Raw genomic sequence first — 48,810 nt, forward strand, 5'->3', positions numbered from 1 at the left:
GCAGTTCAAAATATTATCCGGTATTAGCCCCGGTTTCCCGGAGTTATCCCAGTCTTATGGGTAGGTTACCCACGTGTTACTCACCCGTCCGCCGCTAACTTCATAAGAGCAAGCTCTTAATCCATTCGCTCGACTTGCATGTATTAGGCACGCCGCCAGCGTTCATCCTGAGCCAGGATCAAACTCTCCAATAAAGTTAGTTTGTCTAGCATCTAAAAATAAAAATTGACGTTTACGTTGTTTGTTTCGTTCAGTTTTCAAAGAACTACTTAGTCGCTCATTTGCGACTTCCTTATGTTAACATCTTCATTTTTCGATGTCAACTAAGTTTTTCAATTTCTTTTTTGTCGTTTTCTGCGTTTCCGCATCAGCGACGGTTATTAATATATCATGTGGAAAAATGAAATGCAATAGTTTTTCTAATAAAATTTTCAACTTAGTAAAAAAGCATAAAAACAGCACCTTTCTTCTATATAAGTATAGTTTTTTAATCTGGCATCCATTCAACGAGCAATAATCTCACTTTCTTTTTAATAGAAGGTTTCTCTCCCCTCAAATAAAGAAATAAAAAAAGCTTTGGAGAAATCTCCAAAGCTTAGTCTTGTTTATGGCGCATAGCTGGGAATAATAGTACGTCACGAATAGATGGTGCGTTTGTTAATAACATAACAAGACGATCAATACCGATTCCTAATCCGCCCGTAGGAGGCATACCATACTCAAGAGCTTCGATATAGTCATCATCCATCATATGAGCTTCATCATTACCTTGCTCACGCTCTTTTAATTGAGCTTCAAAACGTTCCTTTTGATCGATTGGATCATTTAACTCAGTGAATGCATTCGCATGTTCACGAGCAACAATGAATAATTCGAAACGATCTGTGAATCGTGGATCTTCATCATTCTTTTTCGCAAGTGGTGAAATCTCTACCGGATGACCGTAAATAAATGTCGGTTGAATTAATTTATCTTCTACTTTTTGTTCGAAGAATTCATTAATAATATGACCAACTTCCATTGTATCCTTAATTTCTACATTATGTTCTTTTGCAAGTTCACGCGCTTCTTCTACACTCATTGGATTCCAGAAATCGGCTCCAGAGTGTTGCTTAATTGCATCTACCATATGAAGACGTGTCCATTCTGGTTCTAGATTAATTTCATAATCACCATATTGGATTGTTGTTGTACCCAATACTTTTTTCGCGATATGAGCAACCATATTTTCTGTTAGTTTCATAATATCATTATAATCAGCGTACGCTTCATATAATTCAATCATCGTAAACTCAGGGTTATGACGAGTTGATACACCCTCATTACGGAATACACGGCCGATTTCATAAACTTTTTCTAATCCGCCCACAATAAGACGTTTTAAATGAAGTTCAATTGCGATACGCATATACAATTCCATATCTAACGCATTATGGTGCGTAGTGAAAGGACGAGCAGATGCTCCACCTGCAATCGCGTGCATCATAGGCGTTTCTACTTCAAGATAACCGTTGTCATCTAAATATCTTCTCATTTCACGAATGATTTTACTACGGGTAACGAACGTTTCACGACTTTCCATACTTGTAATTAAGTCTAAGTAACGTTGACGGTAGCGTTGTTCAACATCTTTTAATCCATGATATTTATCCGGTAATGGACGAAGAGATTTCGTTAAAAGTGTAAATCCTGTTACTTTTACTGAAAGTTCTCCAACGTTTGTTTTGAACACTTTACCTTCAATACCTACTAAGTCACCTAAATCTGCTGTCGTAAATAACTCGTACTCTTCATCTCCAACAGTATCTTTACGAACATAAATTTGAACTTGCCCCTGTAAATCTTGAACGTGCGCAAATCCCGCTTTTCCTTTACCGCGTTTTGTCATAATACGACCAGCGATAGAAACAGTGATTTCTTTCTCTTCTAATTCTTCTTTAGAGAATTCTCCATATAGACTTACTAAGTCCGTTGTTGAATTTGTGCGTTCAAATCGTTTACCGAACGGATCGATTCCTTGCTCACGTAAATTATGTAGCTTTTCACGACGAACAAGCAATTGGTCGTTTAATTCTTCGTGGTTCATGTTATCCATGATATTGATATCACTCCAGCTCTATTAAATTTTACAATATATACAGTATAGCATTTTCTACTCAACTAGAAAAACTGCCAGCAACCAACTGGCAGTTCTTCTTTCTTTCACGTAATTATAGGAAGTGTATAGAAGAATGTCAATCTCCTATGTCCCCTTATTAACCAACATAAATTGTTTGTTGTTTCGCTTCTACTTCTTCTACAAATGCACCTAATAAATTCGCAAGGTCCTCACGTGTGTTACAAATATTGATACCATTGCGCACACTCGCATTACCACGAACACCTTTTAAATACCAAGCTGCATGCTTTCTCATCTCTCTTACAGCGACATTTTCGTTCTTTAAATCGATAAGACGATCTAGATGCAACATACATACATCAATTTTCTCACGCACTGTTGGTTCCGGCATTAATTCACCTGTCTCTAAATACTTTACCGTACGATAAATCATCCACGGGTCTCCAAGAGCAGCGCGACCAATCATAACTCCATCTACACCAACTTCATCAAGCATACGCTTTGCATCTTGCGGTGTTTCCACATCACCATTTCCGATAACCGGGATATTCACAGATTGCTTTACTTGTTTAATAATATCCCAATCCGCTTTCCCTTCATACATTTGCACTCGTGTACGTCCATGAACTGCTACAGCTTGCCCGCCAGCACGCTCAACAGCTCTAGCGTTTTCAACTGCAAAAATATGATCTTCATCCCAACCAATACGCATTTTAACTGTAACTGGTTTTTCAACTGCATCTACAACTGCCGCTACCATCTCATATATTTTATTTGGGTCTAAAAGCCACTTTGCTCCCGCATCACACTTAGTGATTTTCGGTACTGGGCAACCCATATTAATATCAATAATATCTGCTGTCGTATATTTATCTACGTATTTCGCAGCATCTACAAGAGTTTCTTTCTCTCCACCAAAAATTTGTAAACTTAATGGCTTTTCTCTCTCATCGATATATAACATATCTAATGTTCTTTTGTTATTAAGTAATATTGCCTTATCACTTACCATTTCAGCACAAACTAAACCTGCACCAAATTCTTTTACTGTCAAACGGAATGCAGAGTTACACACTCCCGCCATCGGTGCTAGTACAACTGGATTTTTCATCTCAATATTTGCAATCTTTAACACCCGACTTACTCCTTCCTTTACGGTCACTTTGGCATCAATTCGTCTATTGAAACGTTTAATGTTTTAGCGACTTCTACTACAAAATCTTGGGAAGGTGATCTATTGCCCCTCTCAACTTCACCTAAAACCGATACAGATACCCCTAATTCTTTCGCAAAACCTTCTTGCGTATAGCCTTTTAGCTTTCGAAAAGCACGAATGCGTCTTCCCCATTTTTCTGCTTCCATACCGTTACTCCCTCTCGCCTTTTCATTTCTTCTACTTGTGAACATGAAATGTTTTGTTTTATATCTTGATTAATCTCTAACAACGGAACGATAACAAAAGCTCTTTCGAACATCCTCGGATGCGGAACAATAAGATTCTCTGCTTCAATATTTTCTTGATTATATAGTAAAATGTCAAGGTCGATGGTCCTCGGGCCCCATCTAATTTCCCTTTTTCTTCCTAGGTCATTCTCTACCTTTTGCGTTACTTTCAATAATTCTTGCGGTGATAAATTGGTAGAAATTTTTATAACTAAATTTAAAAAGCAATTTTGGTCAGTATAGCCAACCGGATCAGTTTCATATACAGACGAAACATCATCGACTTGGATATGCTGGTTTTTATTTAAAAACTGAATTGCTTCAGTTAAATAAATATAACGCTCCCCAATATTCGAACCTAATGCAATGTACGCTATATTATTCATGGACGTTCTCTCGTAATTTCTACCGCTACAGCACGATAATGCCCCGGTATCGGCGGATCTGGTTTAATTACCTTAATTGTACATTGTGAAATACCCTCATATTGTTTCAATATATCTGTAGCGATATTTTCAGCGATACTTTCTACAAGCTTATACGTTCTATCTTCAACAACTTTTCTACATAGTTCGAAAAGCTCCCCGTAATTGACAGAATGCTCTAAGTCGTCACTTTCTCCTGCACGTTTTAAATCCAACTCCACCGTTAAATCCACTTTAAATCTCTGACCCAATTTATTTTCTTCCGGGAATACACCATGATAACCGTAAAACTCCATATCATGGATATAAATTTTATCCAATTACTTTGCCCCCTTACCAATCATTGCATCCATCATCTTAGCCATACGCGCCATTTCTTTCACATCATGAACACGGATAAACTCACAGCCCTTTTCAATACCAAGACAAACGGTAGCGCCCGTTCCTTCAAGACGTTCCTCCACTGGTAAATCTAATACATGGCCAATAAAGGACTTTCTTGAAGTACCTAATAGTACTGGGTAACCCAGTACATTTAACTGCTCTAAATTACGCATCGCTTCTAAATTTTGCTCAGGTGTTTTCGCAAAGCCAATACCTGGGTCTAAAATAATATTCTCATCTCGCACGCCCGCATCTTTAGCAATTTTAATACTCTCATACAAATCAGCAATCATATCAGCCATTAAGTTGCGGTAGTTCATATTATCTCGGTTATGCATTAAGATAATAGGCACATCATAATAAGCTGCAACTTCAGCAATCTTCGGTTCAGCCTTCGCTCCCCAAATATCATTAATAATATGAGCACCAGCTTCAATCGCTTGTTTCGCAACTTCAGCTTTATACGTATCAATAGAAATAGGTAGCTTTGCTTCTTTTGACACTGCCTGAATCATTGGAACAACTCGCTTTATTTCTTCTTCTACTGAAACTTTAGCGAAACCCGGTCGAGTAGATTCGCCGCCAATATCAATAATATGAGCACCTTCATTTTTCATTTCTTTCGCATGTCGCACTGCAGCATCTACTTCGTTGTAACTCCCACCATCAGAAAATGAATCTGGCGTTACATTTAAAATCCCCATAATTAATGTCTTTTCATTTAAGTTCAATGTATATTCGCCGCAGCGCAAATCATAATCCCACTTCAAACTACACATCTCCTCTTCGCAATTCATTTCTGCTCCACAATTTCTCTCTCTGTACTCCATAAAGATCCATAAGTCTTTTTGTAACCACTCCCACTTTACCCGGGAAATCTTTCTCCTCTATACGATAAAGGGGGACAATCTCTTGAATAGAGTTCGTTACGAACACTTCATTCGCTGAAAGCAATTCATCTTTTGTAAAGAAACCTTCCTTTACTTCTATATCTAGCTCTTCAGCAGCCTTTATAATAAACGCACGAGTGATTCCGTTTAAAATCCCTGTTTCTAATGAAGGAGTATATAAAATATCCCCTTTAACAAAAAAGAGATTCGAAACAATACCCTCTGCAACATAACCTGTTTCGGTAAGAAAAACACCTTCCTTATTCACAACATTTCCAATTTCGCGTTTCCCTAAAATATTATTTAAATAATGATGGGACTTCAAGCGAAATGCACCCTCTGGTGTATTTCTCACTTGCTTTAACATAACTCCTTCTTTTTCCACTACATTCCCTGGAGCTGCTAAAGGTTTTATAAAAACAATAACAGACGGTTCTTCATATACTTCCGTTTGTAATCCTATTTCATCTATACCCGCCGATACATTTAAGCGCACATATGCATGCTTTAACCCATTCTTAACGAGTAGATTCTTTAAAATAAGCATCACTTCATCTTTTGTCATTGTCCATTTGATTTGCAATATATCGAGCGCACCCATTAAGCGTTCATAATGATCATCCAATAAAAAGGGATGACCATTATAAATACGAAACGTCTCAAAAACCCCAAGCCCATATAGGTAACCGTGGTCATACGGAGAAATTTTCGCTTCACTCGCTTCTACATACGTACCATTTACGTAAATTAACACGATGTCACACTTGGGCTATATTTGCGAATGAAATTCTGTAGCAACTCTTTCCCGTGAGAAGTCATAATAGATTCCGGATGGAATTGTACCCCTTCAATCGGCAACGTTTTATGACGAAGCGCCATAATTTCACCTTCTTCAGTCCAAGATGTTATCTCTAAACAATTCGGTAACGTCTCTTTTTTTACGATAAGAGAGTGATAACGTGTCGCGGTAAATGGATTTGGAATATCAGAAAAAATCGTCTGCCCATCATGATGCATTAAAGATGTTTTTCCATGCATCAAACGCTCTGCCCTGACAACATCCCCTCCAAATACTTGTGCAATGGATTGATGTCCAAGACAGACCCCAAAAATCGGAAGCTTACCTGCAAAATATTTAATAACATCCATACTGATTCCCGCCTCATTAGGACTACATGGACCTGGCGAAATCATTAAAAAATCCGGTTTCATATTCTCAATATCCGAAATAGTCACTTCATCATTACGCTTAACAACAAGCTCTTGTCCAAGTTCTCCAAGAAACTGTACTAAATTAAATGTAAAAGAATCATAATTATCAATCATTAATATCATTTCTCTCACCTAACCGTTTCTTCGCTACTTTCTTTTGCACGCCATAAAGCGATTGCTTTTTTTAACGACTCTTTATATTCATTTTTTGGATTTGAATCAATCACAATACCCGCTCCAGCTTGCACATGCGCTTGTCCATCTTTAGCAAGTAGTGTTCGGATTACAATATTCAATTCCGTATCTCCAGAATAACCAATCCAACCAATTGAACCCGTATAAATTCCTCGGCGAACAGGTTCTAATTCTTCAATAATTTCCATCGTACGTATTTTCGGGGCACCGGTAATTGTCCCACCAGGAAATACAGCCTTCACCAAATCGAAAGCATCTTTATCTGCTTCCACCTCACCACGCACATTAGAAACAATATGCATAACGTGTGAGTATTTTTCAATTACCATAAATTCATCTACTTCAACAGTGCCATATTTACAAACACGGCCCAAGTCATTTCGTTCTAAATCCACAAGCATTACATGCTCTGCTCTTTCCTTTTCGTTTTCAATTAATTCTTTCGCTAATTCCTCATCCTCTTGCTCACTTGCTCCTCGAGAGCGCGTACCGGCAATTGGTCTTGTACTCACTTCTTTTCCTTGCTTTTTAATTAGTAATTCAGGCGAAGCACTAACAATTTGAAAATCTCCAAACTCCAAGTAACCCATATATGGAGATGGATTAATTTCACGAAGACTTGTATATATTTCTAGTGGATGTGTTTGTAATGTTCTTTCTTGTCTTGTCGACAAGTTTACTTGAAACACATCACCCGCTCCAATATATTCTTGAATACGTTCAACGGCCTTCATAAAGCCCTCTTCCGTAAAAGCGACTGCTTCATTTTTCTTTTCAGGACATTCAAACGGCATAGTCACTTTGGGTGCTTCTTTCATCCAAAGAACCTTCCATTCATTTAATCGCTCTTCTGCCTCTTCACACTCATCTACATAATGCGTAATAATCCATAATACTCTCTCCTGTTGATCATACACAAACACGTCATCAAATAACAAAAAGAATATGTCAGGTATATTAATATCATCCTTCGCAAGAGAAGAAAGTTTTTCAATATAACGGATACAATCATAACTAAAGTATCCAATTGCCCCACCTTGAAAAGGTGGGTACTCCGGATTATAATCCGTTTTCCATTTCTCCATATACGCTTGCATTAAATCTAATGGATTCCCTCGTTCTATTGTTTCCTTACCACTTTCACTTATATGTAACGTCTCATTCTTACCCTGAATTACCGCTACTGGATCCAGCCCAACAATGTTATAACGACCACCACGTCCACTTTCTAACAAAATATGTTGCGACTTATCCTGAGAAAGAAATTTATATTGCTTAAAGAAATCTAACTGATATGGAATAGAAAGCGCTAAAGATTTTCTTCGTTGCATATCAACACCCCGTCTTCTGTTATCCACCCTCTTAAGCCAATCAACTCAAACTACATAAAATTATTTATATAGAGAATGATTATACTTGAGGGCTAGTGAAAATAAATTAATTATACTACTTCTTATTTTACATGAAGTTTTCTAGTCATTCACTCTTTTCCTTTTTCCAATCAAAAAAGAAAAAGCATCCTTTTTTAAGGATGCTTTTCAAATCGCATTCAATTATGACTCAAATTGATAAAGTGGTGTACTTAAATAACGTTCACCGTTACTTGGGATAATAACAAGTACCTTTTTCCCTTTACCTAATTTCTTCGCAACTTCTGTCGCTGCATAAACGACTGCTCCCGAAGAGATACCAACTAAAATACCTTCTTCTCTAGCCACTCTTCTCGCATATTCGAACGCTTGCTCCGTTTTCACTTGAATAATTTCATCATATACCTCTACATCCAATGTCTCCGGAACAAACCCCGCTCCAATTCCTTGGATCTTATGTGGTCCTGGCTTTCCACCAGATAATACTGGTGAATCCGCAGGTTCTACCGCGTAAATTTTGATATCTTTATAAGCTTCTTTCAGCACTTCACCGGCACCTGTAATTGTTCCACCTGTACCAATACCTGCGATAAACGCATCTAATTGATCCCCCATCTGTTCAACAATTTCTGGACCTGTTGTTATACGATGGATTTCTGGATTCGCTTGATTTTGGAACTGTTGTGGTATAAAGTACCCATGTTCTTCTGCTAATTCAGTTGCCTTTCGAATTGCTCCGCCCATTCCTTCAGGTCCTGGAGTCAATACTAATTCAGCACCGTAAGCGCGTAATAAATTACGACGCTCAATACTCATTGTTTCTGGCATTACTAAAATTGCCTTATATCCTTTAGCAGCTGCTACCATCGCTAAGCCAATACCTGTGTTACCACTTGTCGGCTCAATGATTGTATCGCCCTCTTTTAATAATCCTTTATTTTCAGCATCTTCAATCATAGCTAACGCGATACGATCTTTAACACTGCTCCCCGGATTCATAAATTCTAATTTTAAGTATACATCTGCGCTGTCTGATTCTACGATGCGGTTCAACTTAACGATCGGCGTTTTCCCGATTAATTCTGAAACTGATTGTGCCACTCGCATTCCTGTCACTCCTAACACCGAGTATTTTTATTGGTTTTATCTATATTTAGATTTTGTCAGAAAATTCCCTGTTTGTCAATCTATTTGGGCGGCTGATTCTCCAYCTAAACTTCTTTATTACAGGCTCTCAATTAGACTTGTAATATCTTCTTTAGCGAATTTATGTCGTTCATTACAGAAGTGACAGTGAACTTCCGTCTCTTCTTCTTCTGCACGAATTTGTTCTAACTCCGCTTTACCTAAACTAATTAGCACACTTTCAATACGCTCACGTGAACATGTACAATTAAATTGAACATCCATTGTTTCTAGCACTTTCACTTTATCTTCTCCAAGCACTTCATACAGTAATTCTTCTGGAGAAAGACCTTTTTCGATTAATTGTGATACCGGCGGGATTTGTTGCAGACGCTCTTCAATAAATGAAATTGTTTCTTCCTGCGCACCTGGCATAATTTGAAGAATAAATCCACCCGCCGCTAATACGCTATCATCTCCATTTACAAGAACACCAACACCTACAGAAGAAGGTGTCTGCTCAGAAACCGCGAAATAATATGTGAAATCTTCCCCTAGTTCTCCTGAAACAATTGGAGATTGACCGATAAATGGTTCACGCATACCGATATCTTTAATTACCGTTACAAATCCTTCTGTACCTACCGCTTGATATACACGTAATTTTCCTTGTTCCGTTCCTTCAAAATCAACATGCGGATTCGTTACATAACCACGTACATCCCCATTTGCATGAGCATCGACTAAGATAGGACCAATCGGGCCGTTACCCTCTACTTTAATCGTTAACTTCTGCTCGCCTTTTAACATAGCGCCCATCATTGTACCCGCAGTTAAAGAACGACCAAGTGCCGCTGAAGCTGTTCTCCATGTATCATGACGTTTTTGCGCCTCACTTACTGTATTTGTTGTACGTACACTATAAGCACGAACCTCTCCATTAAACGCTAACGCTTTTACTAAATAATCTTTCATACTTATTTATTCACCCTTCTCATGTTGTAAATTTGCATTACGTTCATATAACATATACAAACCTTTTAACGTTAAAAACGGATCTACAATATCAATTACATTTGATTCTTCTGAAATTAATTTTGCTAATCCACCTGTTGCAATAACTTTCGGTTCTTGCTTAGCTTCTTCCTTCATGCGCTTAACAATACCTTCCACTTGTCCAACGTATCCATAAAGAATACCTGATTGCATTGCACTTACTGTATTCTTCCCGATAACACTACCTGGTTTTGTAATTTCAATACGAGGAAGCTTTGCTGCCCTGCTATATAAAGCCTCTGCCGAAATCATAATTCCTGGCGTAATGACGCCACCCATATAATGCTTCTCTTCGTTAATATAACAATATGTAGTAGCCGTACCAAAATCAACAATAATAAGCGGACTTCCATACAAGTGGATTCCTGCTACTGCATTTACAATTCGGTCCGCGCCTACTTCACGTGGATTTTCATATTTAATATTCAAGCCAGTTTTTATCCCAGGCCCCACTACAAGCGGTTTAATTTTAAAATACTTTTCACACATACGCTCTAAAGCGAACATAATTGGCGGTACGACTGAAGACACAATAATACCTTTCACATCTTCAAAAGAAAGACCTTCATGCTCAAGTAACTGCTTTACAAGCATCCCATACTCATCTTCTGTTTTATGACGGTCTGTTTCCATGCGCCAATGCTGAAGAAGTTTCCCCTCTTCAAACACACCTAGTACCGCATTTGTGTTCCCTACATCCAATACAAAAATCATATTCTCACCACTTATCTTATTTAATCTACATTTGCGCAGTATGTATAAAACTTATAAAAACATCATATCACACATACTTATATAATCAGTTTTTCTATACTCATCATTGTACAAAAAGATTACTCTCTATTTCAATTTTTAATAATAGTTTCATTTAATTTTTTTGCTACTTACATTCATTCCACAAAAAAAAGGAGTGACTATTGTCACTCCTTCGTTTCTTACTTATCTTCTGTATCTTCATCGTCTTTCTTCATATTGATGTTTACTTTCACATCATCTGAAGGTGTTGGACGCTCAGGTAATCTGCCATAATCATATAAATGATTAATTTGCTCTGCATCTAATGTTTCTACTTCAAGTAACGTTTTCGCGATAATATCAAGCTTATCTCGTTTTTCAGTAAGAATTTGTTTCGCACGAGCATAACAGTCTTTAATAATTATTTGCATTTCCACATCAATTTCATGCGCGATTGCATCACTGTAGTTTTGTTCTGAATGGAAGTCTCTTCCTAAGAATACCTGACCACCTTGTGAGCTACCAAATTGCATCGGTCCAAGCTTATCACTCATCCCGAATTCTGTAACCATACGTCTTGCAATACCAGTCGCACGTTGGAAGTCGTTGTGAGCACCTGTACTTGCTTCACCAAATACAATCTCCTCAGCTACTCGACCACCAAGTAAACCAGTGATTTTATCAAGTAACTCTGGTTTTGTCATGAAGTAACGATCTTCCTTCGGAAGCATTACCGCATACCCACCAGCTTGACCACGAGGGACAATTGTTACTTTATGAACGATATCTGCTTCATCAAGGACAACACCAATTACAGTATGACCAGCCTCATGGAATGCAACAATATTACGTTCTTTTTCAGAGATAACACGACTTTTCTTAGCTGGACCTGCAATAACACGATCCGTCGCTTCATCGATGTCACTCATATCAATTTTCTTCTTATCTTGACGCGCAGCTACTAAAGCAGCTTCGTTTAATAAGTTTTCAAGATCGGCACCAGAGAATCCTGGTGTACGAGTTGCAATTGCTCTTAAGTTGACATTCTCATCAAGCGGTTTATTACGAGCGTGTACTTTAAGTACAGCTTCACGACCATTTACATCTGGACGATCTACTGTAATTTGACGGTCAAAACGACCTGGACGTAATAACGCTGGATCAAGAATATCAGGACGGTTTGTCGCAGCGATGATAATAATACCTTCGTTTGCACCGAATCCATCCATTTCAACAAGCAATTGGTTCAACGTTTGTTCACGCTCATCATGACCACCGCCAAGACCCGCGCCACGTTGACGTCCTACTGCATCAATTTCATCAATGAAAATGATACAAGGAGCATTTTTCTTTGCATTTTCAAATAAATCACGTACACGGGATGCACCGACACCGACGAACATCTCTACGAAGTCAGAACCACTAATAGAGAAGAACGGAACGCCTGCTTCACCTGCAACAGCACGTGCTAGTAAAGTTTTACCTGTACCTGGAGGTCCCACTAATAGAACACCCTTCGGAATACGGGCACCAACTTCAGCGAACTTACGAGGGTCTTTCAAGAATTCAACTACCTCAACAAGTTCTTGTTTCTCTTCATCCGCTCCAGCAACATCTCTGAAACGAATTTTTTTCTTTTCATCATTGTATAGCTTCGCCTTACTTTTCCCGAAGTTCATAACACGGCTACCGCCGCCCTGAGCTTGATTTAATAAGAAGAAGAATAAAATGAAGATAATGACAAACGGAATGATAGAAGTGAAGAACGTTACCCAAGCACTTGTTTCTTCTGCTGGTTGATACTTAACTTCAGCCCCTTGCGCTTTATCATTAATTTTCTTTTGTAATTCCTCAGTATTTGGTGCATAAGTAACAAATTGTTCTCCTTGGCTAGAAGTTTTGAATTGTCCCTTTACCTCAAACACACCATTTTTCGGTTGAAGCTGCACATTACGCACTTCACCTTTTTCAAGTTGAGTAATGAATTTATCGTAGCTAACTGATGTCGTTTTTTGCGTCGAACCATTAAAATAGCTCACGATTCCAATTACTACTAAGAATATCAGTAAATAAAAGATGGTATTACGGAAGATACGATTCATTCCTAACCTCCTCTCACGGCATAAACACTATAGTAAATCGTAACATAGAAAAAATTTCCTATACAATTGTAACGCCTATATTTAATTAATTTGAGTAAACACTTGGTTTTAATACTCCTACATAAGGAAGATTACGGTACTGCTCTTTATAATCTAATCCATATCCTACAACAAATTCATGAGGAACAGTAAATCCAACATAATCTGCTTTCAGATCAACCTTACGGCCTGTTGGCTTATCTAATAACGTAACAATTTTTACAGATTTCGCTTTACGATATTTAAACAGGTCCACTAAATAGCTTAGTGTAAGACCGCTATCAATAATATCTTCAACGATTAAAATATCGCGACCTTCTACCGAAGTATCAAGATCTTTTAAGATTTTTACTTCGCCTGTCGAAACTGTAGAGTGACCGTAGCTAGATACAGCCATAAAGTCCATTTCAAGATATGTATCTGTTCTCTTTAATAAATCTGCCATAAATGGCATTGCGCCCTTTAGTACACCAATCGCAAGAGGTATTGTATTTCTGTAATCCTCTGCAATAACTGCACCTAGTTCGTGCACCTTTTCTTGTATTTGTTCTTCAGAAATTAATACTTTTTCGATATCTTGATTCATCATTTCATTATCCTCCCGGAAGACTCCTTGCTTTTGTAGTGAATAATCATGTATTTACCCTTCTTTGCTAGCTCTTTCGAAGTAGCAAATGCAGATCGTTTCAACAAGGGTACCCAAATAATATTTCCACTTGCGTCACAAACGATCGGCCATTCTTCTCTTTTTTCTTTTGGTACTTTCGCTTCGATAAAAACAGCTTTTATCTTTTTTGTACCATCCATACCTTGCATTGACATGCGATCTCCATTTTCCCTAGACCGAATACGAAGTGGATACGATATATCATTATACTTAGCAACAAATACTGTTTCATTCATGTTACTCGGTATATCTTCGCTCACCTCTGTTACAAGTTTATCCCCATTCGGCAATATAATTGCCCCAGGTACTGATAAATCTTGCGAAAAAGGAGAAACAATTTCTTGTTTAAATCCAAAACCACATTCTTCGTATGTGCGAACAATTTTCAAACCACCTGGAAAATCTAGTGAACCTGAAGGTTGTGCCCGCTTAAAAAATTCAATCACCTTGTCAATATGTATAGAAGAAAGCGAAGATGGAATCTTATATTCATAAAGATAGTTTAATATTAGTTGAATCCCTCTTCTTTGTAAAGGCATAGACATGGATTCAAAGGCAGGAATTGATAAGCTAATTTGTTTATCGCTTTTTTTTGTAATTACTTTATTCATTTTCTCAAAAGCTAATTCCTGCAAATAAGCCTCATCCTCTTGCATCTGCACGCTAAATTTTTGAAATTTCTCATGCATTTGTGGATTTTCTTCTTTCAAATAAGGAAGGACATATTTACGTAATCGATTCCTTGTATATACTTCTTTTTTATTACTCGGATCTATACGCGGAATAACTTTTAATTTATTACAGTAATCAACAATTTCTTCCTTAGTTACCCCAAGTAACGGCCTAATTAAATATCCATTATGAAAAGATCGCTTCACTGCAATTCCTGCGTATCCTTTCGGAGTACTCCCTCGTACAAGGCGCATTAAAATCGTCTCTACTTGATCATCTCCATGGTGACCAAGAGCTACATATCTCGCATCATATTTCTTCATTATTCTTTCCAAAAATGCATATCTGCATTCTCTAGCTGCAACTTGTGCATTCATTCCATATTGCTGTTGATATTGCGACACATTAATCCTTAGCGTTTCACAAATAACTCCTAGCTCTTTGCAAAGACCCTGTACAAACTGTAAATCCTCATAAGATTCATTACCTCTAAACATATGGTCCACATGTGCTACTACAATTTCGAGCTTTTTTTCTGCCCTTTTTTCTAACAAATAATATAAAAGAGCCAAAGAGTCAGGACCACCAGAAACCCCTACAACAATTGTTGAATGTTTCTTTAATACATCATGCTGCTTTACAAAGTCATCTACTTTTTCAACAAATGCATCTTTCAACTTCGCAATCACCTTTCATTAAACAAGAACAACAACATTAGTTACCTTGTATATAATGGTACAACTTTTACAAACATTGTGCAAAAAAAAGATGTACAAAATCCACATTTTTATCTTACATCCCTCCTGTATATTTAACAAAATAATCGCATTACCTTTTTAATCAAAAAAACCTAGGCATCTACCTAGGTTTTTTGATTATTTTATTGCGCCTGCATTCCTACTATTGGAATCGTAGCCCACTTCGGCATATTTTTCTTTACTTTCGCCACCACAATAGTCATATCATCATTTATATAACCATCACAAGAGCGAATTACTTCTTCCATAATGATATCAGCAATTTCCTGTGGATCCTCTGTTTGTAGTTCTTTAATTTTACGTTTTATCCATAATTCGTGATTCTCCACATGTTGCGCTCCCTCAAAAATGCCGTCACTCATCATGATAAGAAGATCACCCGTTTTTAATTGCTCACCAACCACATCAACTTCAACATCTTCAATGATTCCCATCGGCAAATTACTTGCCTCAATTTTCAAAATATTATTTCCGCGTTTAACAAAACTCGGCGTCGATCCAATCTTTAAAAACTTCGCACTCGCATCCCGTAAATCTACCATAGCCAAGTCAAGCGTTGTATACATCTCCTCTGTCGTCCTTAAAGAAAGAATCGAATTGATGGACTTAATCGCTATTTCTTCATCAATACCTGATTGAAGTATCTTTTGTAATAATTTTACCGTTTCCCTACTCTCCATATGAGCCCTTTGTCCATTTCCCATACCATCACTAATCGCAAGTGCATATTTACCAACGCTCAAATCCATCATCGCGTAGGAATCACCTGAAACAAACCCACCACCTTTTGCAGCTGTGGCCAATCCTGTATCAAGAGAATACGTCTTCGCTGAACCAAATGATATTAAACTGTGCCCATTTGGATATGAGGATTTCTCTTCATGCTTAACGACGATATTCTCTTTTAAAATATCTGAAAGCATTGGAGCAACCAACTTCTCACATTCCCCATGTTCATTAGATGCAGCCGGAATCAACATTTCAATATCAATACTTCCTCTATCTAAACAATAAATATCAACATGCTCCACTTCGACACCAAAATCACGAAACGCTTGTAAAATTTGCTCCTCCTGTGCTTGATGGTTCTCTCTTTCTCGTTGTATCTCCTTAGCGAAATCCTCCATCACTTTTGATACACCTAGTAATTGCTCCGCTACAATTCTACGATTTTCCTTCATTTGTTTTCTTAATTTCTGCCCCTCATAGAAGTGATCTAATTCACCCGCTACTAAATCCGTTACTTTCTTCCCTCTCACACAATGCTTGTCCCATTCACGAACTAACTTCCGATTATGCTGCAGCGTTCCTTCTTCTGTTTCACTCATTATTTGTTTCATATAATCGTATGTTTTATCAAAATTAACTACCCAACATTGATCCTTCTTAAAGCATGTTTGACATGTTTTTGCAGTAATTGTACTTAAAAATAAATCAGCTTCTGTTTCTTTATCTTCCTCCTCCACATACCCATATACAGAAAAGCTATTGGACAAAGCAGCAAATACATTAGCAAATTGATTGATTTTGTTCGCTGTAACATCGCGCACTCTTCTTAAATATTGTTGTTGATCTTGTGAATGCTCCTGTGTACCTGGCATAAATTTAGCAATACGATCCATAACAAGCTTCGGTGTTAATAAGAAGAAAACAATTGCTACACCAGATTCAATTAAAGTTGTTACAATACTTGTTTGCTTGTCTACATATAATGTAATTAAGCTTGTACCAATTAATAAACCTAAACTAACTCCTATACGCTTCCCTTCTTTTAACAATCCCCCAAGCAATCCTGAAAAGGCAAGGAGACTAAGTTGAGACAAGCTAGCCACATTCGCTAAACTTAATATTAACCCAGTGACAACTCCTACTGTGGACCCTGTAGCTGCCCCTGCAATAAAGGCAAATACTAATACTAAATATCTAGTAAAAATATGTTGAATAGAAGCATCATAAACAAACCAATCCGTTGTGCCCGTTAAAACAGATGCTAGTAATATAATTAAACAAACAATTTCTTCTGTTTCTAACGCTTGTTGCTTCCCTTTCCTTTCCACTAAAAGCGGAACACTTTGTAAAAATATCATCGTTAATACGAAGCTAAGCCCCGCTTCGATCGTGCTGACGAGCAGATCATACATGGTGACGGTTTGCTGTGCAAAATATACAACAACTAAATGTGCGGTTAATGCGGAGATAAATACTTGGAATGGTACAAGTCCAACAGTTTTACGTGTAAACCGACTAAAGAAGATATTATAAATAAAGAAGGTAAAGATAGATGCAAAAGTAAAAAATAAATTGTCTATTGAAACTGAAAGTGCCCCCCCCATTAGGGCTAAAAACGCGAGCGGCATTTTATCTCGCTTCATAACATAAACAGCAGCAAAAAACGGCAATGCAAACGGTAAAATGTTTGTTAATATATATGCTCGTCCCAAAAGAAAACCAATAACAGCAATAATGAATCCCCATCTAAAGAAAACTTGTTCAAACTTCATTCGCAACTTACTCGTCCACTTTATTGTTCCAAGCTGACTTTCATTCATCGCCAATGCACTTGTGTTCATAGTATTCCTTCCTGCTTTAGGCATATTTTTAACACCACCTGCATAGTTTAATTACTGTTATTATAAAAGATGATTATTGGGATTTTTGTCAAAACAACAGTTTTGACTTTTATAATCGTTCGACTTTTTATTCGAAATAAATCTACATATATACATAGTATTTAATTTATTTAAAGAAAGTTGAAAGAATGTTCAGAAAATATAGGGTGATTTTGTAGAAGTATTGTACGTCTTAATTTATATTTAACAAAAAAAGATCATGCAAATTTGCATGATCTTTTTAGATGACCCGTACGGGATTCGAACCCGTGTTACCGCCGTGAAAGGGCGGTGTCTTAACCACTTGACCAACGGGCCGTTAAATTAAATATAGCGGCGGAGGGGATCGAACCCCCGACCTCACGGGTATGAACCGTACGCTCTAGCCAGCTGAGCTACACCGCCATGTCGTCGTATTTAACGGACAATTAGTATCTTACATCAGATATGTTTTAAAGTCAACACATCTCAAAAACTTTTTTAAAAATATATTCTCTCACATAAAAAAGTACCCGAGTAATCACTCTGGGTACCTCTCTATATGTTAAGAATTAAACGGACTTATTATCCGCGACGTGCGCCACGGCCACCACGTTTAGATTCTGTGTTACGCTTTAAAGAAGTTAAACGATCTTCACTATCTTTTAAAAAGCGTGCCATCTTTTGCTCAAATGTTTCTTTTGGAGCTCGTTCGTTACCGCCACCGCGGTTATCTCTGTTGGAAGAACGATTATTATTACGTTGTGGACGTCCAGAACGTTGTTGATCACCACCACGTTGGTATTCACCACGTGGACGATCTCCTTCTGTTTTTTCACGTTCTTTCGCTTTCTTAATAGATAGGCCAATTTTGCCATCTTTTTCAACATTGATAACTTTTACTTCTACTTGGTCGCCTACTTTTAAGTGATCGTTAATATCTTTCACATAATTATCAGCAACTTCACTAATATGAACAAGACCTGTTAAGCCTTCTGGCAGCTCCACAAAAGCCCCAAAATTTGTAATACCTGTTACTTTACCCTGTAACTTGCTGCCTACCTCGATTGACATAAAAAAAATGCTCCTCCTTAGTGGTTAAAAAGTCAAATTTTACTTTATTATATATAATCCTAAAATACAGTGTCAATAAGACATACTCTACTTAGAAACAGGAAAAATTATCTCCCCTTTTCCGGAGAAGAAATAATCCCTTCTAGCAATCTTTAAAACGTACTCTTCATCATTCAACTTTTGAACTTCATCTTTTAGATTCTTTTCTTTTTTCGTTAATGAATCCAGTTCTTTTTTCATGTCCTTAACTTTCGCTTCTTTTGCTTTAATGGAACTGTTTTGTTGATAAAACGTCACACTAATACTAGCAATAATTGTAAAAGCAAAGACAAGAAAAACCGCTAAACGGCGATAAAGTCGCTTCCTGTTCTCATCCGTTTGTATTATATGTTCTTTAACAGGATTTGGACTCTGTTTTTCGATTGTTCTTTGTCTCAGTTCCCTCATTTCCGAGGTCCCCCTAACTTCTTTTTTATACGCACCCATAATTGGAAGATATGTCCCTTCAATTTTGCTACATATTGCAGGAACCCTACATGCTTCATTATAAAAAGTTTAACACGATTAGGGAGAAGTTTCCATATGAGCGAAGCAATAAACCGAACAGGCGAGAAAAAAACTTTCCATATGAAAAGTAATATCCAAATCACCATTTTCCATAACACATGTCCAATTGAAAGCAGTATACGAAATAAGAATAATATAAATGCAATAAATAGCTGTGCTATAATAATAACAGGTTTTATCATGAGTAGCTGTATAATTCGAACAAAAAATTGTGTTGTTTGTACAAAAATATAGATGAGAAAATTTAACATCTTCATGTATAGTGCTTTCAATAAGCTTTGATATGCTGCAAAACCACATAGTAACGCCAAAAATACATATATACGTAGTTCAGCTTCATTTACACGCAGTAATACATAAAAAACGAATAATGCTTGGACAATCCAAAATAGTATATCATGTATAAATACAAGCCAGCGTTTACGCTCTTGGCGTTTTAAAAACCGTTGGTATGTATCTAAAGAAGCACCAATCCAAGCACCCATTCCAATCATTGAAAGCATTGTATACAACTGAATTGTTAGGCTCATTTAAACAACTTACTAAAGAAGCCTTTAGTTTTCTCCCCTTGGTTCTCATCAATATACAGCATTTCATGAACTTTCCCTTTAATTGATACAACACCCTTTTCTACATCTAAATTCTTCATTTGCAAATTTTGACCACGAATTGTTAAAAAACCCATTACAGTCTCAAGTAAAAACTCTTCGCTATCAAAACTCTCTACTTGCTTTACACCAGTAATATCGATTACACGCCTGCCACGCATGATAATATCATGCTCTACAGAAACATTTTGTTGATTAGAAGACATAGGTGAGTAACCATTATTCACGAAAATCCCCCCATAGCTTTATACTAGCTAATAGTAATGTATGAGGGGCTAACCTATTTTAGAACAAGCCTTCTTCCGCTTTCACTTTTTCCTCACGAACGAGACTATACATGTTTGCTGCATCTTCTTTTTTAGTTGTTTCTTTCAATTCATTTACTTTCACAGTTACTATTTTTTGCCCGAAACGAATTGTTAATTCATCCTCTACCTTCACATCTGAACTCGCTTTTGCCACTTGGCCATTAATCGAAATTCTTCCTTGGTCAGACACTTCTTTTGCTAATGTTCTTCTTTTAATTAAACGTGATACTTTCAAAAATTTATCTAGACGCATATCAAATCCCCCTATTAACGCTCTGTTTGTTTTGCCTCTTCCCATAAAATATCTAACTGTTCTAATGATAAATCTTGCATTTCCTTATTCATTTCAGCTACTTTTGCTTCCATGTATAAAAAGCGAGCCATAAATTTCTCATTAGTTGAACGTAACGCTTCTTCTGGATCTAATTTATAATGACGAGCTATATTAACAAATGCAAATAGTAAATCACCAAATTCACCTAGCATCTTTTTCTCATCCATGTTTACAACTTCTTGTTGGAATTCTTGCCATTCTTCTAAGGCCTTCTCTATCATCGGCTGCACATCAACCCAATCAAATCCAACCTTTCCAGCTTTCTTCTGAATTTCATAAGCACGCATTAGCTGTGGCAAGCTTTTTGGAATACCTTCTAAAACAGATTCTTTCACGAATCCCTTTTCTTGTTTTTTAATTTCTTCCCAATTTGCAATCACTTCATCAGCATTATTTACATCCGTATTCCCAAACACATGCGGATGACGACGAACCATTTTCTCAGCTAAAGTCCGAATAATATCATCTATAGAGAACCAACCTTCATCCTCTCCAATTTGAGCATGAAGCATAACTTGTAATAATATATCACCCAGTTCTTCTACTAAATGATCATCATCCTCTTCATCAATTGCTTCTAGCACTTCATATGCTTCTTCAATTAAGTATTTCTTTAAAGATTGATGAGTTTGTTTTTTATCCCACGGGCAACCATTCGGTCCACGCAGTTCCGCAATAATTGCTCTAAGCACATCAAACTGCTGATACAAAGACGCACGTTCCTTAACCGGGGGTACATATACACTCGTTAAATTATTTAACTCCGTTTCATGATCTAACATGTATAACGGTACCTTTTTTACTTGCTCAAATGAAGTTCCTGCAGCTGTTACGATATACACTTCATAATCATCTGGCAACATCTCCATTAACATCAGTTTCACATCTGAAGCAACGAACGCATCATACACTTGGCAAAAGATTAAATGTTGACGTAATTCTAATTGTCCTCTTTCAAATGATGTAGCATCAATTAATTGGAACCCTTCAATCGGATCAATTTTTAGACTTGCAAACATCGGATCAAGGAAACTTTGTCCACCTTCAATTCGCACTTCAATATTTGCTACTTCTCCTTTTTCCAAAAGTAGCTGAACTGTTCTTTCTGCTACAAGCGGATGACCTGGAACAGCATAAATAATTTCTGCGCCTTTAGCCTGTTCTAGCAATGTATTCGCGATTGTTTCATATACGATTTCAAATGTATCATGTGCCTCATATACATTATCAAAGGCCGTATACTTTATAGCTTCTTTCTCCAATTCTTCTATAACTGGATGTTCCTTTGTTCTAACGAACATATGTTCCGATTCTTTTATCTTTCGATATACACCCATCGTTAACTGATCTAATTCACCAGCACCTAATCCTAAAATAGTAATAATTCCACTCACAACCAGTCACCTCTATCCACTCTTCTTCAATGAACCTTCTTTTTTCTCTTGTTTCATAACGGTTCCTAATTCTTCTTTTGTAAATACACGTAATTTTAAAATTAAAAACATATATGCTAATCCACCGATAGCTACACCTAACAGCGCTTCAAGCGTCGCAACCCCTCTATGTCCTGTATCAATTACTAATCCGGACATTCGCAACATACGCATAAAGATTATTAATACAAACCCCATACCGATACCACTAATAGCTACACCTAACATATTCCGCCTATCAATAAGCGGCTCCGATACAGCTCGCATAAGTAACACACTATTTAGCAAGGCAATTACAATAAGCGCAACTAAAGTTGCAATTGCAGCTCCCTTTACACCAAAATACGGCATTAATATATAGTTTAAAACTAACTTCAAACAACCTCCAAATACAACGAATATTGCTGGTTTTAATGTTTGTCCCACTCCTTGCAAAATAGAAGCAGTTGTAATTGACAATGAACTAAATAAAATAGATAAAGATAAAATCGATAACACATCTGATCCATCACTATTTTCAAACAACATAATATTTGTAGGTTGAATAATACAAGTTAATCCAATAGCAGCTGCAAATCCAATAACAAATGTTATTTTCATTGCTAATTTTACCTTTTCTTGAATAAATGAAAGATCTCCTCTTTCTTTCGCCGCTGTAATAATAGGAATAAGTGACAATGAGAAAGAAGTTGTCACAACAGTACCTAATTGCATAAGCGGGATACTTCTATCATAAACACCTTTTAGTACCTTTGCATTTTCAACTTGCTCTCCCGCGCGAATAAGCAAGGTATAAAAGGAAATAGAATCCGACATTTGTATAAAAATAAGGACTAAATTACTAACACAAATCGCTAATCCCTGCCAAAAAAGGATTCGAATAATCCTTTTTTTACCTCCAATTCTCTTCCAACTTTTAAAGAAAATAGCATGGAAATCATGACGCATATAAAGTAAAAGTACGATAATCCCAATAAGCCCGCCTGCAATTGAACCTAGCATAGCACCCGCACCAACTGTATATAAATCAAATCCATGAGCAATAAGGAATAGTGATAAAAATACAATAATAGAAACACGAATTGTTTGTTCAATTACTTGCGAAACAGCCGTCGGCATCATATTATTGAATCCTTGAAAATATCCTCTCGCTACAGATAAAAATGGCATTAGTAGGAATGAAAACGAAATAACACGTAATAATTTATCTAAATGTATATCGCCCATAGCCGATGCAATTTTTTCGGCCCCAAAGAATAATGTGAAAAAACCTATAAATCCAATTCCTAATAAAAACCAAAAAGATACACAAATAATTTCTTCTGCTTCTTTTTGTTTTCCTCGTTCTAATCTTTCTGCGACCATTTTTGAAATAATAATGGGAAACCCATAAGTGGCTAAAATTAAACAAAATCCATAAAATGGATAAATTTGTTGGTAAATATAAAAACCAACATCACCCGCTATATTTTGATATGGAATACGGTAAAAAGCGCTTAATACCTTTGTAACAAAACTTGCGATTGTTAATATAATAGCCCCACGCCAAAAGGCTTGGTACTTCTTCGCTTCCATACAAGAAAACTCCTTTTTCTATTCTCACCCCTCGTATTATATCACAAAGAAAAACTGTCTCTCCTTCATATTCCTTACATTCACTGACTTCTTTCAACAGCAAAAATACTCAATGAAAAAAGGTAGCAAAGCGCTACCTTCATTCAATGCTTATATCTCCAAATAGTTAATTTCTCAAATAGAAATATCATAATTAGGAAAGATTGCTACTTATAGAAATTACACTTCACTACTGCTCCATTTGTTTCGCTAAAAAGCTTGCAGCTGTATTTACTGACTTATGCTCTACTTCACTTATAATAGCCTCTTTAGAGAAGATAACAACAGCCCCAATTGGATCCCCATTCGCAACAATCGGGCCAATTGTATAGGAGATGACTTTTTCTGTTACTCCATCAATAATTGAAATTTCACTTTCATCTGTCATAATTACAGACTTGCGCTCTTCCATTGTCTTCTCAATTAAATCGCCAACACTTTTATTTAAGTATTCTTTTTTAGATACGCCTGCTACTGCGATAATAGAATCACGATCGCATACAAGCACATTATGTCCTAAGCTATCATATAAAGCTTCCGTATATTCTTTTGCAAAATTACCTAGTTCACTAATCGGAGAATATTTCTTTAAAATGACTTCTCCATCGCGATCAACAAATATTTCTAGTGGGTCCCCTTCTCGAATACGTAAAGTTCTACGAATTTCCTTTGGGATTACTACCCTGCCTAAATCATCAATTCGACGTACGATTCCAGTTGCTTTCATTCTATGCTGCCTCACTTTCTACTGATGATCAAAGTGGTGAATTTACCTGTTCATGTAAAAATCACCAACTATTAAACATAGTATTTTACACATTAGTTCTTCTATGCACGTCGAATTGTATTTTTTATCTTATATTAGGCATTTATTACTTCTTTTTTTACATCTGGTAAGCCTTTTAATAAATTTTCAGCAATTGTTAACCATTTCGATGTCTCTAATCCATTCGTTTTCATCACAATTTTCAATTGTGACCCCTCCATACCAAGACCGATCATACGACCAAAACTACTTCCTAGCATGAATAATTTTCCACCATCTATATTTTGGCTCGCTTGTTCAGAAAACAGGAATGTTACTTCAAACTTATTTTGCTTAATTAACTCAATTTGTTCTTTCATCGCCAACACTTTAATGTTTGCAATTTGTAATAAATAACCAACTTCTTGTGGATAATCACCAAATCTGTCGATCATCTCTTCCTGCAACTCTTCAATATCTTCAATTGCAGAAATACCTCTAAATTGTTTATACATCATAATTTTTTGTTTACTATCTGAAATATACGCATCCGGTAAATATGCGTCTACTTCTAAATCAATTTCAACATTAACGGTATTTTCAACTCCATCTGTCCCTCTACGTTGCTCAATTGCATCTTTTAACATTTGAGAATATAGATCAAATCCGACAGAATCAATAAATCCATGTTGTTCTGCCCCTAACAAATTACCCGCACCACGAATTGATAAGTCTCTCATCGCAATTTTGAAACCAGATCCAAGCTCTGTAAACTCTTTAATTGCCTGCAGACGCCTCTCTGCAACTTCCGATAACACTTTATCACGTTTGTATGCAAAGTAGGCATACGCGACGCGATTAGAACGTCCAACACGCCCACGAAGCTGATACAACTGCGATAATCCCATACGATCTGCATCAAATACAATTAATGTATTTACATTCGGAATATCTACACCCGTCTCGATAATTGTTGTACTTACAAGAACATCATGCTGCCCTTCTAAAAACGATAGCATAACAGACTCTAATTCACCTTCATTCATTTTCCCATGTGCGTATGTTACACGAGCATCTGGAACTAACATCGAAATTTCATCTGCTTTTCTTTCAATATCCTCCACACGGTTATATAGGAAGTAAATTTGACCGCCTCTTGCCAACTCTCGCTCTATCGCTTCTCTCATTAACGCCGGATTATACTCTACTACATATGTTTGTACTGGGAAACGATTCTCTGGTGGTGTCTCAATAACAGATAAATCGCGCACACCAAGCATAGACATATGAAGTGTACGTGGAATCGGAGTTGCCGTTAATGTTAACACGTCAACATTTGCTTTCAATTGTTTAATTTTTTCTTTATGTGTAACGCCGAATCTTTGTTCTTCATCAATAATAAGAAGTCCTAAATCTTTATACGTAACATCTTTAGATAAAATACGATGTGTTCCGATTACAATATCCACCGTTCCATCTTTTAAACCTTTAATCGTTTCATTTTGTTGTTTTCGTGTGCGGAATCTACTTAGTAACCCTATATTAATCGGGTAATCTTGAAAACGCTCTCGAATTGTTTCATAGTGTTGTTGTGCAAGGATTGTTGTCGGTACTAAAATCGCAACTTGTTTTTCATCCATAATTGCTTTAAATGCCGCACGAATAGCTACTTCAGTCTTTCCATATCCTACGTCGCCACAAAGAAGCCTATCCATCGGACGTCCGCGTTCCATATCTTTCTTAATCTCTTCAATAGAACGTAATTGATCCTCTGTCTCTTGATATGGGAAAGAGGATTCAAATTCCTGTTGTTCTGCCGTATCTGGTGTATATGCATAACCTTTCGAAGCTTCACGCTCGGCATATAATTTAATTAGGTCATCTGCAATGTCTTGTACAGATTTTTCAACTTTCGTTTTGACCTTCTTCCAATCATTTCCGCCTAATTTATAAACTTTTGGATCCTTACCTTCAGACCCTACGTATTTTTGCACTTGATCAATTTGTTCAATTGGAACGTATAACTTATCATTACCTTGATATTTAATATTTAAATAATCTTTATGAACACCATTAATCTCTAATGTCTCAATACCTAAAAATTTACCTATACCATGATTTACATGAACTACATGGTCTCCAACTTTTAATTCCGAATAACTTTTAATACGTTCAGCGTTAGATAACTTTTGCTTACGTTGTGATTTTTTAACCTTCTTATGAAAAAGCTCTTTTTCAGTAATGACAACAAACTTTTGCATCGGCATTTCAAAGCCTGCATGTAAATCACCTACAGCAATTTGTAACCTTCCAGGCAATAAGACATCTGTGGCCTCTACAATGTCTGCATCAATATCATAATCACTTAAAATATGTTGTAGTTTTTTTACGCGTTCCCCATCTGTTCCAAGCACAACGGTCGTAAAATGCCCTTCATTCCATCTATCAATTTCAGTTTTTAACAACTGCATCTGTCCGTGGAAATCTTGCATCGTTTTACATGTCACATTCACAATGTTTTGAGGATGTGTGTGTGCTATATGGCGTAAGAATAACGTTAAATATACAAAACTTCTTTTTTTATTATGAAGAAATTCCTCAAATGAGTGGGAGAAAGATAAATCCTGAATAATTGTTCCTTCGCCAAGAAGTGAGATATACCATTCCGCTTCTTCGGTTTCAAGATGTGATGCTGTTTCTTGAATACGGGAAATCTCATCTAAAATTACAACACCGTTTTCTGGTAAATAATCTATCAGACTAGCAGGTTCTTTATAGAAAATAGATAAATATTTAAACATTTGTTCTATACTTTGCCCGTTTTTCAACATTTCAATTTCATGACTAACCGTCTCAAGCACAGCAGTCTTTAATTTATCATCGGAAAGCTTTTGCATCGTCTTAGTCAAACCTTCTTCAAGATGCTTAATTCCCGATTTCAATTCTTCCTGTGAAAATAAAAACTCTGTTGCCGGACCAAACCGAACACTTTCCCTTTTATCTTGAGAGCGCTGTTCTTCCACATCAAATAATCGAATAGAATCAACCTGTGTATCAAAGAATTCAATACGAAATGGTAATTCTTCAGTTAATGGGTAAATATCTAATATTCCCCCGCGCAAACTAAACTCTCCTGGAGCTTCTACCATCGACTTACGCTCGTAGCCAATATGATGTAAGGTATGCAAGAGTGCATCTAAATCAATCTCTTGCCCTAGATTGATTTCAATTTGCCTTTGCTTCCATAATTCTTTTATCGGTAAAAACCTACGCAGCCCTGCAACTGGCGCTACAATAATCCCATTCTCTCCCGCCGCTAAGCGATTTAACACTTCAATACGCTGCGCCTTCAATTCTGGACTTGCAACACCAACTTCCGATGCTATCAATTCATTTACCGGATATAGCCAAACATCTTTTTCACCAAGTAACGCCACTAAATCTTCATGTACTTTTTGTGCTTGGTATAAATTGTGCGTCACAATAAGTTGTGATTGCTTTGTTTTTTTATATAAAGCTGCCATTAATAATGAACGAGAGGATGTTGCCATACCCGATACAAGTTGTTCCTTCAACCCATCTTCTAGCCCATTAATAACCGATTGTATTTCTTCATTTTTATAAAATTGCTCTAATAAACCTATCATTTTCAAAACTCCTCTCAACATAAAGAGCAAGTTACTATATTTTATGCAAATATTTTGGAAAAAGAAAACAGAAAAATGCTTTGGACATGCCAAAGCGACAACATTTTATTGCAGAAATTTTTCATATTCATAATACTCAGGATAAGATGCGAGCGTTTCTTGACACGATTCACAAATCGTTTTTATATATATATTTCCATTCTCATGAAAATGAATCATATCCACTACTTCTTGCTCTGTTAGTTGAAACAAAACGTCGCTATATACTTTTTCTGCGATAATGGAGCCCACATTACTTCCGCAATGTCTACAGTAATAATAACCTTCCATACTAGCCTCCTAAATATCCAATTGCTACTAGTATGGGATAAAACAAAATAAAATATTCCAGATTGTGCGCTTAACTATTAAAAGTATTCATGATTTGGAGAAAAGGTTTATTTAACCATTCCTCACATGCATCTGCTGCATTTTCAATGGATTGATTAACGCCAGATATTTCTTCAGATGTAAAACGTCCTAATACGTAATCCACTACTTTCATCCCATTTTTCGGACGATCGATTCCCATACGGATACGTTGAAATTCTTGTGTTCCTAAATGTGAAATTGTTGATTTCACACCATTATGTCCACCCGCACTACCTTTCATGCGAAGGCGTAACTTACCTACAGGAATATCTAAATCATCGTACATAACAATGAAGTCCTCAACATCAATTTTATAATAATCCATGAGCGGACGGATACTTTCCCCAGATAAATTCATATATGTAAGTGGCTTTAGTAAGATTACTTTTTCCCCATTAACAAAGCCAGCGCCAAATACTCCTTTAAACTTTTGTTCATTCAAAGAAATACTCCAACGCTTTGCAAGTTCATCGATCGCCATAAATCCAATATTATGCCTTGTTAATTCATATTCTCTACCTGGGTTCCCAAGTCCTACTATTAATTTCATTCTTGTACCACTACTTTCTTTTTTCGATACGAAAAGACGTAACCAAGCTTGGTTACGTCTCATTCTATCCAATTAATTGAATAATACACTTACAGATTCTTCTTCGTATACACGAATGATTGCTTCTCCGATTAATGGAGCAACTGAAAGTTCATGTACTTTATCAATTTTCTTCTCTTCTGGTAATACAATAGAGTTCGTTACAACTAACTCTTTAATATTCGAATTTTGAATACGCTCAATTGCTGGGCCAGATAATACTGGGTGTGTACAGCAAGCATATACTTCAGAAGCACCGTTCTCAACAAGAGCGTTTGCCGCTAATGTAATTGTACCAGCTGTATCAATGATGTCATCAATTAAAATTGCTGTTTTGCCTTCAATGTTACCGATAATGTTCATTACCTCCGATACATTCGGACGAGGACGACGCTTATCAATAATAGCGATTGGCGCTTTTAGGCGATCCGCCATTTTTCTAGCACGCGTTACACCACCGTGATCAGGAGATACGATTACGATATCTTTAAGGCCTTTTGCTTCAAAGTAATCTGAAAGAATCGGTACACCCATTAAGTGGTCGATCGGGATATCAAAGAATCCTTGAATTTGTGGAGCATGTAAATCTAGAGTGATTACACGAGTTGCACCTGCTGTTTCAAGCAAGTTTGCTACAAGTTTCGATGTAATTGGTTCACGAGAACGCGCTTTACGGTCTTGACGCGCATAACCATAGTAAGGAATAACAATATTAATTGTTTTTGCAGATGCACGTTTCAATGCATCAATCATAATAAGTAATTCCATGATATGTTCGTTTACTGGGAAGCTTGTAGATTGAATAATGAATACATCGCAACCACGGATACTTTCTTCAATGTTAATTTGAACTTCTCCATCACTAAAACGATCAACAGAACATTTTCCTAGTCCTACTCCAATATGCTTTGCGATTTGCTCAGCAAGTTCCTTATTAGAGTTTAAAGAGAATACTTTCAAATTAGAATTTAGATATTGAGTCGACATCTAGATTAACCCTCCACATTATGATTTTTTCTTATTCAGCAATTGATCAACATAGTCTTCTTTGTTAACTTGACGTGCACGTGCTACTGATAATGCTTTTGATGGAACATTCTCTGTTATTGTAGAGCCTGCTGCCACATAAGCACCATCTTCAACTGTTACAGGAGCAACAAGGTTTGAATTACATCCAATAAATACCCCGTTACCAATTACAGTTTTAAATTTATTCTTGCCGTCGTAGTTCACCGTAATTGAACCACAACCAAGATTCACGTCTTCTCCAACTTGTGCATCCCCGATATAACTTAAGTGTGAAGCTTTACTTCTATTACCAAAAACAGTTTTTTTGATTTCTACGAAGTTTCCAACGCGCACTTCATCTCCAATAACTGAATCTGGGCGAATATGTGCAAATGGACCAACCGATACTTCTGTACCAAGTTTGCTGTCATGTACAGTAGATTGACGAATTACCGTACGATCTCCAATTTCACTATCGCGAATTACTGTATGCGGTCCAATTTCACAATCCGAACCAATTACAGTGTTACCCTCAATAACCGTTCCTGGGTGAAGAACTGTATCACTACCAATAATTGCATCCGCAGAAATGTATGTGTTACTTGGATCAATAATTGTAACACCATTTACCATGTTCTTTCGGTTGATACGATTTTTCATAATAATTTCCGCTTGCGATAGAGCGACTCTGTCGTTAACACCTAACGTTTCATCGAAGTGCTCTGTTTGATAAGCTGATACAATATGACCCTCATTTTTTAAAATTTCAATAACGTCCGGAAGGTAATATTCGCCCTGTACATTATCATTTGAAACTTTAGAAAGTGAAGCAAATAAAGCTTTATTATCAAAACAATACGTACCTGTATTGATTTCTTTAATAGCTAATTCTTTTTCATTTGCATCCTTATGCTCAACAATCTTTTCAACATGACCATTCTCATTACGAACGATACGGCCATATCCAGCAGGCTCTTCTATGTACGCTGTTAGTACCGTCGCCATTGCTCCCGCTTCTTCGTGTTGCTGAAGCAATGCTTCCATCGTTTCAGCAGTTATTAGAGGTGTATCACCACAAATAACTAAAGTTGTTCCTTCTTCATTTGCAAGTACACTTGCAGCTTGATCGACAGCATGAGCTGTACCAAGTTGTTCTGCTTGTAATGCAAACTCACTTACATTTCCTAGCTGTTCTTGTACCTTTTCAGCACCATGTCCAACGACTGTTACAAGTTTCTGCAATCCTAATTGAGATACTTCATTGACTACATGTTGTACCATTGGTTTTCCACATACAGGATGCAGCACTTTGTATAGCTTGGACTTCATACGTGTGCCTTTACCTGCAGCTAGAATCACTGCAAATCTGTTTGACATATAGACCCTCCATCGCAACCTATTTATCCATTAACGATATTATCCTAAATCATCATATATTTCAAGAAACACATTATAACTATTAAATTTTACCATAATTCTTATAAGATGTTTTACTCTTTAGTATCTTTTTTAAGGAATAAGCTATACTATTTTAAATGATTTTGAAAAAATTAGAAGTTTTTCATCTTTATTTTTTCAAAATATGAATTTTTATAATTAGAAACGTGTATTATTCAAAAAAAAACAAACTCCTGTAAATGCTTACAGGAGTTTGCTACAAAATTATAAGACTTTCTTTCAAAAGCCCTTTTCATTCGAATTTTACGAAGCGCCTGCTTCTTCAAACTCAACCTCTTCTAACTCGCCTAAACGATGATACTCTGTTAAAACCGCATCTTGAATTTTAGAGCGTGTATTAGAATTAATTGGATGTGCAATGTCACGGAATTCTCCATCTGGAGTACGTTTACTTGGCATTGCTACAAATAATCCATTATTACCATCAATTACACGAATATCATGAACAACAAATTCATGGTCTAGAGTAATAGAGGCAATTGCTCTCATGCGGCCTTCTGTGTTTACGCGGCGTAATCTTACGTCAGTCACTTCCATCTTGTGTTCACCACCCTTTTCTAAATAAGCGATATATTTGTATAAATTCCACAAAATTTCTATTTTCCCTTTAATTTTTTAAAAATTTTTAAGATAAAAATTTTTAAGTTAGTTGAATATAAGGATTAGTAGAGATTATCGCTTACAAAGAGTTACTTAACTAGGGCAATTACTTCGATTTCAACAGAAACATCTTTCGGTAATTTTGCTACTTGTACACAAGAACGCGCTGGTTTATGAGTAGAGAAATAAGAACCGTATACTTCATTAACAGCATTAAAATCATCCATATTCTTTAAGAATACTGTTGTTTTTACCACTGTATCAAATGAAGCACCTGCTTCTGCTAATACCGCTTGTAAATTTTCAAATACTTGCTCTGTTTGTACTGTTACATCTCCTGTTACAAGTTCTCCACTTGCCGTTAACGGAATTTGTCCTGAACTATAGAACATATTATTTACAATAATCCCTTGTGAATATGGTCCGATTGCCTGTGGTGCTTTGCTTGTTTGAACAACTTTCATACTTTTCACCCTTTTATTATTTATTTTTACTCTTTAAAAATAGTGTACCAAAGGCAGTTTGTCCATCTATTTTGTAATTTATAAATAGGAATAAAAAAAGGTAAAGCTATCTGCTTTACCTTTTTACTCAGCCTCTACAAGCCCTTTATCAAATGGTGCAAGTGAATAATTTCCCTTTTCCACTTGAATCGCTTTTTCTTTCACATCAACTTCTGACAGACGAATTAATGATACAAAGTTATTAATAAGTCTTTCTTCAATATCCGTAGACTCTACTAATACGCCAATTCCAACAACATTAGCTTTAAACTCTTCTAGCATGCTCATCATGCCTTGAATGGTTCCGCCAGCTTTCATAAAGTCATCAATAATTAAAACATTGGATCCTTCTGGAAGGCTACGCTTTGCTAAAGTCATCGTTTGGATTCGCTTAGAGGAACCCGATACATAGTTAATACTAACAGTGGGTCCTTCTGTTACCTTATTATCTTTTCTCGCAATTACTACCGGTACATCTAAGTAGTTCGCTACTGCATAAGCAAGCGGAATTCCTTTTGTCGCTACCGTCATAACCGCATCAATTGGTTGCCTAGCAAAAACAGAAGCAAATAAACGACCTGCACCATTAATTTGGCGAGGATTACTTAAAAGATCCGTCATATATAAGTAACCGCCAGGCAAAATACGGTCTGGTTTTTCAAATAAGCTACAAAGCTCATTAATAATCAGATTCGCCTCTTCTTCACTTATATAGGGAATATATTTCACTCCTCCTGCTGCTCCTGGTATCGTTTGCAATGTGCCGACCCCTTGTTGTTCAAACGTTTGCTTAATAATAACTAGATCTTCACTAATGGAAGATTTAGCCGATTGATACCTTTCAGCAAAAAAAGTGAGGGAAACTAGCTGACGAGGATTTTGTAGCAAGTAATAAGTCAGATCGACCAATCTTGTACTTCGTCTAATTTTCATACTCTCACCTCAAATCACGAATATTCTAAACAAATCATAACGTATTATACGTCTTTATTCAAGCGTTTCTCGCTCTCCTAATAAACGAACTGCATATACTTGTTCGCAAAATCCTTTTAAACCGTTATATATACGATGCATTCGCGAATCATGGTGTACAAGACCAAATACAGTTGGGCCACTTCCACTCATTAATACGGCATCCGCACCGAATCGTTTCATCTGCGCCTTAATACGTGCAACCTCAGGATGCATCACAAACGTCACATCTTCTAAAATATTGCCAACAGTATCACAAATTCCTTTATAGTCCCCGTCATTAATAACTTCAACCATTTTATCTACATTTGGATGTGTAACACGATTTAATTTTAAATTTCCATACACATCAGCAGTAGATACACCGATGTGGGGCTTTGCTAAAATAACCCAACAAGAAGGTGGAGTCTTTATATGTTCAATTTTTTCTCCTCTTCCAGTGGCAATTGCAGTTCCGCCATATACACAGAACGATACATCTGATCCAATTTCTGCGCCAAGCTCTGCTAATTCCTTAATTGTAAGCCCTAAATCCCATAACTTATTAAGGCCGCGTAATGTCGCTGCTGCATCACTACTTCCACCTGCTAATCCAGCTGCTACTGGAATCGTTTTTTCAATAGTAATAGATACACCTTTTTTTACATTAAACTTCTCTTTTAATAATTTCGCTGCTTGATAAGCTAAGTTGCGTTGGTCGTCTGGGACATACCGATTATGGGACAAAATTTCAATACGGTCTTCTGCTAATTCCATTAGCTCTAAACGATCTGCTAAGTCGATTGTTGTCATAATCATTTTCACTTCATGATATCCATCTTGTCTTTTTCCCAGTACATCTAACGACAGATTAATCTTTGCTGGTGCTTTCACTAGTAGCTTCAATCTATTCACCCACTCTATGTACTCAATCTTTTATCGTTTATTTTACCATAAATTTATAGTAAGACGATGAAACTTCCCTAATTATAACGAAAAGCATTCAGAATGAAACTACTTATGTCAAATGATGGCACCTTTTAGCGTGCAAAAAGCCGAGGAATCTCTCCTCGGCTACCGCAGCATAGAAAGTATCTTACAACTACTGGTTTTGCTTCATTAATTGCTGTTCTGCAATTTCTATAGCACGTTTCACCATATTACCAGCATCTTTCGCACGAATTCCGCCCCATCCTTCTTTCTGAACAACATCATAAAAGCCAAGCTCTTTTGCAAGCTCTTCTTTAAATTGATTTGACATGACTCCTCTTCGTCTACTCAATGCAGAGTCCCTCCTTATTTTGCTACGGTATAATTAGTATGCAAAATAATATAGCTTTTCATTTATGGAAATATATGTAACAAGTAACACATTAATTATAAAATGCTTCATTATGAGGTTCATCGTAAAATGTTAACTCTACTGTCTCTGTTAAAACATCTGCATAACTATAAGATACACGTTGCAATGCATCTTCTTGCTGATCTAACTGGACAACAAACACAGAACGATACGTTTCTGCAAGTACACCCGATTGCTCCACAGTTTTTCTTCTTCCGCTATTTGCCTTTAACACAAGTCGCTGTCCAAGATGGTGATCTAATTCGCTTTTAATTTCATCTAAACGTTTTGACATATACCTTGCTACACCTCGCTGTAATTTAGATTGAACACTTAAAACACGATATATCTATCCCAATTATTAACCGCAATTTACAGACAATATCATTATAAAAGCATCATGCGTTCGAATAGATAGAAGAAATACTATATTGTACAAGTATCATTGTATAGTCTGCACATTCTTGTCGCTTTTTATCCAGATTCATTTAAATCATTTCCACATAAAAAAGCAAGATACGTATGTACCTTGCTCATTCATCATAATGTTGAAAGGGTAATCCCGTTCGTAAAATCCCTCTTGTTTCAATTCCGCCTAGTCCCTTTTCACCAGTAATTGTATTACGCACAACGTCCCATACATTGACTCTTTCCATAAATGAGGTGAAACTAACTTTGCCAACTACATATACCGGATCTAGAGCATGAATATTAATTCTAGACGGTGAACTAGCAAAATTAGCACCTGCTCGAATCAACGCCTCAAAGTGTGATTGACAAGCCCCAGCAAAAATAACGAGTTGATCTAATGATGGATACTTTTTCCGCACTTCTCGAACAGCCTGTACAAAATGTCTAGAATGTCTATATGCTGCCAAATCTCCTATAACTCCTTTTGACTTTGTATAGGCATCATGTCCTGTAATAACTAAAATGTCTGGGCGAAAATGATCTATTAAGTCTACTACCTTTTCATGCATCTCCGTTTCCTTACAATGAATACCTTGAACAGGAACGCCTATTTTATTATATAAATCTAAGCACTTGCGCAAATATAAAGGATCTCCATCTATATGCAATACACGCCCTGGCATTTGAAAATAATTCACTTCACTTGTATATCCACCAGTTGAATTATGTTCATGTCTTTGTTTCATCAACACGTAATCTTGCTGAAACAACCGGTAAGTACGCTCCATCGTTTCTTTTTCACGCTTCACTCTATTTTTATGTTCTCGTTGATCTATACTAACTAAATCTGCAAGTGGTGCATCCGCCACAAGTCTAATTTCCTCTCCAAATAATATTGCCATATCGCCTTTTATTTCTATAATACGAAAAAGAATATCCCTATTATGAGAATATCGTTCAACTAATTCTCCAACATGTAAAGCCATTCTCCTACCTCCAAACTCGTTAGGCCATCTTACCTGTTTTTAAAGTATGAATTTAGGAAAGAAAAGGTGACAAAAGGGACAGTTCAAGTTGAACTGTCCCTTTCATATTCTTATGACAATTTATGAAGAATTAATGCATTACTTAATGTTGCAAACTCTTCGATAGATAGCGTTTCGCCTCTTCGCTTCGGATCAATTCCTACCTCTGTTAAAATTCGATCCAACAGCTCTTTATCTTTCGGGAAACCATTTAAATTATTTGATAAGTTATTCATTAAAGTTTTACGACGCTGTGCGAAACTTGCTCGTACTACTTCAAAGAAGAAAGTTTCATCTGTCACTTCTACAACTGGTTTAGGACGCTTTAGAAGACGGATAATCGCAGAATCAACATTTGGTTGTGGCACAAACACTGTACGCGGTACAGTCATAACTGTTTCTACCTCTGTATAATACTGAATGGCAATTGATAAAGAACCATACTCTTTCGTTCCTGGTTTAGCAGCTAAACGATCCCCAACTTCTTTTTGCATCATAACAACAAATCCACGAACCGGTAATTTTTCTTCAAGCAATTTAAATAAAATTGGCGTTGTAATATAGTATGGTAAGTTAGCTACTACCATTACATCTTGCCCTTCTTCAAATTGCTCACTAAACACTTCATGTACATCTGCTTTTAGTACATCTTTATTTATAACTGTAACGTTGCTATATGGAGCTAACGTCTCGTCTAAAATTGGTAATAATCTCTGATCAATTTCAAAAGCCACTACTTTTTTAGCACGCTTCGCCAATTGCTCTGTTAACGCACCGATACCTGGTCCAATTTCAATTGCGCCACTTTCTGAACCGATTTCTGCGTGATCAACGATACGATTTAATACATTTGTATCAATTAAAAAATTTTGTCCTAAACTTTTTTTGAATGAAAATCCATACTTTTCAACAATGTCTTTCGTACGATTTGGTGTTGCGATATCCTTCATTTTTTTTCCTCCTGTATTACTTGCTTATAAGCTTCTGCAAATGATTCCTTTGAAACTTGAAACATTTGTAAACGTTTATGTAACTGTTTTGCGTTTGTATAACCAATCTTTAATAGCTTACCCACTCTTTCTCTGCGACTCTTTGCCATTTCTCCGCCCACTAAGCCCGCATCGACTAGATCACTCCAACTAATTTCACTTGTGTAAGCTTCCATTTCTTCATGTATATTCTCTAAAGCACGGCGAATCGACTCATTAGAAGCATGTTCGATTCCAACGCCTTTCTTCCTTTTCGCAAGTGCTTCTTCCTTCGGTAAAAAAGCATGCTTACATCCAGGAACCTTGTCAGAAATAATCTTTCGAATACGCTCTCCAGGATAATCTGGATCTGTGAAAATAATAACGCCTCGTTTTTGCTGCGCTAATTTCACTCGCTCAATAACATGATCACCGATTGCTGAACCGTTCGTTTCGATTGTATCTCCATCAACAGCACGTTTAATCGCAACTGTATCATCTTTACCTTCTACAACGATAATCTCTTTAATTTTCATGCTTGCCTCCACACTCATTTCATCTCTACTTAGTAAAACAAAAAAATGACGACTTTTCCATTATTATTTTCCCAATCTTACATTTTAAAAAGTAGAAGAGAAAAATCTTTGTTCACTCCCCTTATTGTAACACTTCTATCTCTATCTTAATTTATCCGCAATATTTCTACACTTATGTTATGAGTAAATAGTGGGTTCTTATCATTTCTATTATCTCTCTTCTCAAAAAACAAAAAAAGAATGGGACTCCCCATTCTTTTTTATTCAACACCAAATAAGGCTTTGGCATTCTTTGTTGTTGTTTGTGCTACTTCCTCATAAGAAATTCCTTTTAAATTCGCAATTTCTTCTGCTACCAGTTTTACATAACTCGGTTCATTTCGTTTCCCTCGAAATGGGTGTGGTGTTAAATATGGACAATCTGTCTCTATCAATAATTTTTCTAACGGAATCTCCATAGCAACTTCTTTCGGTTTCTTGGCATTTTTAAATGTTACTGGCCCACCTAATGAAATTAAAAAGTTCATATCGACACATCGCTGCGCTACTTCTACACTACCGCTAAAGCAATGCATAATGCCTCCTACTTCAGCTGCATTCTCTTCCTCTAGGATATCAACAATATCTTGAGTTGCATCGCGGTTATGTATAATAATCGGTAATTTCACCTTTTTTGCTAATGCAATTTGTTTACGGAATACTTCCTTCTGTATTTCTTTTGGAGACTTATCCCAGTGATAATCTAATCCCATTTCTCCAATGGCAACTACTTTAGGGTGAGCAGCTAATTCTTCTAACCAAGCTAAATGTTCTTCATTCATGTCGATTGCATCAACGGGATGCCATCCAACTGCAGCGTAAATAAAATCATAATCCTCTGCTAATTCAATTGCTTTCTTTATCGTTACTTCATCAAATCCAACAACAACTGTATAGGTAACTCCCGCTTCTTTCATCCTCGCGATAACTTCTTGTAAATCTTCTTCAAATTGCTCTGCATTTAAATGTGAATGTGTATCAAACAACATAATAAATAGCTCCTTTTATATTGAAATCAATTCTCTCATAGAAAACTACGCTCTTTCTAACTTAACGATAACAATACTACAATTTTAATGCAAAAAAAGGGAATGTAAAAAGAAAAAAGACGCTTCACCAATGTTACACGTGAAACATCTCTTTTCTTGTCTCAATTACTTGATTTTTGTACCGTTTGGTAAATTTTGGTCAATTGATGCTAATGACAATACGCCATTCTCTTCACCTGCTAAAATCATACCTTGTGATAATTCACCACGTAATTTTACAGGTTTTAAATTCGTTACACAAATAACTTTTTTACCTTTTAGTTCTTCTGGGGAATAGAATTTAGCAATCCCAGAAACCACTTGACGCTTCTCTGTACCTAAATCAAGCTGAATTTTTAACAACTTATCTGCTTTTTTCACAGGTTCAGCAGATATTACTTCAGCTACTCGTAATTCTACTTTAAAGAAATCATCAATTGTAATTTCTTCTGCCTTTGGTTCTTCTGCTTTTTTCTCTTCTACTTTAGGAGCAGAACCTTGCATTTGTTCTTTAATATACCCCACTTCTACTTCCATTTCCAAACGAGGGAAAATAGGGTTTCCTTTTTCTACTTTTGTTCCAGCTGGAATACATCCAATTGTAGATAGGCTTTCCCAAGATTTATGCGCCTCTTCAGTAAGCCCAAGTTGAGCAAACATCTTACTTGGTGCTACTGTTAGGAATGGCATAAGCATAATACCTGTTTGACGAAGTACCTCAGCTAAGTGGGCCATTACAGACGCAAGTTTTTCACGATCATTCTCATCCTTCGCTAATACCCATGGCTGCGTTTCATCAATATATTTGTTCGTACGGCTAACTAATTGCCAAATGGAACTTAACGCTACAGAGAACTCCATATTCTCCATTGCCTCTTCTACTTTTTTCAATGTATCTTTGGCAAATGTCACTAGCGTTTCATCGAACTCAGTTACATTTGCTTTAAATGCAGGGATTTCCCCATTAAAGTATTTATCAATCATAGCTACTGTACGATTTAATAAGTTCCCTAAATCATTCGCTAAATCAAAGTTGATTCGCTCAACAAATCCTTCTGGTGTGAATACTCCATCAGATCCAAACGGAACTTCGCGAAGTAAGTAGTAACGCAATGCATCTAATCCGTAACGATCAATTAGTGTAACTGGATCTACTACGTTTCCTTTTGACTTACTCATTTTTCCATCCTTCATTAAAATCCAGCCATGAGCAAAGACTTTCTTCGGAAGTGGTAAATCTAAAGCCATTAAAATAATTGGCCAATAAATTGTATGGAAACGAACGATTTCTTTCCCAACTAAATGGACATCTGCTGGCCAGAATTTTTTATACTTCTCTTCATTTTCTGTTCCATATCCTAATGCAGTAATATAATTAGACAACGCATCTACCCATACGTAAATAACGTGTTTTGGGTTACCTGGAACACGAACTCCCCAGTCAAATGAAGTACGAGAAACAGCTAAATCTTCTAATCCTGGTTTAATAAAGTTATTAATCATTTCATTTTTACGGGACTCCGGCTGAATGAAATGAGGGTTATCTTCATAGAACTTTAATAGTCGGTCTACATATTTACCCATTCTAAAGAAATACGATTCTTCGCGAACAAGTTCTACAGCGTGACCACTATCTGGGCTTTTCCCACCAACTACTTTGTCACCTTCCATAATTGGATCTACTAATTGATGCGCTGTATAGAATGTTTCATCTTGTACAGAATACCAACCTTCATATTCATCAAGATAAATATCACCTTGATCTACTAGCTGCTTGAAGATTTTCTCAACAACATCTTTATGACGATCTTCAGTTGTACGAATAAAATCATCATAAGAGATATCCATCTTCTCCCAAAGTTCTTTAATCCCTGATACAATGTTATCCACATATGCTTGTGGTGTAACATTTAGTTCTTCTGCTTTCTTTTGGATCTTCTGTCCATGCTCATCAGTTCCTGTTAAATAATGAACATTGTATCCTTGCATACGCTTATATCGTGCCATCGCATCTCCTGCTACTGTCGTATAAGCATGTCCAATGTGTAACTTTCCACTTGGATAATAAATTGGGGTAGTAATATAAAAGGACTTATTTTCCTCTTTCATCGTTTTGGACCTCCCGAATAACCTCATATGTATTTATAAACAGTATATCAAAAACTCATATATAAAGTGAAACTTTAATCCGTGGGGAGGGTTCATCCCCCATGGATTATTAGTTGAACCAATCGGGCTTTTACGAGCAGTTGATCTCCCACCTAACTTCTTTGCTCCGGCTAAATTTTGAAGTGGGAGTCTTACTGCTCGTTAATGCGGGATAAAAACGAGTTAATGCTCGATATCTTTATCATCTATTACTCATATTCAAAAAAAATATACAATATTTTTTTTGAAAAGTATAAATATTATAAAAAAATAATACGAAACAATTATAGAAATGACTCACATTCTATTATATATAAGAAGTATAAAAATCTATAAATCTTTTTTAAAAATATAGAATTTAAGAATTGACGGAAATGTAAATGATTGGTATCATATGTCCATAGGGTATTTTGTCGAAAAATGACGAATCAAAAAATAGACTCGAAACTTATAAACTATTTATTTAGGAGGAAAAGAATTATGAAATCTACTGGTATCGTTCGTAAAGTTGATGAATTAGGTCGTGTAGTAATTCCAATCGAATTACGCCGTACTTTAGGTATTGCAGAAAAGGATGCTCTTGAAATCTACGTGGATGAAGAAAAAATCATCTTAAAGAAATATAAACCAAACATGACTTGCCAAGTAACTGGTGAAGTATCTGATGGTAACCTATCTTTAGCTGAAGGTAAAATTATCTTAAGTAAAGAAGGCGCTGAACAGGTCTTAAACGAACTTCAAGATTATATCGAAACAGCAAAATAAGCTTCTCAATTATGAGAAGCTTATTTTTTATCAACATGATAGATTTGATATACCTCACGTTTCGACAAATCTCGGTCTTTAGCAACTGTTTTAATCGCTTCTTTTGAATTCATACCTTTTTCATTTATATAATGTTCAATATGATTATATACTGAAATAGCTTCCCACCATTGTTCTTCTTGAGTAGGTTCTTCTGTTGAACCTGCTACTAAAATACAAAACTCACCACGAACTTCATTTTGCTTCGTCCACTCAATCGCTTCTTCAATTGTTCCACGAATAAACTCTTCAAATTTTTTCGTTAGCTCACGACATAATACGATTTCCCTATTTCCTAATACTTCTTGCATAGAGATTAAAGTGTCATCTAAACGATGCGGTGCCTCGTAAAACATCATTGTAGTTGGAATATAGCGTAGTTTTTCTAATTCAAGCTTACGTCCCTTTTTATTTCTTTGCAGGAAACCATAGAAATAAAAATGTTTTGTCTCAAGTCCTGATGCAATTAATGCTGTAAGAGCCGCATTTGCCCCAGGAAGCGGAATAACATGATATTGTTCTGCTACAGCCTCTACAACGATATCATAACCAGGATCTGAAATACATGGCATACCAGCATCGCTCACAATGGCTACAGTCTTACCTTCTTCTAACTTATCTAAAATTTTCCGTCCACTTACTCCTTTATTATGCTCATGATAACTCATAACTGGTGTTTCAATTTCAAAGTAATTACAAAGTTTCTTCGTTTGCCTTGTATCTTCCGCAGCAATAATGTCTGCCTCTTTTAAAATTCGGATTGCCCGAAATGTCATATCCTCTAAATTTCCGATTGGAGTCGGTACTAAATATAAAACTCCCTTTTCATTTTGCTGAAAGCTTTTTTGCTGCCACATAGCGTTCTCCTTTTTGCATATATTCTTCTTTTTGTTTCCTCGTTAACTGTTTAAAGTGATATTCAGCTTGCATAGCCGTTCGTTTATCCTCATGATCCTCTACATATTTTAAACCAACTGGAAGCCTAGCGCGGGTATATCTAGCACCTTTTCCACTATTATGGGTCTGAATCCGTTTTTCTATATGATTTGTATATCCAGCATAATAACTTCCATCAGAACACTCCACCACATAAAAACAATGCTTATTCTTCTCCATATAAAATTGAACGAAGCTCCTTTGTATATTCGTTGTTTTCTTCATATACAAAAAGAGGTGGTAAGATTTTTAAATCTGCATTCCCATCCTTAATTCCTTCAATTAACAATGTATTCGCTTCTTTACCAGCCTTAGGATAAACAAATCGCACACGTTTCGGTTCGATTTTGTATTTACGCATTAATGTGACGATGTCGAGTAAACGACCTGGACGATGTACAAATGCTACTTTCCCACCCTGTTTCACTAACTGGCTACTTGCATATACAACATCCTCTAATGTGCACATAATTTCATGACGAGCTATCGCTAAATGTTCATTGATATTCTTCTCAGAAGTTTGTGGTGTTTGAAAATAGGGAGGATTACATGTTACAACATCATATTGATGACGTCCAAGTTTCTCCGGCATATCTTTCAAATCTCCATGGATTAAATGAATTCTTTCTTCTAAATTATTGTATTGAACGCTTCTTATTCCCATATCATATAAGCGCTCTTGGATTTCTACACCTGTAATTTTCCCTTTTGTCCTTGTACTTAATAAAAGAGGGATAACTGCGTTACCTGTACACAAATCAAGTAAATTACCTTTTTGAATTGGCACCCAAGCAAAATCTGCAAGTAAAACGGCATCCAAAGAAAAATTAAATACTGATGGACTTTGTACAATCTTCATATCTTGCGCTAATAAGTAATCTAAACGCTCATCTTCATATAAATTCATATATTGCTCCCTTTCTTACACTTAACCTACCCTATTTCATCCTCTATTAATGTAAAAATAAATTTCATTCTACCCTCGTGTATAAAAAATTACCTTTCCAATTATATTGGAAAGGTAATCTCACTTTTTATTTAAAAATGACAGACAGAATAAACAATCTCCCTCTTTACGTACACTTCCATAATGTAGATTGCAAATATGAAAACCTTCTTGATATAGTCTCGCTAGGTTATCGTAGCCTTCACCAATATCTGTCTTCGCCTTCATTTCTTTGCGTTTTTGAGTTTTTTGTTTTTCCTTGTTCTGCACTTCTTCAAAACGATGTCGCAAATTTTCATTTTCCATTTTTATATGTTGGTTTTCTTCCAATAATTCTGCAAGATGTTGTTTTAATTCTCCCAACTGTTTGTATAAATGTCCAATTTGCTCTTCCATACTAGAAACCGATGCAAAAATATCCTTTTTCTCCACAAGCACCCACCTCATTAATCTGTGGTTTGACTCGAAACGACCCCTTTATTAATTAATTCATCTAACGTATATTCTACTATCCGTTCCTTGTCTACTAGTTCCACTTGAATTAATCTTTCTAAAATATTTAATCCGATAACACGGCCAGTACCTTGCGGTGTTTGTATACGTTGATCTAAATCAGGAAGTTGTTCCTTTGCTGCCTCATATTCATCATTCTCATATTTTAAGCAACACATTAAGCGACCACATAAACCAGAGATTTTTGCAGGATTTAATGATAAATTTTGATCCTTTGCCATTTTAATGGATACAGGTTCAAAATCTCCTAAGAAAGTAGAACAACAAAGCATACGACCACATGGACCAATACCACCAAGCATTTTTGCTTCGTCACGAACACCTATCTGTCTCAGCTCAATTCTTGTCCTAAAAATTGCCGCTAAGTCTTTCACTAGTTCCCGGAAATCAATCCGACCATCCGCAGTAAAGTAAAAAATAATCTTATTACGATCGAACGTATACTCTACATCTACAAGCTTCATATCAAGATTATGTTCTCCTACCTTTTGTTGACAAACTTGATATGCTTCTTTCGCAGCATGCCTATTCTCTTCAACAATGGTACGATCATTTTCATTTGCAATACGAATAACTTTTTTAAGCGGTAATACAACGTCGTTTTCATCAACTTGCTTTTTGGTAATAACTACTTTTCCGTATTCAATACCTCTTACCGTTTCTACAATTACAAACTCATTTTCTGAGATATCGAACTGATTTGGATCAAAGTAATATACCTTTCCGGCCTTCTTAAAGCGAACACCTACTACATCATACAAAACGGTCATCCCTCCTGCAACCGCAACACTAACTGTTCGAACACAAGCTGCGCATTTACATTAGCGTTGATTCTATTTTTTGCCTCTAATATATTAAAGAGAGCTGATACAATGCGCTTCTGAGCATAAGAAAAGGATTCAAACATCTCTTTCTGCTCATGAAAAACAAGACGATCTTCTTCTCCAAGTTGAACATATAATAAATCCTTATAAATAAGGAGTAACATATCTAAGCCTTGCTGTAATTGTTCTTTCTCTCCAAAGTGCTTCCCCCATTTTTCTTGTACAAAAAAAATAGAGGCCTTATCTTTTTCGAGCGCTTCACATAATTTTATCACTAAAGCTCTCGCTTGTGCAAACCATTCATCATTACACATTAATAAAGCTTCTTCAAAACTGTTTGTAAGCTGCGCAGCAAGTGTAGATAAAGAAACTGTAATACCCTCTTCCTCTAATCTCTTAATTAAAGATTTTGTAGGCAACGGTCTAAATGTAACAACTTGACAACGAGATAAAATTGTATTTAAAATCTGATGACTTTGTTCAGTAAGTAAAATAGCTGTTGTATCACTACTTGGTTCTTCTAAAAACTTTAAAAGCGTATTCGCTGCATTTGCTGTCATACGATCTGCATGCTCAATAATATATACTTTTTTATTTGCTTCTAATCCTGTTTTTGAAAACTCTTCTTGTAAATCGTGAATTTGCTGTTTTTTAATAGATAATCCATCTGGTTTTACAATATGTAAGTTTGGGTAGTTACCTGAATCAATTCGGCGACAATTCGTACATACATGACAAGGCTCTACACCATTTCTTTGTGAACAGAGGAAACTTTTTGCCATTTGAATTGCTGTGGCGAACTTCCCAGTCCCTTTCCCTCCCTCTAACAAGTAAGCGTGGGATATACGCTCTTTTGCAATGCTATTCATCAACATTTTGACACCGATGGGCTGTATAGCAGAAAGCTGCTCCCACGTATTTATCATACTGCATACCTCACTTATTTCATTCTTTCCTTCTATTATAACAATTTATCTTCTATAATCTGAACAACTTCTTCTATAAGTTTTTTCATTGGTTGATCAGCATTTACTAATACAATGCGATTAGAAAAACGCTCTACAACTTGTAAATACCCTTCACGCACACGTTTATGGAAAGAGATATCTTCCATGTCTAGTCGATTTACTTCACGTCCTGCATCTTTTTCAATTCGTGCTAAACCTACCTCTGGCTCAATATCTAAATAGATTGTTAAACTAGGCATACAATCTTCCGTTGCGAAACGATTAATTTCAAATACTTTATCCATACCTAAGCCTCTTGCATACCCTTGATACGCTAAAGAGCTATCTATAAAACGATCACATAGTACAAGATAGTTTTCCTCAAGTGCCGGCATAACTTTTTCCACTAAATGTTGTCTACGTGCAGCAGCATATAAGAGCGCCTCTGTACGTGCCTCCATCATCGTATACTCTTGTTTATGTAGAATTGTTCTAATATCTTCAGAAATTGCAATACCACCCGGTTCCCTGGTCGCCATTACCTTTTGTGCCTTTTGCTCAAAATATGGTAATAAACTTTTAATTAATGTTGTTTTACCCGAACCTTCTGGCCCTTCAATTGTTACAAATAATCCCTTCATCCTAAAACCTACTTTCTATATCATACACGTTCATATATTTCGTACTACCTTGAAAACGAGCCCCTGTTTTCTCTAAATGAGTAATTTGCTTTGTATGTTCTTGAGTAATTCTCTCTCCATACATGATCAATGGAATTCCAGGTGGATACGGAATCACCATTTCTGCCGCTATCATACCAACGGCTTCTTCTAGAGATACTAACTTCGTTTCGTATCTCTCTAATTGTTTATACGTATACGGTAAAGGGGAAATTTCCCCTTTATAAGTATAACGAATTGATGCTGTCTTGTCTTTTACCTTATATTGCTGCAAAGCTACTCGAATTATCTCTATAGCTTTCATATACCCCTCATTTACTTGTAACGGTAATATAAATAGGACGTTATATGGATCTGCCATTTCCGTATATATACCGACCTTTTCAAATACAGACTGTAATTCATACCCCGATAACTGACAGCGAGTTTGCACCGTAACCTTTAATTCGTCTTGCGATGGATATTGCAAGATGGCTATTTGTGGGATAGATTGCAAGCCTTCTTTAAATCGGCGTAAAAACTCAACAATTTCATCATGACCCTCTTCCTTTATAACTGCTATTGCAAAACGTGCTATATCAAGAGAAGCCATAATTGGATACGATGGGCTACTAGATTGTAGCATACTTAAATAGGAGGAAACTTTTTCTTCGCTCACCAAACGGCTATTTATATGTAAATAAGATCCCATTGTCATCGCAGGTAATGTTTTATGTGCGGAATGAACCACAATATCCGCACCATAAACTAATGCTGACTTCGGGAAGGGGTCCCCTATACAAAAATGTGCCCCATGGGCTTCATCTACTAGAACAGGAATTTTATGTGCATGTGCGTAAGCGATACTTGCCTCTAAATCAATTCCCATACCATAGTAATTAGGATGTGTTAAAATAAGTGCTTTTGCATTTGGATACTTTGTAATTGCCTCCTTAATAATGTCATCATGAACACCTACTGGTACGTTATGTACTTCATCAATCCATGGGTTTAAAAAGACCGGATTCGCCCCTGCTAATTTCAAACCATTAATGATTGATTTATGACAATTTCTTTGTACGAGGACAATATCATTTTCGCCGCAGCAAGACAAAATCATTGCTAAATTTCCAACTGTTGAACCATTAATTAAAAAATAACTTTTTTGCACGCCATATACTTCAGCTAATAATTGCTGTGCTTCATCTATACATTCAAACGGACTATGTAAATCATCTAATCCTGTTAACTCTGTTACATCAATCGATAATATGTCCTTAAACCCCCCTGAAGCTTTCTTAGGGAAGTTTAAACCATTCTTATGACCCGGAACATGAAAAGATAGTAGTCGCCTTTCTTTAAATTCCATTAACGCCTCATATAAAGGCATACGATTTTGATTCATATACATCTCTTCCTTATTATTCATTCTGTATCTATTATACAGATATTAGGGCAAAAAAAATAATAGGCATAATGCCTATTTAAAAATATGATACTTCTAATTTTCGCAGTTGTGTTAAATAATGTATATACTTTGGGTCATTTGTTTCAGTATTCACCAGATTTCTTTCGCACTCATAACATATTAAAYTATTATATACATATATTCCTTCTCCTCTTTTTGTCTCACAAACGATGCAAATTTCACTTGGTAATTTCATAATCTTTCCTCCCTTTTTAAGTAAACATATTATATACCTCTATTCCTTAACAAATTTCCGGAAAATATACATCAATTTCTTATATAATATGATTTATTCTTGGGCAACGTGTTTGTATTACTTATGTATTCCCTTTACTTCTTTCGTGTACTGTTTAAAAACAAAAAAACACAAGTCAAAAGACTTGTGTTTTTATCTTGCTTGGCGACGTCCTACTCTCACAGGGACAAGGTCCCAACTACCATCGGCGCTAGAGAGCTTAACTTCCGTGTTCGGTATGGGAACGGGTGTGACCTCTCTGCCATCATCACCAAACTATTGAAGGTATATTCCTTCAAAACTAGATAACATTTGCTTCATATTATATGGTTAAGTCCTCGATCTATTAGT

Annotated in this window: 50 protein-coding genes, 2 tRNA genes and 2 rRNA genes; 1 reads left to right on the top strand and 53 read right to left on the bottom strand. The window is 36.3% G+C overall.

The features are described 5' to 3' along the window. The 43 genes from AC1DTM_RS04150 to metG all read right to left on the bottom strand — a co-directional run. Positions 1-194, bottom strand: a 16S ribosomal RNA gene (locus tag AC1DTM_RS04150); the annotation flags it as partial. A 401-nt stretch (positions 195-595) separates the two neighbouring features. After that, positions 596-2,095: a lysine--tRNA ligase gene (lysS, locus tag AC1DTM_RS04155; RefSeq protein WP_016106827.1), complete on the bottom strand. Its 1,500-nt coding sequence runs from the start codon at positions 2,093-2,095 to the stop codon at positions 596-598. A gap of 160 nt (positions 2,096-2,255) precedes the next feature. Beyond that, entirely contained in the window at positions 2,256-3,254 is a 999-nt protein-coding gene (gene dusB, locus AC1DTM_RS04160) for a tRNA dihydrouridine synthase DusB (protein ID WP_002159621.1), read from the bottom strand. A 23-nt stretch (positions 3,255-3,277) separates the two neighbouring features. Continuing rightward, entirely contained in the window at positions 3,278-3,481 is a 204-nt protein-coding gene (locus AC1DTM_RS04165) for a helix-turn-helix domain-containing protein (protein WP_002009706.1), read from the bottom strand. Further along, a complete protein-coding gene (folK, locus tag AC1DTM_RS04170) occupies positions 3,433-3,948 on the bottom strand; it encodes a 2-amino-4-hydroxy-6-hydroxymethyldihydropteridine diphosphokinase (RefSeq protein WP_016106826.1) in 516 nt (171 codons plus the stop codon). The genes AC1DTM_RS04165 and folK overlap by 49 nt, the downstream gene beginning before the upstream one ends. Next, positions 3,945-4,307, bottom strand: a complete 363-nt coding sequence (gene folB, locus AC1DTM_RS04175; protein WP_002159624.1) for a dihydroneopterin aldolase — start codon at positions 4,305-4,307, stop codon at positions 3,945-3,947. The genes folK and folB overlap by 4 nt, the downstream gene beginning before the upstream one ends. Continuing rightward, positions 4,308-5,168, bottom strand: coding sequence for a dihydropteroate synthase (gene folP, locus AC1DTM_RS04180; RefSeq protein ID WP_002107320.1), 861 nt, complete (start codon positions 5,166-5,168; stop codon positions 4,308-4,310). Continuing rightward, positions 5,143-6,015, bottom strand: a complete 873-nt coding sequence (gene pabC / locus AC1DTM_RS04185; RefSeq protein WP_016106825.1) for an aminodeoxychorismate lyase — start codon at positions 6,013-6,015, stop codon at positions 5,143-5,145. Before pabC ends, folP begins: the two co-directional genes overlap by 26 nt. Then, complete coding sequence (gene pabA / locus AC1DTM_RS04190; RefSeq protein ID WP_002113273.1) at positions 6,009-6,596, bottom strand: aminodeoxychorismate/anthranilate synthase component II; 588 nt, start codon at positions 6,594-6,596, stop codon at positions 6,009-6,011. Before pabA ends, pabC begins: the two co-directional genes overlap by 7 nt. Before the next feature lie 5 nt (positions 6,597-6,601). Continuing rightward, a complete protein-coding gene (trpE, locus tag AC1DTM_RS04195; protein ID WP_016106824.1) occupies positions 6,602-7,999 on the bottom strand; it encodes an anthranilate synthase component I in 1,398 nt (465 codons plus the stop codon). A gap of 222 nt (positions 8,000-8,221) precedes the next feature. Then, on the bottom strand, positions 8,222-9,145 hold the full coding sequence (gene cysK / locus AC1DTM_RS04200; protein WP_002107314.1) for a cysteine synthase A: 924 nt from the start codon (positions 9,143-9,145) through the stop codon (positions 8,222-8,224). A gap of 117 nt (positions 9,146-9,262) precedes the next feature. Next, on the bottom strand, positions 9,263-10,138 hold the full coding sequence (gene hslO, locus AC1DTM_RS04205) for a redox-regulated molecular chaperone HslO (protein WP_016106823.1): 876 nt from the start codon (positions 10,136-10,138) through the stop codon (positions 9,263-9,265). Positions 10,139-10,144: 6 nt separating this feature from the next. After that, positions 10,145-10,933 carry a type III pantothenate kinase gene (locus tag AC1DTM_RS04210; RefSeq protein WP_016106822.1) on the bottom strand — a complete coding sequence of 263 codons (789 nt, stop codon included), beginning with the start codon at positions 10,931-10,933 and terminating at the stop codon, positions 10,145-10,147. A 221-nt stretch (positions 10,934-11,154) separates the two neighbouring features. Further along, positions 11,155-13,056 carry an ATP-dependent zinc metalloprotease FtsH gene (ftsH, locus tag AC1DTM_RS04215; protein WP_016106821.1) on the bottom strand — a complete coding sequence of 634 codons (1,902 nt, stop codon included), beginning with the start codon at positions 13,054-13,056 and terminating at the stop codon, positions 11,155-11,157. An 85-nt stretch (positions 13,057-13,141) separates the two neighbouring features. Next, on the bottom strand, positions 13,142-13,684 hold the full coding sequence (hpt, locus tag AC1DTM_RS04220; protein ID WP_016106820.1) for a hypoxanthine phosphoribosyltransferase: 543 nt from the start codon (positions 13,682-13,684) through the stop codon (positions 13,142-13,144). After that, positions 13,681-15,111 carry a tRNA lysidine(34) synthetase TilS gene (gene tilS / locus AC1DTM_RS04225; protein WP_016106819.1) on the bottom strand — a complete coding sequence of 477 codons (1,431 nt, stop codon included), beginning with the start codon at positions 15,109-15,111 and terminating at the stop codon, positions 13,681-13,683. The genes hpt and tilS overlap by 4 nt, the downstream gene beginning before the upstream one ends. A gap of 203 nt (positions 15,112-15,314) precedes the next feature. After that, complete coding sequence (spoIIE, locus tag AC1DTM_RS04230; protein WP_002159630.1) at positions 15,315-17,786, bottom strand: stage II sporulation protein E; 2,472 nt, start codon at positions 17,784-17,786, stop codon at positions 15,315-15,317. Positions 17,787-18,047: 261 nt separating this feature from the next. Next, positions 18,048-18,119: transfer RNA gene (locus AC1DTM_RS04235), tRNA-Glu, on the bottom strand. A gap of 13 nt (positions 18,120-18,132) precedes the next feature. Then, positions 18,133-18,206 (bottom strand) — tRNA-Met (locus AC1DTM_RS04240). A gap of 159 nt (positions 18,207-18,365) precedes the next feature. Further along, positions 18,366-18,854: a S1 domain-containing RNA-binding protein gene (locus AC1DTM_RS04245; RefSeq protein ID WP_002063394.1), complete on the bottom strand. Its 489-nt coding sequence runs from the start codon at positions 18,852-18,854 to the stop codon at positions 18,366-18,368. Between the two features lie 87 nt (positions 18,855-18,941). Continuing rightward, positions 18,942-19,301 carry a cell division protein DivIC gene (gene divIC / locus AC1DTM_RS04250; RefSeq protein ID WP_002124547.1) on the bottom strand — a complete coding sequence of 120 codons (360 nt, stop codon included), beginning with the start codon at positions 19,299-19,301 and terminating at the stop codon, positions 18,942-18,944. Then, a complete protein-coding gene (yabQ, locus tag AC1DTM_RS04255; RefSeq protein WP_002091573.1) occupies positions 19,298-19,951 on the bottom strand; it encodes a spore cortex biosynthesis protein YabQ in 654 nt (217 codons plus the stop codon). Before yabQ ends, divIC begins: the two co-directional genes overlap by 4 nt. After that, a complete protein-coding gene (yabP, locus tag AC1DTM_RS04260; RefSeq protein ID WP_001059101.1) occupies positions 19,948-20,256 on the bottom strand; it encodes a sporulation protein YabP in 309 nt (102 codons plus the stop codon). Before yabP ends, yabQ begins: the two co-directional genes overlap by 4 nt. A 58-nt stretch (positions 20,257-20,314) precedes the next feature. Then, a complete protein-coding gene (locus AC1DTM_RS04265) occupies positions 20,315-20,590 on the bottom strand; it encodes an RNA-binding S4 domain-containing protein (RefSeq protein ID WP_002009677.1) in 276 nt (91 codons plus the stop codon). A gap of 14 nt (positions 20,591-20,604) precedes the next feature. Continuing rightward, complete coding sequence (gene yabN, locus AC1DTM_RS04270) at positions 20,605-22,065, bottom strand: bifunctional methyltransferase/pyrophosphohydrolase YabN (protein ID WP_002159632.1); 1,461 nt, start codon at positions 22,063-22,065, stop codon at positions 20,605-20,607. A gap of 12 nt (positions 22,066-22,077) precedes the next feature. Next, on the bottom strand, positions 22,078-23,679 hold the full coding sequence (locus tag AC1DTM_RS04275; RefSeq protein ID WP_477000052.1) for a putative polysaccharide biosynthesis protein: 1,602 nt from the start codon (positions 23,677-23,679) through the stop codon (positions 22,078-22,080). Positions 23,680-23,908: 229 nt separating this feature from the next. After that, on the bottom strand, positions 23,909-24,445 hold the full coding sequence (gene spoVT / locus AC1DTM_RS04280; RefSeq protein WP_016106817.1) for a stage V sporulation protein T: 537 nt from the start codon (positions 24,443-24,445) through the stop codon (positions 23,909-23,911). A 134-nt stretch (positions 24,446-24,579) separates the two neighbouring features. Then, positions 24,580-28,110 (bottom strand): transcription-repair coupling factor, encoded by a 3,531-nt coding sequence (gene mfd / locus AC1DTM_RS04285; protein ID WP_016106816.1) that lies wholly within the window; start codon positions 28,108-28,110, stop codon positions 24,580-24,582. Positions 28,111-28,215: 105 nt separating this feature from the next. Continuing rightward, complete coding sequence (locus tag AC1DTM_RS04290) at positions 28,216-28,440, bottom strand: anti-sigma-F factor Fin family protein (RefSeq protein ID WP_002091576.1); 225 nt, start codon at positions 28,438-28,440, stop codon at positions 28,216-28,218. Positions 28,441-28,510: 70 nt separating this feature from the next. Continuing rightward, on the bottom strand, positions 28,511-29,071 hold the full coding sequence (gene pth, locus AC1DTM_RS04295) for an aminoacyl-tRNA hydrolase (RefSeq protein ID WP_002144538.1): 561 nt from the start codon (positions 29,069-29,071) through the stop codon (positions 28,511-28,513). Between the two features lie 72 nt (positions 29,072-29,143). Next, positions 29,144-30,097: a ribose-phosphate diphosphokinase gene (locus AC1DTM_RS04300; protein WP_002091580.1), complete on the bottom strand. Its 954-nt coding sequence runs from the start codon at positions 30,095-30,097 to the stop codon at positions 29,144-29,146. An 18-nt stretch (positions 30,098-30,115) separates the two neighbouring features. Next, entirely contained in the window at positions 30,116-31,495 is a 1,380-nt protein-coding gene (gene glmU / locus AC1DTM_RS04305; RefSeq protein ID WP_002091584.1) for a bifunctional UDP-N-acetylglucosamine diphosphorylase/glucosamine-1-phosphate N-acetyltransferase GlmU, read from the bottom strand. 324 nt (positions 31,496-31,819) lie between these two features. Continuing rightward, positions 31,820-32,113, bottom strand: coding sequence for a septation regulator SpoVG (spoVG, locus tag AC1DTM_RS04310; protein WP_000454042.1), 294 nt, complete (start codon positions 32,111-32,113; stop codon positions 31,820-31,822). A 152-nt stretch (positions 32,114-32,265) separates the two neighbouring features. Further along, the gene (locus tag AC1DTM_RS04315; RefSeq protein WP_016106815.1) at positions 32,266-32,640 is read right to left on the bottom strand and encodes a RidA family protein; all 375 of its coding nucleotides are present in this window, start codon (positions 32,638-32,640) and stop codon (positions 32,266-32,268) included. 123 nt (positions 32,641-32,763) lie between these two features. After that, positions 32,764-33,612 carry a pur operon repressor gene (gene purR / locus AC1DTM_RS04320; RefSeq protein WP_002159635.1) on the bottom strand — a complete coding sequence of 283 codons (849 nt, stop codon included), beginning with the start codon at positions 33,610-33,612 and terminating at the stop codon, positions 32,764-32,766. A 54-nt stretch (positions 33,613-33,666) separates the two neighbouring features. Beyond that, entirely contained in the window at positions 33,667-34,536 is an 870-nt protein-coding gene (gene ispE, locus AC1DTM_RS04325; protein ID WP_131232837.1) for a 4-(cytidine 5'-diphospho)-2-C-methyl-D-erythritol kinase, read from the bottom strand. Between the two features lie 196 nt (positions 34,537-34,732). Further along, entirely contained in the window at positions 34,733-34,912 is a 180-nt protein-coding gene (gene sspF, locus AC1DTM_RS04330; RefSeq protein WP_001985066.1) for an acid-soluble spore protein SspF, read from the bottom strand. Between the two features lie 91 nt (positions 34,913-35,003). Further along, positions 35,004-35,267: a biofilm formation stimulator Veg gene (gene veg / locus AC1DTM_RS04335; RefSeq protein ID WP_002107294.1), complete on the bottom strand. Its 264-nt coding sequence runs from the start codon at positions 35,265-35,267 to the stop codon at positions 35,004-35,006. 238 nt (positions 35,268-35,505) lie between these two features. Next, positions 35,506-36,369: a sporulation peptidase YabG gene (yabG, locus tag AC1DTM_RS04340; protein WP_016106814.1), complete on the bottom strand. Its 864-nt coding sequence runs from the start codon at positions 36,367-36,369 to the stop codon at positions 35,506-35,508. A 110-nt stretch (positions 36,370-36,479) separates the two neighbouring features. Then, a complete protein-coding gene (gene rsmA, locus AC1DTM_RS04345) occupies positions 36,480-37,358 on the bottom strand; it encodes a 16S rRNA (adenine(1518)-N(6)/adenine(1519)-N(6))-dimethyltransferase RsmA (RefSeq protein ID WP_002091590.1) in 879 nt (292 codons plus the stop codon). After that, positions 37,355-37,912, bottom strand: coding sequence for a ribonuclease M5 (rnmV, locus tag AC1DTM_RS04350; RefSeq protein WP_002159637.1), 558 nt, complete (start codon positions 37,910-37,912; stop codon positions 37,355-37,357). Before rnmV ends, rsmA begins: the two co-directional genes overlap by 4 nt. A 260-nt stretch (positions 37,913-38,172) precedes the next feature. After that, positions 38,173-38,940: a TatD family hydrolase gene (locus AC1DTM_RS04355; protein WP_016106813.1), complete on the bottom strand. Its 768-nt coding sequence runs from the start codon at positions 38,938-38,940 to the stop codon at positions 38,173-38,175. Between the two features lie 165 nt (positions 38,941-39,105). Beyond that, positions 39,106-41,088, bottom strand: coding sequence for a methionine--tRNA ligase (gene metG, locus AC1DTM_RS04360; RefSeq protein WP_002029324.1), 1,983 nt, complete (start codon positions 41,086-41,088; stop codon positions 39,106-39,108). Between the two features lie 519 nt (positions 41,089-41,607). On the opposite strand from metG, the gene AC1DTM_RS04365 reads away from it, so the two are divergent. Further along, on the top strand, positions 41,608-41,892 hold the full coding sequence (locus AC1DTM_RS04365) for an AbrB/MazE/SpoVT family DNA-binding domain-containing protein (RefSeq protein WP_002063374.1): 285 nt from the start codon (positions 41,608-41,610) through the stop codon (positions 41,890-41,892). Positions 41,893-41,912: 20 nt separating this feature from the next. Here AC1DTM_RS04365 and rsmI read toward each other — a convergent pair whose 3' ends face one another. From rsmI to rrf, 10 genes are all read right to left on the bottom strand, one after another. Beyond that, positions 41,913-42,788, bottom strand: a complete 876-nt coding sequence (rsmI, locus tag AC1DTM_RS04370; RefSeq protein WP_016106812.1) for a 16S rRNA (cytidine(1402)-2'-O)-methyltransferase — start codon at positions 42,786-42,788, stop codon at positions 41,913-41,915. Continuing rightward, entirely contained in the window at positions 42,757-43,047 is a 291-nt protein-coding gene (locus tag AC1DTM_RS04375; protein ID WP_002107287.1) for a GIY-YIG nuclease family protein, read from the bottom strand. The genes rsmI and AC1DTM_RS04375 overlap by 32 nt, the downstream gene beginning before the upstream one ends. Continuing rightward, positions 43,034-43,774: a tRNA1(Val) (adenine(37)-N6)-methyltransferase gene (locus tag AC1DTM_RS04380; RefSeq protein ID WP_016106811.1), complete on the bottom strand. Its 741-nt coding sequence runs from the start codon at positions 43,772-43,774 to the stop codon at positions 43,034-43,036. The genes AC1DTM_RS04375 and AC1DTM_RS04380 overlap by 14 nt, the downstream gene beginning before the upstream one ends. Positions 43,775-43,894: 120 nt before the next feature. After that, complete coding sequence (gene yabA / locus AC1DTM_RS04385) at positions 43,895-44,245, bottom strand: DNA replication initiation control protein YabA (RefSeq protein WP_002009639.1); 351 nt, start codon at positions 44,243-44,245, stop codon at positions 43,895-43,897. A 14-nt stretch (positions 44,246-44,259) separates the two neighbouring features. Further along, the gene (locus AC1DTM_RS04390; protein WP_002144546.1) at positions 44,260-45,087 is read right to left on the bottom strand and encodes a PSP1 domain-containing protein; all 828 of its coding nucleotides are present in this window, start codon (positions 45,085-45,087) and stop codon (positions 44,260-44,262) included. Positions 45,088-45,092: 5 nt separating this feature from the next. Next, positions 45,093-46,076: a DNA polymerase III subunit delta' gene (gene holB / locus AC1DTM_RS04395; RefSeq protein ID WP_002159641.1), complete on the bottom strand. Its 984-nt coding sequence runs from the start codon at positions 46,074-46,076 to the stop codon at positions 45,093-45,095. Positions 46,077-46,111: 35 nt separating this feature from the next. Next, complete coding sequence (gene tmk, locus AC1DTM_RS04400; protein ID WP_002107283.1) at positions 46,112-46,738, bottom strand: dTMP kinase; 627 nt, start codon at positions 46,736-46,738, stop codon at positions 46,112-46,114. 1 nt (position 46,739) lies between these two features. Then, complete coding sequence (locus AC1DTM_RS04405; RefSeq protein WP_016106810.1) at positions 46,740-48,161, bottom strand: aminotransferase class I/II-fold pyridoxal phosphate-dependent enzyme; 1,422 nt, start codon at positions 48,159-48,161, stop codon at positions 46,740-46,742. Positions 48,162-48,240: 79 nt separating this feature from the next. Next, a complete protein-coding gene (locus AC1DTM_RS04410; protein WP_477000053.1) occupies positions 48,241-48,420 on the bottom strand; it encodes a sigma factor G inhibitor Gin in 180 nt (59 codons plus the stop codon). A 199-nt stretch (positions 48,421-48,619) separates the two neighbouring features. Beyond that, positions 48,620-48,735: ribosomal RNA gene (gene rrf / locus AC1DTM_RS04415) — 5S ribosomal RNA — on the bottom strand. Positions 48,736-48,810 lie beyond the last annotated feature (75 nt).

The organism is Bacillus sp. P4_D3 (assembly GCF_056401855.1).

Bases quoted from the DNA above. Each gene is read 5' to 3' on its own strand.
- lysS (WP_016106827.1), bottom strand. From the start codon at position 2,095: ATGGATAACATGAACCACGAAGAATTAAACGACCAATTGCTTGTTCGT.
- AC1DTM_RS04165 (WP_002009706.1), bottom strand. From the start codon at position 3,481: ATGGAAGCAGAAAAATGGGGAAGACGCATTCGTGCTTTTCGAAAGCTA.
- folK (WP_016106826.1), bottom strand. From the start codon at position 3,948: ATGAATAATATAGCGTACATTGCATTAGGTTCGAATATTGGGGAGCGT.
- folP (WP_002107320.1), bottom strand. From the start codon at position 5,168: ATGAATTGCGAAGAGGAGATGTGTAGTTTGAAGTGGGATTATGATTTG.
- pabA (WP_002113273.1), bottom strand. From the start codon at position 6,596: ATGATATTAATGATTGATAATTATGATTCTTTTACATTTAATTTAGTA.
- trpE (WP_016106824.1), bottom strand. From the start codon at position 7,999: ATGCAACGAAGAAAATCTTTAGCGCTTTCTATTCCATATCAGTTAGAT.
- cysK (WP_002107314.1), bottom strand. From the start codon at position 9,145: ATGCGAGTGGCACAATCAGTTTCAGAATTAATCGGGAAAACGCCGATC.
- hslO (WP_016106823.1), bottom strand. From the start codon at position 10,138: ATGAAAGATTATTTAGTAAAAGCGTTAGCGTTTAATGGAGAGGTTCGT.
- AC1DTM_RS04210 (WP_016106822.1), bottom strand. From the start codon at position 10,933: ATGATTTTTGTATTGGATGTAGGGAACACAAATGCGGTACTAGGTGTG.
- ftsH (WP_016106821.1), bottom strand. From the start codon at position 13,056: ATGAATCGTATCTTCCGTAATACCATCTTTTATTTACTGATATTCTTA.
- hpt (WP_016106820.1), bottom strand. From the start codon at position 13,684: ATGATGAATCAAGATATCGAAAAAGTATTAATTTCTGAAGAACAAATA.
- spoIIE (WP_002159630.1), bottom strand. From the start codon at position 17,786: ATGCCTAAAGCAGGAAGGAATACTATGAACACAAGTGCATTGGCGATG.
- AC1DTM_RS04245 (WP_002063394.1), bottom strand. From the start codon at position 18,854: ATGTCAATCGAGGTAGGCAGCAAGTTACAGGGTAAAGTAACAGGTATT.
- divIC (WP_002124547.1), bottom strand. From the start codon at position 19,301: ATGAGGGAACTGAGACAAAGAACAATCGAAAAACAGAGTCCAAATCCT.
- yabQ (WP_002091573.1), bottom strand. From the start codon at position 19,951: ATGAGCCTAACAATTCAGTTGTATACAATGCTTTCAATGATTGGAATG.
- AC1DTM_RS04265 (WP_002009677.1), bottom strand. From the start codon at position 20,590: ATGCGTCTAGATAAATTTTTGAAAGTATCACGTTTAATTAAAAGAAGA.
- AC1DTM_RS04275 (WP_477000052.1), bottom strand. From the start codon at position 23,679: ATGGAAGCGAAGAAGTACCAAGCCTTTTGGCGTGGGGCTATTATATTA.
- spoVT (WP_016106817.1), bottom strand. From the start codon at position 24,445: ATGAAAGCAACTGGAATCGTACGTCGAATTGATGATTTAGGCAGGGTA.
- mfd (WP_016106816.1), bottom strand. From the start codon at position 28,110: ATGATAGGTTTATTAGAGCAATTTTATAAAAATGAAGAAATACAATCG.
- AC1DTM_RS04290 (WP_002091576.1), bottom strand. From the start codon at position 28,440: ATGGAAGGTTATTATTACTGTAGACATTGCGGAAGTAATGTGGGCTCC.
- pth (WP_002144538.1), bottom strand. From the start codon at position 29,071: ATGAAATTAATAGTAGGACTTGGGAACCCAGGTAGAGAATATGAATTA.
- AC1DTM_RS04300 (WP_002091580.1), bottom strand. From the start codon at position 30,097: ATGTCGACTCAATATCTAAATTCTAATTTGAAAGTATTCTCTTTAAAC.
- glmU (WP_002091584.1), bottom strand. From the start codon at position 31,495: ATGTCAAACAGATTTGCAGTGATTCTAGCTGCAGGTAAAGGCACACGT.
- spoVG (WP_000454042.1), bottom strand. From the start codon at position 32,113: ATGGAAGTGACTGACGTAAGATTACGCCGCGTAAACACAGAAGGCCGC.
- AC1DTM_RS04315 (WP_016106815.1), bottom strand. From the start codon at position 32,640: ATGAAAGTTGTTCAAACAAGCAAAGCACCACAGGCAATCGGACCATAT.
- purR (WP_002159635.1), bottom strand. From the start codon at position 33,612: ATGAAAATTAGACGAAGTACAAGATTGGTCGATCTGACTTATTACTTG.
- veg (WP_002107294.1), bottom strand. From the start codon at position 35,267: ATGTCAAAACGTTTAGATGAAATTAAAAGCGAATTAGATCACCATCTT.
- yabG (WP_016106814.1), bottom strand. From the start codon at position 36,369: ATGGCTTTACATGTTGGAGAATTAGTTGAACGATATTCTCATAATAGG.
- rsmA (WP_002091590.1), bottom strand. From the start codon at position 37,358: ATGAAGGATATCGCAACACCAAATCGTACGAAAGACATTGTTGAAAAG.
- rnmV (WP_002159637.1), bottom strand. From the start codon at position 37,912: ATGAAAATTAAAGAGATTATCGTTGTAGAAGGTAAAGATGATACAGTT.
- AC1DTM_RS04355 (WP_016106813.1), bottom strand. From the start codon at position 38,940: ATGTTGTTTGATACACATTCACATTTAAATGCAGAGCAATTTGAAGAA.
- metG (WP_002029324.1), bottom strand. From the start codon at position 41,088: ATGAAAGAGGAAAATAAGTCCTTTTATATTACTACCCCAATTTATTAT.
- AC1DTM_RS04365 (WP_002063374.1), top strand. From the start codon at position 41,608: ATGAAATCTACTGGTATCGTTCGTAAAGTTGATGAATTAGGTCGTGTA.
- rsmI (WP_016106812.1), bottom strand. From the start codon at position 42,788: ATGTGGCAGCAAAAAAGCTTTCAGCAAAATGAAAAGGGAGTTTTATAT.
- AC1DTM_RS04375 (WP_002107287.1), bottom strand. From the start codon at position 43,047: ATGGAGAAGAATAAGCATTGTTTTTATGTGGTGGAGTGTTCTGATGGA.
- AC1DTM_RS04380 (WP_016106811.1), bottom strand. From the start codon at position 43,774: ATGAATTTATATGAAGATGAGCGTTTAGATTACTTATTAGCGCAAGAT.
- holB (WP_002159641.1), bottom strand. From the start codon at position 46,076: ATGATAAATACGTGGGAGCAGCTTTCTGCTATACAGCCCATCGGTGTC.
- tmk (WP_002107283.1), bottom strand. From the start codon at position 46,738: ATGAAGGGATTATTTGTAACAATTGAAGGGCCAGAAGGTTCGGGTAAA.
- AC1DTM_RS04405 (WP_016106810.1), bottom strand. From the start codon at position 48,161: ATGAATCAAAATCGTATGCCTTTATATGAGGCGTTAATGGAATTTAAA.